We start from the raw sequence: 57,135 nt of genomic DNA, 5'->3' as shown, positions 1-57,135 counted from the left end.
GGAAAGATCGGTGAAATGGCGAAGTGACATCAGGAATGGTTCCGGGGTTACTTCGCGGCGGCAGCGGTGATGGCGTCGGCCAGGCCCTTGGCGCCGGCGCGGATGCGGTCGAGTGCCTCGCCGATTTCGGCATCGGTGACGGTCAGCGGCGGCAGCAGGCGGATGACGTTGTCGCCGGCCGGCACCGCAAGGAGATGCTGGTCGCGCAGCGCCATGTTGACCTTGGTGTTGGGCATGGCGCATTTCAGGCCGAGCATCAGGCCGGTGCCCCTGATGCCTTCGATGACATCGGGAAATTCGTCGGCGACGGCCGCCAGACCCTGTTTCATCAGCAATGCCTTGCGCTGAACGTCTTCCAGGAAGCCGTCTTCCAGCACCACATCGAGCACGGCGTTGCCGACCGCCATCGCCAGCGGATTGCCGCCGAAGGTGGTGCCATGCACGCCTGCCGTCATGCCGACGGCAGCTTCGTCGGTGGCCAGGCACGCGCCCATCGGGAAGCCGCCGCCAATGCCCTTGGCGATCGCCATGATGTCGGGCGTCACGCCGGTCCATTCATGCGCGAACAGCTTGCCGGTGCGGCCGATGCCGCACTGGACCTCATCGAAGATCAACAGCAGGCCGTGCTGGTCGCAAAGCTGCCGCAGGCGCTTAAGAGATTGCGTCGGCACCGGGCGGATGCCGCCCTCGCCCTGCACCGGTTCGATCAGGATCGCGGCGGTCTCCGATGTGATGGCCTTCTCGGCGGCCTCGATGTCGTCGAAGCCGACCTGGTCGAAACCCTCGACCTTGGGGCCGAAGCCTTCGAGATATTTGTACTGGCCGCCCGCGGCGATGGTCGCCAGCGTACGGCCATGGAAGGCGCCCTCGAAGGTGATGACGCGGAAGCGCTCGGGGTGGCCCTTGACGAACTGGTAGCGCCGCGCCGTCTTGATCGCGCATTCCAAGGCTTCGGCGCCGGAATTGGTGAAGAACACCTTGTCGGCGAAGGTAGCCTCGGCCAGCCGCTCGCCCAGCCGGGTCTGCCCCGGGATCTCGTAGAGATTGGAGACGTGCCAGAGCTTGGCCGCCTGTTCGGTCAGCGCCGAGACCAGATGCGGATGGCTGTGGCCCAACGAATTGACCGCGATGCCGCCAGCAAAATCGAGATATCGCTCGCCCTTGTCGGTGACCAGCCAAGTGCCTTCACCGTGGTCGAAGGCCAGGGGTGCGCGAGCAAAGGTCTCGTAAAGCGCCGAACCGCTCATTATATGCGTCTCCGGTACCGGAAAATCAAAAAAGCCGCCAAAGCGGCGGCCTTGTGCGGCTTATCGTGTTTTTCGGCCATGAAGTCAACGAAAACGTCGTGCAAAGGCGCGCGGCAAGCTCCCGACGACACGCCGGCTCATAAGCGACCGGGCAAGTTGGGGAAAACCGAAAAAACCGATTCGTGTTGCCCCTGGGACTCTTGTCACCGAGTCAACACATGAGGTAATTGTAGTCGGGAAATAACTAGATTTCGTGCGGCGGACCTAATCACCTAATATATGTGGTGTCTGCCCCGGCAAAGGTTGCCGGGTCGGGAATGGATTCCGGCTGCCGCACGCTTAGCAGGAGCGCGGTCTCATGAACTGGACTGACGAGCGGGTAGAACTTCTCAGAAAACTGTGGTCGGAAGGTTTGAGCGCAAGCCAGATCGCGGCCCAACTCGGCGGGGTCAGCCGTAACGCCGTCATCGGCAAGGTGCATCGGCTGAAGCTGTCGGGCCGCGGACGCTCGACCGCAACGCCGGCGCGCCAGAAGAAGACGGCGCAGGGATCCTCCATCCAGAAGTCGGTGTCGCGCGCCGCAACCACGCAGCGCCACGTCACCACCTCGATCGGCGCGACCGCGCTGCAGACACAGTTCGACGCCGAGCCGGTGGCTCGCCACTACATCCGCCCGGTCGAGAACGTCGTCGTGCCGATCTCGCGACATCTACAGCTCACCGACCTCACTGAGCGCACCTGCAAATGGCCGAATGGCGATCCGCTGTCGGAAGATTTCAACTTCTGCGGCAACGAGGCCGCAGAAACCGGACCTTACTGCAAGTATCACGCAAGGGTTGCGTTCCAGCCGGCTTCGGAGCGGCGGCGGAGCAGGTAATTAGGGGAATAGGGCAGTATGGCAGTATGTTTTTGAACTGCGCTCGCGAGGCGTCGTCTTAACCTACTGCCCTACTGCCCTACTGCCCTACTGCCCTACTGCCCTCACAACCATCCATTCTTGCGAAACCGCCAGTACAAAAACAAGCAGATGCAGGCGATCGCGGTCAGCACTACCGGGTAGCCGTATTCCATCTTCAGCTCCGGCATGTCATCGAAATTCATACCGTATATGCCGGCGAGGGCCGTCGGCACCGCCAGTATGGCGGCCCATGACGCCAGCTTCTTGGTATTCGCGGTTTCCTGGCTCTGGCCAACCAGCAAGCTGGCTTCGAAGGCGAAGGCCAGAACCTCGCGCAGACTGTCGATTTTTTCCTGGACGGTGCGGATGTGGTCGGTCACATCGCGGAACAGCGGGTGCATGGCGCTATGGATCTGGGGCAGTTCGGCGCTGGTCAGCCGGCGGCAGACCTCGACCAAGGGAAGTGCGGCATTGCGCAGGCGCAACAAATCCCGGCGCAGCATGTAGAGCCGCTCTATGTCGGGACCGGTCATCGGCTTCAGCAGGATCTTGTCTTCGATCGCCTCGACCTCGTCCTCGATCTGTTCCAGCACCGGCATGTAATTGTCGACGATAAAGTCGAGAATGGCATAGAGGACAAAATCCTCGCCCTTGGCCAGCGAATGCGGGCAGCTTTCCCAGTGCTGGCGCACGGCGGCATAGGAGGTCGAGGGACCATGCCTGACGCTGACTATATAGCCTGAGCCGACGAACAGATGGGTCTCGCCGAAGGTGACGCGGCCGTCGATCAGCTGGGCGGTGCGGGCGACGATGAACAGGGCATCGCCATATTGCTCGATCTTTGGCCGCTGGTGCGGATGCTCGGCGTCTTCGATCGCCAGTTCATGCAGATGGAACTGCGCCTTGACGCGCAGCAACAGCTCGCGGTCGGGTTCGAGCAACCCTATCCAGACGACATGGCCCGATTTTCTCGCCCATTCGCCGGCCTCTTCGATCGGGATGTCGGCGATGCGCTTGCCGGCGGTGTAGACGCTCGACGCGATGATGCCGGACGATGCCGGCGCCGGCTTGAACTCTCGGACATATTCCATCGCAGCCTCCGGAAGCAGAACCTGAGAAGCTTAACGCTGCGATAGTTTAGCGCAATATGATTAAGCGTTCGAGAGGCGGTCGTTCACTTGACCGGCACCGTCTGGGGAAGCGCAATCTTGTCGGTCTTGTCGCCTTTCGGTCGCTCGGCCGGCATCTGGTCGCCGGTGACGATGTAATAGATGGTCTCGGCGATGTTGGTGGCGTGGTCGCCGATGCGCTCGATGTTCTTGGCGCAGAACAGCAGATGCGTGCACGGCGTGATGTTGCGCGGATCTTCCATCATGTAGGTCAAAAGCTCGCGAAACAGCGAGGTGTACATGGCGTCGATCTGGTCGTCGCGATCGCGCACGAAGCCTATCCTGTCGACCGAGCGCGAGGCATAGACGTCGAGCACTTCCTTGAGCTGGGTCAATGCGAGCTCGGCGAGCGCCTCGAGGCCGCGAAACAGGCTGGTCGGCTGGCGGCCGTCAATGACGCTCACCACCCTCTTGGCGACATTCTTGCCGAGGTCGCCGACCCGTTCGAGGTCGGCGGAAATACGGATCGCGCCGACAATCTCGCGCAGATCCGTCGCCATCGGCTGGCGCTTGGCGATGATGACGATGGCTTTGTCGTCGATTTCGCGCTGGCCCTCGTCGAGGACAATGTCGTCGCGGATGACCTTCTGGGCGAGGCCGGGATCGGCATTCACCAGTGCCTGGATCGCCTGCTCGACCATACGCTCGGCGTGCCCGCCCATCGCAGCGATGCGTTTCGACAGGTATTTCAGCTCTTCGTCATAGGCGCTGACGATGTGTACGGACTGCATGGATCAAATGCCTTCCTGGAATCCTTGGCCTTTTGAGTCGTTTCCTCGAATCCTGTGCTGATACGCCAGCCGGATGACAGAAAGAAGAAACAGGCAGTTAGTAAATAGTACTGTCTCAGCCCGCCGGCAAATGGACCGTGAACGCCGCGCCCTTGCCAACTTCCGACTTGATCGAAAGTCTGGCGTTGTGACGCGTCAAGATGTGCTTGACGATGGACAGGCCAAGGCCGGTGCCTTTCTGGGTGCGGCTGCTCTCAACATCGATGCGGTAGAAGCGCTCGGTGATGCGCGGGATGTGTTCTTCGGGAATGCCTGGGCCGTAGTCCCTGATGGTGACGTCGATGCCCGGTTCGGGACCGGCCTCGCCGCGCGCAATCGACACCGTGACGCGTCCGCCCGGCTGACCGTATTTGCAGGCGTTTTCCAACAGGTTCTCGAATACCTGGAACAGCTCGTCGCGGTCTCCGGGCACGTCGAGCGGCCCTTCGGCATAGTCGCGCTCGATGACGACGCTGTTCTCCCTGGCGAGCGGCCCGAGAGAATCGATGACGCTGTCGATGGTCTGGCGCAGATCGACCTCGGTGCCCGGCCTCAGATAGGGCTTCATTTCCAGCCGCGACAGCGACAGCAGATCGTCGATCAGGCGTGCCATGCGGCCGGTCTGATTCTGCATGATCTGCAGGAACTGCTCGCGCGCCGCCGGATCGTTGCGGGCCGGGCCGCGCAATGTCTCGATGAAGCCCGAGATCGAGGCCAGCGGGGTGCGCAACTCATGGCTGGCATTGGCGATGAAGTCGGCGCGCATGCGGTCGATGCGGCGTGTCTCGCTCTGGTCCTTGAACACCAGCACAAAGAGATCGGTGGCATGGCCGACCGAGGACGCGCTGACCCGGTAGGCCCGTTCGACCGGCAGTTTCTCGGTGTAGTCGACAACGTCGGAGGCGACCGTCCCCGACAGCACGCTGTCCAGCAGTGCCTGCATCTCAGGGGCGCGGAATTTCAACGACAGCGACAGGCCGGGCGCGATCCCGCCAAAGGCAGCGAAGGCGGCGGCATTGGCATGGACGATGGTTGCGGTGCGGTCGAAGATGATCAGCGGATCGGCAACGGCGGCCGCAAGATATTCGCCGGAAAGCCGCTGCAGCCCGCTCGCCTCGATCGCGGCATCGCTTTGGATGGACTGGCTTGCGCCGCCGGTCGGCAGCATCGCGGCAGCAAGCAGCACCGCACAGGCGAGCAGAACGACATAGACGGACATGCCAGCGAAAGCATAGACGGCCGCGACCGCAACGACGCCGGCGGCGAGCAGCCAGCGGCCGTTCCACACCCTGGCCCTTAGCGCCTGCGCCGTGGTTATCCGCTCTGCGCCGGTGTCAGCCATTCGCGCGTCCCGCACCTTGCGCCGGCCGAACGAAACTTCCGCTGGACCGGCTTCAAGGCCCCCCATAGCATGAGTCCGTAAGCTGAAAAGGTTCGTCTCGATGAAAAAAACCAAGGAAAGTCCAGCCGCAGAGCCGGCAAAGGGTCCGCTGAAGATCAGGATCGACGGCAAGGAGCGGGAGTTCGATATCGAGGATCCCGAGCTCCCGGCCTGGATCGAGGACAACAAGCTGACCGCCGGCGACTACCCTTACGACAAGAAAATGAAGAGCGAGGAGTACGACGAGACGCTGGAGCGGCTGCAGATAGAGCTGGTCAAGGCGCAGGCCTGGCTGCAGGCGACCGGCAAGCGGGTGATGTCGCTGTTCGAAGGGCGCGATGCCGCCGGCAAGGGCGGCACCATCTTCGTGCTGCGCCAGTATCTCAATCCTCGGACCGCGCGCAATGTGGCGCTGACCAAGCCGACGCCGACCGAAGTCGGGCAGTGGTACTTCCAGCGCTATGTCGACCATTTCCCGACGTCGGGGGAATTCGTCACCTTCGACCGCTCCTGGTACAATCGCGGCGGCGTCGAGCCGGTGATGGGTTTCTGCACGCCGGAGCAGCATGAGAAATTTCTCGACGAGACGCCGCATTTCGAACGGATGATCTCCAACGAGGGCATTTATTTCTTCAAATTCTGGCTGAACATCGGCCGCGAAACCCAGCTCGAACGGTTCCACGACCGCCGCTGGTCTCCGCTGAAGAGCTGGAAGTTCTCGCCGATCGACATTGCCGGCATCACCAAATGGGACGACTACACCAAGGCCCGCGACCAGATGGTCGAGCGCACGCACAAGCAGTTCGCGCCATGGATCATCCTGCGGGCCAACGACAAACGACGCTCGCGTCTGGCCGCCATGCGGCGCATCCTGTTGTCGTTGCCCTATGATGGGCGCGATCTCGACGCCATCGGCAAGGAAGACAAGAAGATCATCGGCGAAGGGCCGTCATTCCTGGAGAAGTAGACGCCGAGGCACAGAGCCCACCCCTGATATCGGGATGGGCTCTGTTTTTTTCATCCTCCGCGACTATACGGCTGCCGTCATGCCGCCAGGCGGGCGATCCGCTGCAGCCGCTTCAGCGTGGTGTCGTCCTGCAGCGCTTGCTGGAACAGCGTGATCTCGCGATCGATGCGGTCGCAGAGCACGGCCGTATCGCCCTTGAGCAGGCCGCGCGTCTGCAGAAGGGCTGCAACCGGCTTCTTGGCCAGTTGCCTTGCCCTGCCGATCGCTGCCTCCTCGGCACTGCCATTGGCCACGATCTCGGCGACGAGGCCAAGCGCCCGGGCATCTTCGGCGCCGAGCGTATCGCCCAGGCAAAAGAAGCGGAAGGCTCCGGCATAGCCGAGTTTCTGCGGCGCCAGGATCGAGGTTGCCGCATCCGGCACCAGGCCGAAATCGACAAACGGCACCCGGAAGGTGCTGTTGCTCGAGGCGATCACCATGTCGCAGTGGAACAGGATGGTGCAGCCGACGCCGACGGCATCGCCGTCGACACAGGCCAGCACCGGCTTGGGGAACGTCGCCAGCGTGCGGAACATGTCGGTGACGGCGGCGATCAGCTGCTGATGCTTGGTGGAGTCGAGGAACTCGGAGAAATCGCCACCAAGGCAAAAGCAGCCGGCGAGGCCACGCAGCACCACGACACGAACATTGTCGTCGACGGCGGCTTCATGGAAGGTCCTGGCCAGGCTTGCATAGGCGCGCCTGTCCAGAACCGGCCGGCCGTCATGCGACGACACGGTGACGACCAGCGTGTGGCCACGCAATTCGGGTTGGGGGTCAAAGCTCATTTGTCGTCTCCGATCTCACGATGCCTGCCGCATGCCGAGCATGTCGGGCGTGCCTCTGGCCAGCACGGGGGCGTGATGGTTACGGCGCGAGCGCACGACATCGAGCGTGTGTGCGTTGAAGGTCAGCAGGGTTGCGACGACCTGCTGGTTGCCATAGGTGCGCTGATAACCGAGCGGCGTTGCCAGGAAATGCAGCTGCAGTGCCCGCAGCACCCACATCGGTTCGAACTCGATGATCACCTGGTTGACGTCGCGCTTCAGTCCCCACTCGACGAAGCCGGCGATCAGCTCGGTGCCGACCGTCGACACGCCGCGCTTGCCGTCGCGATAGCCGGGCGCCACCGCGTAGCGGGTCAGCTCCCAGACCCTCGGTCCGGAGGGTGGCGTGCCTTCATAGAGATCGGCCAGCACCTCGGTCAGCAGATGTGGCCGCGTCGTCGGCAACATGCGCTGGTAGCCGGCGAGTTCGCCGCCGCGGATGACCAGTTGGTGCACCGCCTCGTCATGATCGAACTGGTCGATCTCGAGGCCGTCGGGGCGCTTCAGATCGGTCCAGCCCATCTCTTCGACGAAGATCTTGTAGCGCAGACGATGGACAGCCTCCCAAAGGTCGGGACGTTCCATCAATTCCTGTGTTGTAAGAGCGAAAAGCATTAGCCGTCTCCTGGGCTCAAGAGGAAGATACGGCCGCACTTTCCAGATAAAATTGCGTGATCACGCAGGCAGGAATTTTCTAGGTCGGCACGGCCGACCTAGCTAATATAGCCGCGCCTAATCGCTTCGGCGACGGCTTGCACCCTGTTGACGGCACCGAGTTTACTCTTAGCGTTAAGGAGATGTTTTTCGGACGTGTGCTCCGAGATGCCGAGTATCTGCGAAATCTCCCATTCGGACTTGCCGACGGCTGCCCATTTCAGGCATTCGCGCTCACGCGGGGTCAATTCGATGTGATCGATGGTGTTGGCCGCCATCGTGTGCAGTTGCATGGCGCGGCCGACCGCATAGGTCGACACCAGCGACACCAATCCGAATTCGGCGCCCGACAATTCGACGGCCTCGCCACCCAGCGAGACCATGACGATCTGGCCTTCGAGCGTCACCAGCGGAAAGGCTAGGCCGTCGCGCAGCTTGAACTCTCTGGCGTCGCCCATCACCTCGCCGCTGCTCCTGTCGACGCGGATGCCGCGCGACGCCTCGCGCCATTGGAACGGCGCCTGCAATTCCTTCATGTGGCTGACAACGGGATCATGGTCGACATAGTTGCGCGCCACATAGCGCTCCAGCCATTCCACAGGCCAGTCGCACAAAAGCACGTGGTCCTTTTGCTGGCCACGCGGCGTGCCGGGTTGCGGGACCGTTCCCGCCATCAGCGCCGTCAGGCCAAAATGCGAGGTGACGCCAAGCAATGTTTCACAAACCGCAGCCGCCGTGTCGGCATGCTGCAGCTGGTCCATGTATTCCAGTGTGCGATCGAACTGACTCATCGCAACATCTACCCCATGTTGCCTACCGCTCTTGAGACCGATGCTACGCGCCTGATGCGCACTTCGCCATCAACCCCGGATTGCAAGCCCCATGCTTGGTTTTTGTAGCGCAGCGACCGCTTGCCCTCGGACCGACTCTGCGCGGCTATTTGCAACCTCTATGAAGCATAACTCGAAATTTGCCCTTTGAAATCAAAAACAATTGTGCCTGCACCGTTTTCGTATCAAAAGCCAACAAGACGCGTGGAGTTCTTTCGTGACATCTCGCTGGATAGCCATCGCCTTGCTGTCGCTGCTGGTCGGAGCGCAGCCGTTTGCGGGAGTCGCGTGGGCGGCGGAACCGCAGGTGCCCGTGCTTTGGGACGCCAAGGAGCGGCTGCCGAAACCGGATCTCTCGGCGCTGCCGAGGCTCAGATTCCTCACCACCACCGATTTCCCGCCCTTCAACTTTCTCGACGGCGCCGGCCGGCTGTCCGGCTTTCACATCGACCTGGCGCGGGCGATTTGCGCCGAACTCGACATCGCCGACAAATGCCAGATCCAGGCGCTGCCCTGGGCCGAGCTCGACGATGCGTTGCAAAAAGGCGAAGGCGAGGCGATCATCGCCGGCATCGCCGCGACGCCGGAAACGAGGGCGAAATACAGTTTTTCGCGCTCCTATCTGCAGTTTCCGGCGCGCTTCATCATGCCGAAGACCAAGGCCTTTGCCGAGCCGATCCTCGACAAATTGCGCAGCAAGCGGGTCGGCGTGCTGGCCGGCTCGGCGCATGAAAAGATGCTGCGCGATTATTTCGGCACGGTGCAGATCGTCCCCTTCAACAGCCCTGAAGACCTCTACAGCGATTTGAAAGGCGGCAAGATCGACGCCGCCTTCGGCGACGGCATGCGCTTTTCCTTCTGGCTGGGCGGCACGGACGCGGCAGGCTGCTGCCGCTTCGCCGGTGGCCCGTACCTGGCCCCGGAATATTTGGGATCCGGCATGACGATTGCCACAAGGGCCGGCGACCCGGCGCTGGCAGCGGCCATGGACTACGCGCTGCAGGAGATATCGGTGAAAGGCACGTTCGCCGAATTCTATCTACGCTATTTCCCGGTCAGTTTCTTCTGATCCGGCCCGGTCAGTTTCTTCTGATCCGGTCCTTGGTCAGCTTTTTCTAGGGCTACCGGCGAGACTTTTAGGTCAACGTCCGCAGCCGCGCCTTCGCGCCGCGCGCGATGGCCGCGGCGGTCAGCGTATCGAGATCGAGTTGGCGCCGGATGAGCTGCAGCACCCGCAATTCCTCCATGCGCATTTCGAGATCGACGGCGGCAACCTCAAAGGCGGCGGCATAGGCGGTGTCGTGCAGCCGCTCCGGCAAAGCCTTGCCAACACGCTCGAGAACGCCTTCCAACCCGTCCTTTTCATGCAGCATCTTCTGGCAGTCTTGCGCGATGGCAATAAGCCTGTCCTGATTGAAATTCTCGAACACCGGCCAGCTGCGGACGACGTCCCCGATGCGCGCCAGTTCGACATCGGTCATGTCGCGGTCGGACGCCGAGGTGATGACCATCAGGTAGATCAGGGCTTCATGCGTGGACGGCAACGGCATTCAAAACTCCTTGATATTGGGTTTCGAAGGTAGGAACGCGGTCTCCGCGCCGCAAGGAAAAACCGCCGCGCGCGTTGACGCCCAAGGCGTGCACGCCTAGAGACCGGTTGAAAAACTCCGATCCGGCGATGCCGGTGCATGATTTGGAAGACAGCGACATGACGGGATCAAACATCGTCGATCTCAATCCCGAGATGCTTGCGGCAGCAGCCGAAAGCAAGGCCTGGCCGTTCGAGGAAGCCAAAAAGATCATCGAGCGCTACAAAGGAGCCGACTTTCCCGAGACCGTGCTGTTCGAGACCGGCTACGGGCCGTCGGGCCTGCCGCATATTGGCACGTTCGGCGAGGTCGCCCGCACCTCGATGGTGCGCCACGCCTTCCACGTGCTAACCGGAAACAAGGTCAAGACCAAGCTTCTGTGCTTCTCCGACGACATGGACGGCATGCGCAAGATCCCCGACAATGTGCCGGATCGCGCAGCGCTCGAGCCCTATCTGCACATGCCGCTGTCGTCGGTGCCTAATCCGTTCGGCGGCGACTATGCGAGCTTTGCCGACCATAACAACGCAATGCTGTGCCGCTTCCTCGATACGTTCGGCTTCGACTACGAGTTCGCCAGCGCGACACAGTATTACAAGGCCGGCCGCTTCGATGCGATGCTGCTGCGTGCGGCCGAACGCTATGACCAGATCATGGCGGTGATGCTGCCGACGCTCGGGCCGGAGCGCCAGGCGACCTACAGCCCGTTCCTGCCGATCTCGCCGAAGAGCGGCCGCGTGCTCTACGTGCCGATGAAGCATGTCGACGCCAAAGCCGGCACCATCACCTTCGACGATGAGGGCACCGACACCACGCTTTCGGTGACCGGCGGCAGGGTCAAGCTGCAGTGGAAGCCGGATTTCGGCATGCGCTGGGCAGCACTTGGCGTCGATTTCGAAATGTTCGGCAAGGACCACCAGACCAATGCGGTGGTCTACGACCGCATCTGCAACATCCTCGGCGGACGCGCGCCGGAGCATTTCGTCTACGAGCTGTTCCTCGACGAGAACGGCCAGAAGATTTCGAAGTCGAAGGGCAACGGGCTGACCATCGACGAATGGCTGCGCTATGCGCCGACCGAAAGCCTCGGCCTTTACATGTACCAGCGGCCCAGGCAGGCGAAAAAACTCTATTTCGACGTCATCCCGCGGGCCGTGGACGAGTACTACACCTTCCTCGGCGCCTATCCGCGCCAGGACTGGAAGGAGCGGCTGGGCAATCCGGTCTGGCATATGCATGACGGCAAGCCGCCGGCGATCGACCTGCCGGTGCCGTTCTCGCTGCTGCTTAATCTGGTCAGCGCCTCCAACGCGCAGAACAAGGATGTGCTGTGGGGCTTCATCTCGCGCCATACGTCGGGCGTGACGCCGGCAACGCATCCCGAGCTCGACCAGCTGGTCGGCTTCGCCATCCGCTATTTCGACGATTTCGTGAAGCCGACGAAGACGTTCAGGCCAGCCGACGACGTCGAACGCGCAGCACTCGAAGCTCTTGGCAACGCGCTTGGCGCCCTGCCCGCGAGCGCCGATGGCGAAGCGATCCAGAACGCTTCGCTCAACGTCGCGCGCAAGATCGAACGCTATCAGGATCATTCCAAGCAGAGTCCGGACGGGGGCCCCGGCGTTTCCGGCGCTTTCTTCCAGATGATCTACCAGGTGCTGATCGGCCAGGAACGCGGCCCGCGCTTCGGCTCGTTCGCGGCGCTTTATGGCATCCCCGAGACGCGCGCGCTCATTGAGCGGGCGTTGGCTGGTCAGTTGGCGGCGTAGCATCCGTCCCGGCCGGCGGCGTGTCCGTCGCCGGGGCATCGAGGATCGGCTGCGAGGCCGTTGGTGCGGCAACCGGCGTTGGCGCCGGTGGCAGGCCGCCGAGATCGGGCGCGGCGCCGAAGATGCCCTTTTTGGCGGTGCGCGCCTTGTGGCCCGCTTCGACATAGGGGCCGCCGGCGACCGCGCGCGCCCAGCCGTTTTCGACCAGCCACTGGCCGACATCCTGGTTGCCGATGCGGCACTCGGCGACGATCCGGTTGCGGTCGGCCTCCGGCGGCAGCTTGCACGCCACGGCCCGGCCGCGCAGGAGAGACCGGAACGCGGTGCGCGCGCGAACGCCGCAAGCCCAGGACTTGCCGTCATCGGTGCAGATCTCGTCTTGCCTGACGATGTCGATGCCGGAAACCGCCACGGAATAACCATTGGCTTCGATCAGGCCGGCGGCGGATGCGACCGGCTGGAACAGTTTTGTCCCGCCCCAGTCGTCGACTGCTTTCGGCCGGCGCGGCTTGGGCGGTCCGGCCAGCGCCAGATCGCTCAGCGGTGCGCGCGGTTCGACCCGTTCGAGCTCCTCTGACGGCAGCGGAGGCGGTGCGATGGCCTCTGGATCGATCGCTCTCGAATGCAGCGGAGGCGAATGCACCGGAGGACTGGGGGGCTGGATCTCGGAGATCGCCGACGTCGCGGGCTCTTCGGGCGCGATGTCAGCGACCGGGTCGATCTGGTCGATGACGACGCTGCTCTGCTCGGGCTGCAACACGCGGCCGCCGGCGACAACCAGGGCCACCATTGCCGGGACCGCCAGCACGGCCAGGGCCAGTTGCAGCAGCCGCACTACTGGCTTGCCCAGACGATCCGCGCCACCCATTCGACATCGCGCATCGCGATATCACGGTCCGGGTGTTCGGGATTGAGCGAGATCAGTACGATCGATTTCGTCGTCTGACGGTCGAGCACCTTGGCCATGACCTCGCCGGCATTGGTCTTGACTACGACGCGGTCGCCCTTGCGGGTGGCGGCGCCCGGCTCGACAATCAGCACATCGCCATTGCGGTAGAGCGGCAGCATGGAATCGCCCTGCACCTTCAGCGCATAGGAGGTTTCCGTCACCCGAGCCGGAAGCTCAACCAAATCCCAGCCCTGGCCCGAGGGATAGCCGGCATCGTCGAAGAAGCCGCCGGCGCCGGCCTGGGCAAAGCCAAGCAGCGGCACTGCTGAACGCTGCGCTGTCGTGGCGCCTGCGGTCTTGGCGCGGCCTTCGACCAACCCGGTGAATTCGTCGAGCGAAGCGCCCGTCGCCTCGATGATCTTGGCCAGCGATTCGGTCGAAGGCCAACGCGGCCGCCCATCCGAGGACAACCGCTTCGACTTGTTGAACGCGGTCGAATCAAGGCCGGCACGCCGGGCAAGGCCTGAGGCCGACAGCGAATAACGCTCGGCGAGAGCGTCGATGGCGGCCCAAACGCGGTCATGCGAGAGCAATTCGCTCTCCCTTTAGATGGAGCATGATCTTTTCCAGAAACCGGTACCCACTTTTTGGGATCATGCTCAAAAACAGGAAAAAATACCTTTCCTTCATAAGAGCCGAGGGCAGCCTTGTCCAGCATTTGTCTTGGCCAAGCGCCAGCGCGGCGCAGTTCTATTCCACCTTGACGTCGAGCGGCCGCGGCTCACGCACGCCAGCGTCGCGCGCCAGCCAGCCGGCAAGCACGGCCCGCAATGCCTGGACTCCCCTCGTCGCCATTTGTGACCATTCCAGCAGAGGCCACAGAGTCAGCTGCACGACATCATTGCGTGGCACGCCGGCCGCGCCCATGGGAGCGTTGCAAGGGCCGGGAACACGGTAGGTGCCGAACATCCAGTCGAAGAAGGGGAATAGATTGGCGAGGTTCTTGCCGTAGGCCTCGGGCACATCGGCATGGTGCCAGCGGTGGAAGCGTGGCGAAGCGACCAGCATGCGTAGCGGGCCGTGACTCCAGTCGACGTCGATGTGGACGTAGATGTTGTGCAGCAGCAGGAGCAACGCACCGATGCCGATGGCGCCCGCAGGCAGACCGAGCCAGGTCAGCAGGACGGTGTAGGAGCCCCACATCACCAGCATCTCCAGAGCGTGGACGCGATAGGTTGTCAGCCCGTTGACGACCGGATCGGAGTGATGGATCGCGTGCACCGGCCACAGCCATTTCATGTGCATGAGGCGATGGTTCCAGTAATTGGCAAAATCATGCGCGAGTATGGCAACAAGGCTGAGCGCCCAGACCGGCAGGTTTTCCCAGACGGTGCCTGGCACGCTGGGGATGCCCAGCAGCCCATAGAGCGTCTCGATTTCCCCGGAGAGCAGCCAGAGGCCCGGGATCAGCACGATGTTGATGTGAAAGATGGCCAGCGTCGCCGCGACACTCTCGATTGCGCGCCGCGACCAGGAAAGTCGCCAGCCCTTGCGGGCAATATCGAGGGCGAGCAGCAGGAGCAGGAAGGCGAAGACGCATTGCTTGCCGGGATCGCTCGCCTGGCCGCGCCAGGCATCGAAAATGCCGGTGATGAAATTGACAATGCCGTCCACGCCGCGCCCCTAACCGCGCCGGGGAGCGAAAGCGACCCGTCGCGAAGCCCGGCCCGGCAGGGGCAGCCTTAACGGAATTTGTTTAAGGCCGGTTGAATCCGGGTTTTGGTATTGGATCTTTTCCCCTGCACCCTCACCCCCCTTGGCCAGGCTGCGCAATCCCAGGTGGGAGGTCATGAAAGTCCGCTCAGCCTCTGTCGGCGGCCGCGGTTGAACGGAACGGCCAAGTGCCGCCACGACCTCGTCGATGTCGACAAAGCGGCGGCCGGGGCGGTCATAGACACCGCCCGTCGTCATGATCAAAGCGGCCGTCTCGCCATTGTCGAGGACAAACCGGTGCCTGCCGATGACCTGGGTACCTTCCCAGGTCTCGATCGAGGACATCACCTCAAAGCGACGCCACAGCCTGATCTCGCGCACATAGACCGACTCCAGACCTCCGATCATCGGCGCCCAGCCTTTCTTGCGCGCCAGCGCGATCAGGCCGACGCGCAGGAAGATGTCGATGCGCCTACAGCGCCGCGCGTCCTATTGGACGCGCTAAGGACGCTGTAGCACTTTGATTTGGCGCATGATCCTTTCCGAAAATCGATTCCGATTTTCGGGGTCATGCGCGAGATCGGCCAGCATCATGTAGCGGGCGTTGTTGAGATGGCTGTTGAAGTCGATGTCGGTCGGCAGGCAGCGGAAAGCCAGGCGGCTTTTGCTGCCGACCATATAGGGGCCACGGCGTGATGCCGTGGCCATCATGCGCGCCAGGCGCCCCCAGCGCCAGATCAAGCGGCCTTCTTCACTTCGCCCTTCGCATAGGGGTCGAAGCGCTGGTAGAAGGTCTCGCCCTTTTCGGCCAGGTCGAGCAGCAGCTTTGGCGCCTTGAACTCGGCGCCGTATTTTTTCTGCAGGCCCTTGGCTATTCTGACGAACTCCTTCGCGCCGATGCCGTCGATATAGGACAGCGCGCCGCCAGTGAACGGCGCAAAGCCAAAGGCAAGGATCGAGCCGACATCGGCCTCGCGCGGGTCGGTGACGATGCCCTCTTCCATCACCCTTGCCGCTTCCAACGCGATGGTGACCAGCAGGCGCTGCTGCAGCTCCTCATAGTCGACCTTCTCCGGCTTCAGCTGCGGATAGAGATCCTTCAGCCCCGGCCACAGCTTCTTCTTGGCGGGCTTTGCGGGATAGTCGTAAAAACCCTTGCCGTTCTTGCGGCCGAAGCGGCCATGGGTGTCGACCAGCGTGTTGATCAGCGCCATCTGCTTGGGGTCGACGGCCTTGTCGCCGAGGTCCCTGATGGTCTGCTTCATGATCTTCTGAGCAAGGTCGATCGCCGTCTCGTCGGTCAGCGCCAGCGGGCCGACCGGCATGCCGGCGGCCTTGGCGGCGTTCTCGATCATCGGGGCCGGAACGCCCTCGATCAGCATCTTGTAGGCTTCCGACATGTAGCGCAGCACGCAGCGGTTGACGTAGAAGCCGCGCGTGTCGTTGACGACGATCGGCGTCTTCTTGATGGCGCGCACGAAGTCGATCGCGGTGGCAAGCGCCTTGTCGCCGGTCTTCTTGCCCAGGATGATCTCGACCAGCATCATCTTGTCGACCGGTGAGAAGAAGTGGATGCCGACGAAATTCTTCGGCCGCGCCGAATTCTTGGCCAGCGCGGTGATCGGGATGGTCGAGGTGTTGGAGGCAAAGATCGCCGGCGATTTCAGCACCGCTTCCGCCTGTTCGGTCGCAGCCTTCTTGACGGCCGAATCCTCGAACACCGCCTCGACGACGAGGTCACAGCCGGCGAGATCGGCATAGTCCGCCGTCGGCGTGATCAACGACAGCAGCGTCTCCTTATCCTCGGGCTTGGCGCGGCCCTTCTTGACCTGATCCGAGATCAGGCTGTCGGAATGTGCCTTGCCCTTTTCGGCCGACGCCATGTCGCGGTCGAGCAGCACGACCGGGATACCGGCCTTGGCGGTGACGAAGGCGATGCCGGCGCCCATGAAGCCGGCGCCGAGAATGCCGATCTTCTTGAACCTGGTTTCCGGCACGCCGGCCGGGCGGCGGGCGCCCTTGTTGAGCTCCTGCAGCGAGACGAACAGCGAGCGGATCATCGCCGCCGCTTCCTTCGACTGCATGATTTCGGTGAAATAGCGCTGTTCGATCCGCAGGCCGGTGTCGAACGGCACCAGCAGGCCCTCATAGACGCATTTCAGGATGGCCGCGGCGGCCGGATAATTGCCATAGGTTTCGCGGCGCAGGATGGCGATGGCCGGCGGCCACAGATTGAAGCCGGCGGGCGAATAGATCTGGCCGCCGGGCAGCTTGAAGCCCTTCTCGTCCCAGGGCTGGACGGCTTTCAGGCCGTTCTTGATCATCGCTTTGGCAGTGTCGATCAGTTTGCTCGGCTCGGCGACCTCGTGGATCAGGCCCATGGCCTTGGCTTTCTGCGCAGACAGGTTCTGGCCCGTGGTCAGCATCTGGAGCGCCTGCTGCTGGTCGGTCAGCCGCGGCACGCGCTGGGTGCCGCCGGCGCCGGGGAAGATGCCGACCTTGACTTCCGGCAAGGCCATCTTGACCTTGTCGCTATCGGCTGCAACGCGGCCATGGCAGGCAAGCGACAGTTCGAAGGCGCCGCCCATGCAGGTGCCGTTGATGGCCGAAACCCAGGGCTTGCCCGATGTCTCGAGCTTGCGCCAAAGGGCGCCCATACGCCCGGCATTGTCGAACAAAAGCTTTGCGGCCTTCTCCGGGTCCTTGCCTTTCTCCTTGGCAAAGACCGTCAGCATCTTCTGTAGCATGGTCAGGTCGGCGCCGCCGGAGAAGCTGTCCTTGCCCGAGGTGATCACCGCACCCTTGATGCCGGCATCGGCCACCACCTGGTCGATGATCTTGTCGAGCTCGTTCATCACCTCTTCGGTGAAGACGTTCATCGAGCGGTCCGGCATGTTCCAGGTGACCAGCGCAATGCCGTCTGCGTCGGTGTCGACCGTGAAGTTCGTGTAGGTCATGTCTCTCTCCTTCCGGCCGAAAATCAGACGCGTTCGATGATCGTTGCGGTGCCCATGCCGGCGCCGATACAGAGCGTCACCAAAGCGGTGTTGAGGTCGCGACGTTCCAGCTCGTCGAGCACCGTGCCGAGGATCATCGCGCCGGTGGCGCCGAGCGGATGGCCCATGGCAATGGCGCCGCCATTGACGTTGATCTTGTCGTGCGGAATGTCGAAGGCCTGCATGTAGCGCAGTACCACCGACGCGAAGGCCTCGTTGAGCTCGAACAGGTCGATGTCCGACAGCTTCATCTTGGCGCGCTTCAGGAGCTTTTCGGTGACGTCGACGGGACCGGTCAGCATCAGCACAGGCTCGGAGCCGATGTTGGCGAAGGCGCGGATGCGGGCGCGCGGCTTGAGCCCCATGGTCTTGCCGGCCTTCTTCGAGCCGAGCAGCACGGCGGCCGCACCATCGACAATGCCGGACGAATTGCCAGCATGGTGGACGTGGTTCACTTCCTCGACTTCCGGATGCTTCTGCACGGCAACCGCGTCGAAGCCGCCCATTTCGCCAGGCATGACGAAGGACGGGTTGAGCGAGGCCAGCGACTGCATGTCGGTCGACGGCCGCATATGCTCGTCGTGGTCGAGGATGATGAGCCCGTTCTGGTCCTTGATCGGGATGACCGAGTTCTTGAAACGGCCGTCGGCCCAGGCCTTGCCGGCGCGCTTCTGGCTCTCGACCGCATAGGCGTCGACGTCGTCGCGCGAAAAGCCATACTTGGTGGCGATCAGGTCGGCCGAGATGCCTTGCGGCACGAACCAGCCGGGCAGACCGACTGACGGATCCATGAACCATGCTCCGCCCGAGGCGCCCATGCCGACGCGCGACATCGATTCGACACCGCCGGCAATGACGATCTCGTCGGCGCCCTGTGCGATCTTGGCGGCGCCGAAGTTGATGGCGTCGAGACCCGAAGCGCAGAAGCGCGAAATCTGCATGCCCGGAGCCCTGTTGTCGTAGCCGGCCTCGAAGGCAGCGGCACGCGGAATGACCGAGCCGGCCTCGCCGACCGGATCGACGCAGCCGAAGATGATGTCGTCGACATTGCCGGTGTCGAGCCCGTTGCGGTCGCGCAGCGCCTCAAGCGTCCTGGCGGCGAGCCGCACCGCCGGCACTTCATGCAGCGAGCCATCTTTCTTGCCCTTGCCGCGCGGCGTGCGCACGGCGTCATAGACATAAGCTTCGGCCATTTTTTCGGTTCCTTCCTTCTGGTGCCGCCTAAGGCTAACGCAAAGCCGCGCGTAGGCGATTCAGTTCGTTCTTGAAATTGCCTGCATCGGCTGGAGCGGCTTCAGCCCAGAGTTCCATGAGTTCAGAGTTAGGGCTGCTTACACATTCGACTGCCTGGATTGCCTTGCCCTTCAATCCACTCAAAGCTTGCCAGTTCGAGACAGTTCGCAACGCCGTCTCTGCAGGTTTCGACAAGAACTCGGACTTCCCGTTAGCTGCGGCGACAATTGCGGCGGCGGCCAGCGCAACCGAGCCATCCGGCGCCTCGATGTAGTCAGGATTGTTGCAAGCCGCATCGAGCGCGCCTGCAACGGCGACGGCGCCACTGTTCTCAAATTCCGCGACGAAATCGGCTGCGTCATCGTTTTCGAAAATTTTGAAACCCCATGCGCCCATAATTGGTATCCTAAAGGCTCCGGCCAATCAGCAATTTCATGATCTCGTTGGTGCCGCCGTAGATGCGCTGGACGCGGGCGTCGCGGAACATGCGGGCGATCGGATATTCATTCATGTAGCCATAGCCGCCATGCAATTGAAGGCATTCGTCGACGACTTTTCCCTGCAGGTCCGAGAGCCAGTATTTGGCCATCGAGGCGGTGACCGGGTCGAGGCCGCCATTGATGTGGCGGGTGACGCAATCATTGTAGAAGACGCGGCCGATGGTGGCCTCGGTCTTGAGTTCGGCGAGCTTGAACTGGGTGTTCTGGAACTCGATGATCGCCTTACCGAAGGCCTTGCGCTCCTTGACGTAGTCGATGGTCAACGCCAGCGCGCGCTCGATCATGGCGATGGCGCCGGTGCCGATCTGCAGGCGTTCCTGCGGCAGTTGCTGCATCAGCTGGATGAAGCCTTGTCCCTCTTCATGACCGAGCAGGTTGGAGGTAGGCACGCGCGTGTCGTTGAAGAACAATTCCGACGTGTCGTTGGCCTTCAAGCCGATCTTGTCGAGGTTGCGGCCGCGCTCGAAGCCATCGACCTCGTCGGTCTCTACAACGATCAGCGACGTGCCCTTGGCGCCCTTGGCCGGATCGGTCTTGGTGACGACGATGATGAAATTGGCGAGCTGGCCGTTGGTGATGAAGGTCTTGGAGCCGTTGATCTTGTACTGGTTGCCGTCCTTCTCGGCGCGCGTCTTGACGCCTTGCAGGTCGGAGCCGGCGCCGGGTTCGGTCATGGCGATGGCGCCGATCAGTTCGCCGGTCGCCAGCTTCGGCAGCCATTTCTTCTTCTGCTCTTCCGAGCCGTAATGCAGGATGTACGGGGCGACGATCGCATTGTGCAGGCCGATGCCGAAGCCGTCGACGCCGACATGGCCAATCGCCTCGATGATGGCGCTCTCATGCGCGAAGGTGCCGCCAGAGCCGCCATACTCCTCCGGCATCGAAGCGCAGAGCAGGCCGGCGGCACCCGCCTTGCGCCAGCTCTCGCGGTCGACCATCTCATTCTTCTCGAACTCGTCGTAGCGCGGCGCGATCTCCTCCGACATGAAGCGATGCGCCATGTCGTAGAGCATGCCGACCTCGTCCGCCGCCCAGGCGGGCTTCGGCAAAGAGAGCACTTCGGCTGGATTTGTCATGCCGTTTCTCCCGCGCCGGCGTCCCCCTCCCCCTCGAGGGGAGGGTGGCCGCGAAGCGGCCGGGTGGGGTCGCTGATGACGTGCTCGACCTTGTTCTTCAACACTTGCACCGAATGCATTTGCGATCTTCCTCCTGCCAGCGCTCCCATGGGAGGCCAGCGCACTTCACGCAGGACCCCTCCCGGCCCTTCGGGCCACCCTCCCCTCAAGGGGGAGGGGGACGCTGGCCATTTTTAGAACGCTTCCGCAGGCAGCGCCATTAGCGTGTCCGCACCACTGGAAATGCGGGCGAGATGCGCCGACGTCTCGGGCATGATCCGTTCCATGAAGAAGCGTGCCGTCACCACCTTGTTGTCGTAGAAGGGCTGCGAGCCGTTGGCGCCGGTCTTACCTAGCGCGGCCTTGGCCATCTGCGCCCACATGTAGCCCAGCGCCACCAGGCCGAAGAGATGCATGTAGTCGGTCGAGGCAGCACCGGCATTGTCGGGCTTGGCCATGCCGTTCTGCAGCAGCCACATGGTCGCCGCCTGCAGATCGTTGAGGCCTTTCTTCAGCGCCTTGGTGAACGGCGCCAGCTTCTCGTCGGCACGGTTCTCCTCGCAGAACTCGCCTACATCCTTGAAGAAGGCCTGCACGGCGCGGCCGCCATTCAGGCCGAGCTTGCGGCCGACGAGGTCGAGCGCCTGGATGCCGTTGGCGCCTTCATAGATCATGGCGATGCGCGCATCGCGCACGAACTGGCTCATGCCGTGCTCTTCGATATAGCCGTGGCCGCCGAACACCTGCTGCGCCATGACGGCGTGGTCGAAACCCTTGTCGGTGAGCACGCCCTTGATCACCGGCGTCAACAGGCCGGTGTAGTCGTCGGCGGCCTGGCGGTCCTTGTCGTCGGCGGAGCGGTGGGCGATGTCGGACTTGATCGCCGTCCACAGCGCCAGCGCGCGGCCGGCTTCGTTGAAGGCCTTCATGGTCATCAGCGAGCGGCGGATGTCGGGGTGGACAATGATCGGGTCAGCCTTCTTGTCCGGCGCCTTGGCGCCTGACAGCGAACGGCCCTGCAGCCGGTCCTTGGCGTAGGACACCGCGTTCTGGTAGGCGATTTCCGACAGCGACAACCCTTGCAGGCCGACGCCGAGCCGGGCTTCGTTCATCATCGTGAACATCGCCTTCAGGCCGCCATTCTCCTCGCCGAGCAACGTGCCCTCGGCCTCGTCATAGTTCATGACGCAAGTCGAATTGCCGTGGATGCCCATCTTCTCCTCGATCGAGCCGCAGGACAGCGTGTTCTTCTCGCCCGGATTGCCCGACGTATCGAGCTTGAGCTTCGGCACGATGAACAGCGAGATTCCCTTGACGCCTGCCGGCGCGCCTTCGATGCGGGCCAGCACGAGATGGACGATGTTGTCCGACATGTCGTGCTCGCCGGCCGAGATGAAGATCTTCTGGCCTGATATCTTGTAGGTGCCATTGCCGTTCGGCACCGCCTTGGTGCGCAGCAGGCCAAGATCGGTGCCGCAATGCGGCTCGGTCAGGTTCATGGTGCCGGTCCAGGCCCCCTCGACCAGCTTCGGCAGCCATGTCGCCTTCTGCTCGTCGGTGCCGTGGGTGATGATCGCGGCGATCGCCCCTTGGGTCAGGCCGGGATACATCATCAGCGCCATGTTAGCCGAGACCATATATTCGGCAACCGCCGTGTGCACGGCATAGGGCAGGCCCTGGCCGCCGAACTCGACCGGTGCCGCCAGCCCCATCCAGCCGCCTTCGCGATACTGGTCGTAGGCCTCCTTGAAGCCCTTCGGCGTCGTCACCGAGCCGTCTTCATGGCGCACGCAGCCTTCCATGTCACCGACACGGTTCAAGGGATGCATGACGTTTTCGGCGAGCTTGGCGCCCTCGGCGAGGATCGCCTCGACCACATCGGGCGTCGCGTCGGCAAATCCGGGAAGGTTGGAATAGCGCTGGTAGCCCAGCACCTCATTGAGCACGAACAGCGTGTCCTGGACCGGAGCCCTATAGATCGGCATGTGTTTCCTCCACCATGCGGGTCTTGGTCGCGGGATCAGGTCCCGAAAACGAGCTCGGGCAGCATGCGGACCAATGTTGAAAGCGGGATAACAAAAATTGACGTTTGCGTAAACGTCAATTTTGTTGCCGCGACAAAATTTCCTTGTGCCAGCCTATCGGCACGGCTCAGCGGACACCAGCACGGTGCTTGGGTTGACCAGACGAAGATGGCAAACGAAAAGAGCCGCGCGGGCAGTCCCGCGCGGCTCTTGTCAAACGTCTCGGCGGAGCTAGATCAGCCGGCGGCGCTGGCCAGGGCTGAACGTTCGGACAGCATCTGGCGCACGGCCGACATCGAGCCGCTCAGCTCGTTGATCGCGTCTTCGATCAGCGCGCGCTGCTTCTGCAGGCGGGCAAGCTGCTTCTCCGACTTGTCGAGAGCCAGCCGCAGCTGCTTGGTGTTGGATCCCGTGGGATCGTAGAGATCCATCATCTGTTTGACGTCGCGCAGCGAGAACCCGACCTTGCGGCCGAGCAGGATCAGCTTCAGCCGCGCCTTGTCGCGACGCGTGTAGAGGCGCGTTGCCCCGTCGCGCTTCGGATTGAGCAGGCCCTTGTCTTCATAGAAACGCAGCGTGCGCAGGGTCACGCCGTACTTCTTGGCCATCTCGCCGATGCGCACGAGTTCCTCGCCGGGTTCGACAGACATATTGTTGGTGTTGGCCGCGGCTTCGCCGGGCGAAACAAGTTTCATGGTCACTGGCTTTCCCCTGTAGTGGCGTCGCGGTCCCGGACCGTGCAGCGCCTGAGTGGAAGCGGGGGCATGCTTCCAGTCGTGGGTTTCAACTAATTCATCGCAAAAGGCACGAACAGCGCCCCTCTTACGTTTACGTCAATTCTATATCGATAGCCGCCTCATGACGCAAGGGCGTTCTGGGATTGCGAAACCTTATGCCGCACCCCTGGTGCCGGGTCCGAAAGGGCGCCGCCTGTATTTCAGCAATGCCGTAACTTCTTAAGCTTGGTTAACGCCTTGTTTACCACGATGGGTGAAATGTGCGCATGTCGGTCACCCGTGTTTATCCTGTAGCGAATTTTTCACGGTTTTTCGGAGAGCGGGCCTGGCCCGGGAAGCTCGTTCTTCCGCCGCAGCATAGCCGCACGGCCGCCTTCGTTCCCGACAGGGACTTTGGGGAAAACTGGCAGCAAGCCGGCCATTCTGAAAAACGGACGCATCGATGAACAGCAAGCGGTCCTATCTCGATACACTCAATGCCGGCAGGCCGCGTAGGCCGAACACCACGCTTGATGAATTGAACCGCTCGCTGGAAACGCTGGAGCAGCGGCTGGAGCGCAAGCGCGAGGACGTGGGAGAGCGCTTCGATCCGCGCCGGCCACCGGTCGAGCCGCGCTACGCCAGCGCCCAGCCCTACGCCCCGCCGCGCTGGTATGAGGATCCGCAGCCCGCGCCGCGGCCGAAAAGCCCTGTGACGTCCGGCTTCGACCAGAATTATCAGGGGCTTGCGCGCGACATCGACCGTGTGCGCGGCCAGGAAGACAGCGTCGCCGTGGTCGGCAAGATCGCCGGCGAATTGCGCGGCCTGCGCGAGGAATTGCGCCATCAGATGACCGCCGGCCTGCAGCGCGAATTCGCCGCGCTGCGCAAAGACATCGAACGGGCGTTCCAGGCGAGCAGCCAATCAGGCGGCTTGCCCGGCAAGGGCAGCGCCGAACTCGGCCTCGAGTTCGAGCGGCTTTCCGGCGCCATCCAGACGCTGGCCGAAAAGAGCGACGACAGAAGCGTCAACATGCTGCGGCTCGAACTCGAGCAGGTAAAGACCGCGCTCGACACGCTGGCGCGAGAAGAGAGCGTGCTGAAGGTCGACCGCCGCTGGGACGATTTCGACCGTCGCTGGAGCGCATTCGAGGACCGCGTGGACGCCGACCAGCGCAACCGCGCGGACGGCCCCGGATTTTCGGCCCTGACCGATCGGCTCGAGCAGATCAGCAATGCCGTCAACAATCTGCCGGAATCGCTATCGCTGCGCTCAATGGAGGAAAAGGTCCGCACGCTTGCCGGCGCTGTCGACCACTTCGTCAGCCAGCAGAACAACCGCGGCGGCGACACGCTCGGCCTGATCGACGAACGGCTTGACGAGATTACGCGCGCCATCGTCGCCTCGACCGTCGCCGCCCAGGCCAATTCCTTCGACCCCGAGCCCTTCGAGCGCATCGAGAAGCGGATCGCCTCGCTGGCGCAGCAGATCGAGGAAGTGGTGCAGGTCCGTCCGAGCGGGGAGGTTCTTGACCGTCTCAGCATGCTGTCGAACCGGGTCGACGACCTCGCCGGCCGCGCCAATCTGCCGGAACAGGCGATGGAGCGCCTCGGCAACCAGATCGCGATGATTGCCGACAAGATCGACCGCGCCCCGGCCATGCCGGACGTCGACTATATTTTCCAGGGCCTGGAACAGCGCTTCGACGTGCTGTCGGGCATGATGGAACGCCGGCAAGGTGATGCCATCGAACAGGGCAACATGCTGTTTCGCGACCTCGAGCGGCGGCTGGACGAGGTTGCCGACCGCCTGGACCAGCGCCAGCCGCAAGCCGACAGCGCCGAAATCATGAACGCCATCGACGCACGCTTCACCGCGCTTGCCAAGCGCATGGAGACGCGTGTTCCCGATCCTGCCAACGAAGCGGCGATCCGCGGCCTGGAAAGCCGGCTCGAAGACATTTCTAGCCGGCTGGAATCGTCGGCCGCGCAGGTCGCCGGCATCGATCCGGCGCTGATCCGCAGCCTCGAGGCGCAGGTCTCCGGCCTGTCGGCGCATCTGTCGAAGCCCGGCACGCCGCTGCCGGAATTCGAGGACATCAGCCCGCGCCTCAACGAGATCGAGAAGTCGCTGGCCGGAACCCGCGAGTCCATCATGGGCGCGGCACGCGAGGCGGCCGAGAGCGCCGTGCGCTCGCTGGCCGATTCCAATGCCAACACCGCGGCCGTCACCGGCCTTGCCCAGGATCTGAAGACGCTGGAAGCGCTGACGCGCCGTTCGGACGAGCGCAATTCGCGGACATTCGAGGCCATTCACGACACGCTGCTCAAGATCGTCGATCGCCTGGGCTCGCTGGAAACCAGCGAACCGGTCGAGGCGGTGAGCGAACTTCTGGACACGCCGGCCGAGCCGGCACGGCGGGCCCGCGCTGCCCGCGCCTCCAAGATCGCAGTGCAGGACGCGCCGTCGATGGACATCGACCAGCCGCAGCCACTGACCGGAGACATGGCCGACCTCGACGGCCGGGCCGCCGCGATCATGCGCAACGAACCCGATATGCGCGCCGAACCTGACATGCGCAGCGAGCCGGTACGCCGCTCGCCGGCCGAGGCTGCCGCGGCCGCCGCGCAGGCGGCGCTCGGTTCCGATGCGATTGCCGAGAAAGGCGAAGGCACGGCCAAGAAATCGCTGTTCGGCGGATTGGCGCGCGCCTTCAGGGGCAAGAAGCAGGCTGACATGCCGCCGCTTGCCGGTTCGGCGCCCAATGCCGACATGCCGAGCGTCGATCTCGATGAACCACTCGACCCCAAGTTCGCCAACCGGCCGCTGGAGCCAGGCTCCGGCGCGCCCGATCTCAACGCCATCATGAAGCGGGTGCGCGATGAGCGCGGCCCGCCGGCGCGCCAAAGCACCGGCGATGCGTCGAAATCCGACTTCATCGCCGCGGCCCGGCGCGCGGCGCAGGCCGCGGCCGCCGAGGCCGACGCGCTGAAACGCCAGTCCACCATGAAGGGTCCGGTGAAAGCGCTGCGGATCGGCGACCTGCTCAAGGCGCGGCGCAAGCCGATCCTGATGGGAGCGATCGCGATCATGCTGGCGCTTGCCGGCCTGCAACTGGGCAAGGCGTTCTTCGCCGACCCGGTCGAGGTCGCAAGCAACGATACCGCGCCGATTGTGGCATCGCAGCCGGTCGAGACCGCCTCGGTCAACGCTCCCAGCCAACCCAAGGCAGACACGCAGGCAACCGTGCAGGATGCACCGGCCCGGATGGTCAGGCAGGCGGAGCCATCGCAGCCGCCCGCCAAGGATGACGCGCCGATCGAGGCTGCTTCGACAAGTTCTGTTGGCCCTGACGTGCCGGCAGCCGAATCCACGCCTGCACCAATGGCTTCGGCCGATCCGGCCCCGGCGCCAGACGCAACATTGCCGACGACCGCCACTGCGGAACCGGCGGCTGACGCGCAACCTGCGGCCGCTGTCGTGGCGCCATCGGCATCGGATACGACCGGCGCCGTTCCGCCCGCTGACACCGCGGCAACGCCTGTCGTCGCCAAGATCGACGTTCCGGCCGATGCCGGCCCGCAAGCCTTGCGCGACGCGGCCGCCGGCGGCGACGCCAAGGCGCTGTTCGAGCTCGGTTCGCGCTATGCCGAATCGCGCGGCGTTAAAGAAGACATGGCGGCAGCCGCCAAATGGTACGAAAAGTCGGCCGAACTCGGCTTCGCGCCAGCCGAGTACCGCATCGGCAATTTCTACGAAAAGGGCATCGGCGTCACGCGCGACATCAAGAAGGCAAAGACCTTCTACCAGCTCGCCGCCGCGCAAGGTAACGCCAGCGCCATGCACAACCTCGCCGTGCTCTTTGCCATGGCCGCGGACGGCGTGACCGACAATGAATCGGCCGCGCACTGGTTCCAGGCGGCGGCCGATGTCGGCGTCAAGGACAGCCAGTTCAATCTCGGCATCCTGGCGGCCAAGGGCGTCGGCATGAAGCAGAGCCTGGAGGAATCCTACAAATGGTTCGCACTCGTCGCCAAGACTGGCGACAAGGATGCGGAGGCCAAGCGCGACGAAGTCGCCAGTGCGCTGCGGCCCGAACAGCTCGAGCGGGCGCGCGCCGCCACCGAACTGTGGAAGCCGAAGCCGCTCGACCCGGCGTCCAACTCGGCCGACATCCCGGAGTCCTGGCAGGAAGGCACGCCGCAGACGACCGCCAGCGTCGACATGAAGAAGGCGGTCAAGAACATCCAGCTCATCCTCAACAAAAACGGCTACGATGCCGGCGGCGCCGATGGCGTGATGGGCGGCAAGACCAAGACCGCGATCATGGCTTTCCAGACCGACAACAAGATGCAGGCGACCGGCGAAATCGACGAAAAGCTGGTGAAGGCGCTGCTGGCGCACAAATAACGGCAGATGCGTCGCTATCGCGACGCCCTTGCCACACATTTGCCTGTTAACTGATTGAGATGTTTTTTGTTTCGGCAGGGCGGCGGGGTTTGACCCGACTGCCCCGTCGGCGCAAGGAAAAATTGGCTTTTCGGTGCGACAATGCTCGCGAATGGCTGCAATCGCCGACAGGCAAACTGATCGAGACTGACGGGTGGGCATCTATCTCCCGATCGCGGAAATTTCCGTCAACGTCTTCGTCCTGCTGGCGATGGGCGCGGCGGTGGGTTTCTTGTCGGGCATGTTCGGGGTCGGCGGCGGTTTTCTGATCACGCCGCTCCTGATCTTCTACAACATCCCGCCGGCCATCGCGGTCGCCACCGGCGCCAACCAGGTCATCGCCTCCTCCTTCTCCGGCGCACTGTCGCACATGAAGCGCGGGACGCTCGACTTCAAGCTCGGCGGGGTGCTGCTGGCCGGCGGCATTGTCGGCTCGACCGGCGGTATCTTCGTCTTTGCCTTCCTGCGTCGGCTCGGCCAGCTCGATTTGTTCATTTCGCTGCTCTACGTCGTGCTGCTCGGCACGGTCGGCGGGCTGATGCTGGTCGAAAGCGTCAATGCGCTGCGCGCCACGCGCAGCGGCGCTGCGCCGGTGTTGAAGAAATCCGGCCAGCACAACTGGATCCACCGGCTGCCGCTGAAGATGCGCTTCAGGGCCTCGAAACTGTTCGTCAGTGTCATTCCGGTGCTGGGGCTCGGCGCGGGTATCGGCTTCCTGTCGTCGATCATGGGTGTCGGCGGCGGCTTCATCATGGTGCCGGCGCTGATCTACCTGCTGAAAGTGCCGACCAACGTCGTTATCGGCACTTCGCTGTTCCAGATCATCTTCACCTCGGCCTACACCACGCTGGTGCACGCCACCACCAACCAGACTGTCGACGTCATGCTTGCCTTCCTGCTGATGGCGGGCGGCGTCGCCGGCGCGCAATATGGCGCCAAGGCAGGCCAGAAGCTGCGCGGCGAACAGCTCAGGGCGCTGCTGGCGCTGCTGGTGCTGGCGGTCGCGATCCGGCTGGCCATCGATCTCTTCGTCACGCCGCCAAACCTCTATTCGCTGACCGCGGCAGGCCTGAACTGATGCGGGGATGGAGGATTTTTTCGGCCGCCGCTTTGGTTTTCGGTCTCGCCCTGCCGGCGACAGCACAGGCGCCGAACCCGCTGCCGGAAGGCATCCAGATCGGTCTCTCCACCGACGCCGTGTCGATCACCGCCGGTTTTTCCGGCGCCGACCTGACCATTTTCGGTTCGCTGGAAAACCCCGATCCGCTGGTCGCGCGGCAGGGGCGCTATGACGTCATCGTCGTGCTGGAAGGGCCGCCGCGGCCGGTGGTGGTGCGCCGCAAGGACCGGGTGCTCGGCGTCTGGGTCAATCTGGAATCCGAAACTTTCGAAAACGTGCCGGTGTCTTATTCCGTCGCCACGACGCGGCCGCTGCAGGACATCACCGAACCCAACAGCTACAGGCAGCTATCGCTTGGCGCCTCCAACCTTTACATGCAGCCGGCCGACGCCACCGACAGCCCGGCGACGATCGAGGAATTCACCACGGCGCTGCGCGAGCGCAAGGGGGCGACCGGCCTGTACAGCGAGAATGTCGGTGGCGTGCAATTCCTGTCGCAGAACCTGTTCCGCGCCACGGTGCGGCTGGCGCCGAATGTCCCGGTTGGAACGCATAAAGCCCGCGCGTTCCTGTTCAAGAGCGGCCTGTTCCTCAAGGAAAGCTCGGCCCAGCTCGAAATCCGCAAGTCGGGTTTCGAACAGTCGATCTTCCGCGTCGCGCACGATTATTCCTTCCTTTATGGCGTCTTCGCCGTGTCGCTGGCCATGATCACCGGCTGGCTGGGCAGGCTGATCTTCCGCAAGGATTGACGTCCAGAAGCTCATTTTACCGGAAAAACAGGGTTCCCCTTTCCGCGTTTATGCGATAGATCGCCGCCTCCCAACCCTCGGGCAATTACGCACAATCAATTCGGCAAGCGGTCCGGACATCCGGATGACAGTGCTTTTCAGCGCCGGCCACCGCGACCCAATGACAGGAGGCTGCAATGCATCAGGCATTTGGCGGCATCGATTTCGGCACGTCCAATTCTACGGTGGGCGTAATCCGGAACGGCCAGGCACGACTGGTGGCGCTGGAAGGGGAGCGGCCGACATTGCCAAGTGCGGTGTTCTTCAACTTCGAGGACGGCCACACCTATTTCGGCCGCCGCGCCATCGCCGACTACACCGACGCCATCGAAGGGCGGCTGATGCGGTCGCTGAAGAGCGTGCTCGGCAGTTCGCTGGCGCATGAGAAGACGCGCATCAAGGCGCGCCAGATCGGCTTCATCGACATTGTCGGCATGTTCGTCGGCCATCTCAAGAAGCGGCTCGAGGAAGATGCCGGCGCTCCCGTGGAGAGCGTCGTACTCGGCCGGCCCGTGCAGTTCGTCGACGATGATGCGGAAGCCGATGCCAAGGCGCAGGGCGAGCTTGAAAAGGCAGCGCGCGCGCAAGGCTTCAAGCACATCGCCTTCCAGTTCGAACCGATCGCCGCTGCACTCGATTACGAACAGGGTGTGGCACGTGAGGAGCTGGCGCTGATCGTCGACATGGGTGGCGGCACGTCCGACTTCTCGATCGTGCGGGTTTCGCCGCAGCGCGCCCGCTCAGGCGACCGCAAGGACGATATCCTGGCCAACCGCGGCGTCCACATCGGCGGCACCGATTTCGACCGGCTGCTCAGCATCGCCCATGTCATGCCCAAGCTCGGCTATCTCTCGCCGACGAAAGACGGCAAGCGCAACCTGCCGGCGAGCTACTTCATCGACCTGGCGACGTGGCAGCGCATCAACCTGGTCTACACCGCCAAGGCGATGACGGACCTCAGGCAGATCCGCTTCGAGGCCAGTCGCGCCGACCTGGTCGAGCGCTTCATCCACATTGTCGAGCATCGCTACGGCCATGCGCTCGCCGGCCTAGTCGAGCGGGCCAAGATCGCGCTGACGGATCAGGCTTCGGCCGATGTGACGGTGGCGCTGCCCGACGTGCATTTTGCCGCCGAAATTACGCGGACCGGTCTGGAAGAGACGATTGCCGCCGACATCGAACGGGTGTCGGCGACGGTGCGGCAGACGATCGCCGACGCCGTCGTGAAAGCGTCCGATATCACCGCCGTGTTCCTCACCGGCGGCTCGACCGCGATCCCGCTGGCGCGGCGAGAAATCCTGTCGCTTGTGCCACAGGCAGCCGTGATCGAGGGCGACATGTTCGGCTCGGTCGGCCTTGGCCTGGCGTTGGATGCGCAGCGCAAGTTCAGCTAATCGCCTTAACCGTGGTCTGCAGAGGCGCTGAGATGCGCTTTGAGCGCCATCTGCGCCAGGCTCGCCTGGCGATCGCGATGGGTGATCATGGCGAAGTCGCGCTTCGGCAGTTCGAGCGGCACCGACCGGAGGCTGCCCTCGGCCACGGCGCGCCCGACGACGAGGTCGGAAATGATGGTGGCGCCGGCGCCGGCCTCGACCGCCTGGCGAACCGCCTCGTTGCTTGGCAGCACCAAAAATATCTGCAGATCGGCGAGCGAAATCCCTTCGCGGCGGGCCAGATCCTCCAGCACCTCGCGCGTGCCGGAACCACCCTCGCGGATGATCCAGCGCAAACCCCTGATATCAGGGCGGCCTGGCGCGATTTCGACGATCTCGGGATGCGAGGCGGCGACGACCAGCATCAGTCTGTCGACGTCAACCTTGGTGCGGCGCAGGATATCGGATTCGGTGCGTCCCTCGACCAGGCCGAGATCGGCGGTGCCATCCAGCACGTTGGCCTCCACCTGCCTGGTGTTGCCGATGCTGACGCTTAAGCGCACCGCCGGGTAGGCTTCATGGAATGAGGCCAGCCGGCGCGGCAGCCAGTAGCTGGCGATGGTCAGGCTGGCGGCGATCGAAAGACTGCCGGCGACTGTCTGCGAGACATGTTCCAGCACATTGCGGGCGGAGGCGGCGCGCTCCAGCACCGCCTTGGCCTCAGGCAGGAAGCGGTGGCCGGTCTGCGCCAGCTCGATGTTGCGGCCGACCCGGTTGAACAGATGTACGCCGTGCTGCTCCTCGAGGGCACGGATGGCCGCCGACGCAGCCGACTGGGAGATGCCCAAAAGCTCTGCCGCCTTGGTCATGTGGCCGCGTTCGGCGACGGCGACGAAAATGCGCAATTGGTCGAGGGTCATGCGCGCATTAAGAACCAATTTCGATCGAATTTACAAGAACAACTGATTAGACAGATCGATAGCTTTATTCTACTTTTTCAACCGAAGTTAGAAGAAATTCGCCAACAGATCGCAGCCAACAAAATGATCGGGCGGTTCAGATCCCTGCTTGCGCATTGGACCCGTGGCCTCAGGCGGCGGCTGGCCGGCGACCGCTATCATCCGGAAGAGCACTATATGCGTGGCCCCGGACCGAAGACGCGGGCCAAATTCTCAGGTAGCAAAAGCACGCCTGGCCTATGAACCACGGAGCGCCGCGCGGGGCGAATTCCGCACCGTCGCAACGGCCGCTTGCCGATACGCGCGCGCCGGACGAAGGCGACGGCGTCGACACCTCGCCTGATGTTTCCGACAGCATCGCCAAGACCACCTGCTATATGTGCGCCTGCCGCTGCGGCATCGACGTCCACATCAAGGACGGCAAGGTTCGCTACATCAACGGCAACAAGGACCATCCGGTCAATCGCGGCGTGATCTGCGGCAAGGGCAGCTCCGGCATCATGCAGCACTACAGCCCGGCGCGGCTGAAGAAGCCGCTGCTGCGCAGCGGTCCGCGCGGCTCGGGCGAATTCCGCGAGATCGAGTGGGAAGAAGCCTTTTCGATCGCGACTGAACGACTTTCCAACATACGCGGCACCGATCCGAAAAAGCTCGCCTTCTTCACCGGGCGCGACCAGTCGCAGTCGCTGACCGGCTGGTGGGCGAGCCAGTTCGGCACGCCGAACTTCGCCGCCCATGGCGGCTTCTGCTCGGTCAATATGGCGGCGGGCGGGCTCTACACGATCGGCGGTTCGTTCTGGGAGTTCGGTGAGCCGGACTGGGACAACACCAAATACTTCATGCTGTTCGGCGTCGCCGAGGACCATGATTCCAACCCGATCAAGATCGGACTCGGCAAGCTCAAGGCGCGCGGTGCCAAGGTGGTGTCGATCAACCCTTGCCGCACCGGCTACAACGCGATCGCCGACGACTGGATCGGTATCCGGCCCGGCACGGACGGCCTCTTCGTCTTCGCCCTTATCCATGAACTGCTTAAAGCCGGCCGCGTCGATCTCGATTATCTGCTGCGCTACACCAACGCTCATGTTTTGGTCATCCAGGAGCCGGTCGCGGCCGATGACGGGCTTTTCCTGCGCGACAGCGACAACAATCCCGTCGCCTGGGACCGGGTGGCGAAGGCCTCCATCAACGCCGCCGACCCAGATGCAAAGCCAGCGCTGACCGGCAGCTACACCGTCGCCGGCCGCCGCTGTGTGCCGGTGTTCCAGCTCATTGCCGATCGCTACATGGACGACAGCTACGCGCCTGACGCAGTTGCCGCGCAGTGCGGGATTGCGGCTGACACGATCCGCCGGATCGCGGCCGAACTCGCGCATGTCGCCTTCGAACAGACGGTAGAACTGCCGGTGGCGTGGACCGACTGGGCCGGGCGTCGGCACGAGACGATCAAGGGACGGCCGGTGTCGATGCATGCCATGCGGGGCATATCGGCCCATTCGAACGGTTTTCACTCTTGCCGCGCCATCCACCTGCTGCAGGTGCTGCTGGGCACGATCGACGTGCCCGGCGGCTTTCGTTTCAAGCCGCCCTACCCGCGCTCGGCGCCGCCGGGGCCGAAGCCGTGCGGCAAAAGCGTAAAGCCGATGACGCCGCTGGACGGCGTGCCGCTCGGCTTCGTCTGTGGGCCGGATGACCTGCTGGTCGATGAGGCCGGCACGCCGCTTCGCATCGACAAGGCCTATTCCTGGGACGCGCCGCTGGCCGCGCATGGGCTGATGCATACGGTCATCCGCAATGCCTGGGCCGGCGACCCTTACCCGATCGACACGCTGATGATGTACATGTCGAACATGGCGTGGAATTCGTCGATGAACACCGTCGAGACCATTGCCATGCTGACCGACCATGACGAGGCGGGCAACTACAAGATCCCCTTCATCATCTATTCCGACGCCTATTATTCGGAGACGGTGCCGTTCGCCGACCTGGTGCTGCCCGACACCACCTATCTCGAACGGCATGATTGCATCAGCCTGCTCGACCGACCGATAAGCCATGCCGATGGACCGGGGGACGCCATCCGCCATCCCGTTGTCGAACCCGACCGCGACGTCAGGCCGTTCCAGTCGGTGCTGATCGAGCTCGGCGCGCGGCTCGGCCTGCCCTGCTTCGTCAACGACGATGGGTCCGCGAAATACAGCGACTATGCCGACTACATCGTCAATCACGAGCGCACGCCGGGCATCGGCCCACTCGCCGGCTGGCGCGGCAAGGACGGCACGTCTGTCGGCAAGGGCGAAGTCAATCCGGACCAGCTGCAGCGCTACATCGACAATGGCGGCTTCTGGCACCAGGACTTTGCCGCCGACCAGCGCTATTACAAGATGGCCAACCGCTCCTATCTCGACTTTGCGGAGCAGTTGGGGTTCATTCCCAAGGCCGAGCCCATCGTGTTCCAGCTCTATTCCGAGCCGATGCAGCGCTTTCGCCTCGCCGCGCGCGGCCATGGCCGCGTGCAGCCGCCGGAAGCCGAGCGCGGCCGTATCGAGACCTATATGGACCCGCTGCCGTTCTGGTTTACGCCGTTCGAAGAGGCCGCCGTCGATCTCGAAAAATATCCGCTGCACGCGCTGACGCAGCGGCCGATGCACATGTATCATTCCTGGGGTTCGCAGAATGCGTGGCTGCGGCAAATCACCAGCCAGAACCGGCTGTTCGTGCATCACAAGACCGCAGCAATTCTCGGCCTTGTCGACGACGACTGGGTGTGGATCGAAAGCATCAATGGCCGGGTGAAGGGGCAGATCAAGCTGGTCGACGGCGTCAATCCAGATACGGTGTGGACCTGGAACGCCATCGGCAAGAGGCGCGGCAGCTGGGGGCTGAAGGACGATGCCGCCGAGAGCAATCGCGGCTTCCTGCTCAACCACATTATCGGCGACCAGACCTCGGTCGATGCCAACGGCAAGCGCTATTCGAATTCCGATCCGGTGACCGGACAGGCGGCGTGGTTCGATTTGCGCGTGCGCATCGTCAAATGCGCGGCCGAGGAAGCCGGCTTCACCGAGCCGCAATTCGAGCGTTTCAGCCAACCGCCAAATGTCGCGCCATCGCCCGACATCCTTCGCTACGGCGCCGAATTCCGCGTCAACAGGGAAGCCGTGGAATGACCTGCCTTCCCGCCCATACCGACAAGAAACTGGGCCTTGTCATCGACCTTGACACCTGCGTCGGCTGCCAGGCCTGCGTCACCGCCTGCAAGGAGTGGAACACCGGCGGCCACATGGCGCCGCTGACCGACATCCACCCCTATGGCGGCGATGTCGACGGCGTCTGGTTCAACCGCGTGCACAGCTACGAGCACACGACGGAGGCGGGCGGGCGCACCGTCAACTTCCCACGCTCCTGCCTGCATTGCGAGACGCCGGCCTGCGTCACCGTCTGCCCGACCGGCGCCTCCTACAAGCGGGCATCGGACGGCATCGTGCTGATCGACGAAAGCAAATGCATCGGCTGCAAATTGTGCAGCTGGGCCTGCCCCTATGGCGCGCGCGAATTCGACACCGATGTCGGCGTGATGAAGAAATGTACGCTCTGCGTCGACCGCATCTACAATGACAATCTGGCCGAGGAGGACCGTGTGCCGGCCTGCGTGGCCGCCTGCCCGACCAGCGCCCGGCATTTCGGCGATCTCGGCGATCCCGCCTCGGCGGTGTCGCAACTGGTCGCCAGCCGTGGCGGCGTCGACCTGATGCCGGAGATGGGCTACAAGCCGACCAACAAGTACCTGCCGCCGCGTGCCCACACCGAGCGTGCAGCTTCAGTGGCGGCGCCGAGGCTCGAGGCGGTCGAGGCCGAAGGCGGTTTCCTCGGCTGGGTCGACCGCATGCTTTCTAACTGACCAATGCATCCAGCCTTTTCCGTCGTCTTCTTCACCACTGCCACCGGCGCCGGCTACGGCCTGCTGGCACTGCTTGGCGTGCTTGGCGGACTGGGGTTCATCCCGGCCGATTTCTGGCTCGGCCTCATCGGCATGGGGCTGGCGCTCGGCCTGATCGCCGCCGGCTTGTTGTCGTCGACCGGCCATCTCGGCCGCCCCGAACGGGCCTGGCGCGCCTTCTCGCAATGGCGCAGTTCCTGGCTGTCGCGCGAAGGCGTGGCGTCGGTGGCGACCTTCATTCCGGCCGGGCTGTTCGGCCTGGGCTGGGTGTTTTTTGACCGCACCGGCTGGGTGACTGTTGCAGGGCTGCTCGCGGCCATTGGCGCGGTCGTCACCGTCTGCACAACCGGCATGATCTATGCGTCGCTGAAGCCGATCGCGCAGTGGCACAGCCGCTACACGCTGCCCGGTTACCTAATCTTCTCAGTGATGACCGGCAGCGTGCTGCTCAATTCGCTGCTGCAGGCATTCGCCATCGGCTCGAACCCCGTCGTGGCCGCCGCCCTGCTGCTGACGTTGCTCGGCTGGGGCTGGAAGCTGGCGACGTGGCGCTACAATGACAGGCTGGAGATCGCCACCACCGCCAACACGGCAACCGGGCTTGCCGGCGGCACAGTGCGCTCGCTGGAATGGCCGCACACCGAAGAGAACTACCTGCTCAAGGAAATGGGCTTTCGCATCGCCCGCAAGCACGCCGCCAAGCTGCAAGGGATCACGCAGGCGCTGGCTTTCGCGTTGCCGGCTCTGTTTCTGCTTGCTGTTCTATTCAATTTGCCCTGGCCGCTCGCGGCGGTGCTGTCGGTGCTTGCGGCCATTGTCCAGTTCGCCGGCATGCTGGTCGAGCGCTGGCTGTTTTTTGCCGAGGCCAAGCACACCGTTACCCTCTATTACGGGCGGTAGCGCGCCGTCAGGCGGCCCGCGCTTCCGGCGCCGCCGGCAAGTCCTTCAGCAGGATTTCGATAGCGGCATCGACCACCGCTGTCCGTCGGTCGTGCGCATAGAGTCCGTATTGCACGATGAGCGGCTCGGGCACCGATGTCTTCAGCACGCGCATTGAGCCCGTGCGCACCGATTCCGGTGGAAGCAGTCCGACGCCCAGTCCGTTCTCGATCGCCGCCTGCAGGCCGGTGACGCTCTGGCACGACAGAACGATCCTGTGCTCCCGGCCGGCGGCAACCAGCGCCTCAATCATGCGCCTGCGCCAAGGGCAGGTTGCACCGAAGGCGACGAGATCGAGCGGCCGTTCGTGATCCAGCACATAGTCCGTAGCGCAGACCCATTGCAGTTCGACATTCCACGTCGTCAAGGCATCGGCTGCGACGACCGATGTCGGGGCAATCATGACATCCAGCGCGTCCTCGCTCCACAGCCGCCCCAGTGCGACACTGTGCTCGACCATGGCGTCGAGGCTGATGTCGGGATAGGTGCGGTGCAGCCGTCCCAGCGCGGCCGAGAGCGCTGCGGTGGTGACTTCCTCGGCGAGGCCGATGCGCACGCTGCCGCCAATGCCGGCCTGCTGCAGCCGCGCCACCGCTTCATCGCCGAGGGCCAGGATGCGGGTCGCATAGCCCAGAAAGAGCTCTCCCTCCGCGGTCGGCACGACGCCGCGGCCGGTGCGCTGGAACAGATGCCGCTGGAGCAGTCCCTCGAGCCGGCGCATCTGCATGCTCAGCGACGATTGGGTTCTGCCGGTCTGTGCGGCGACCCTGCTCAGGCTGCCTTGCCGGCAGACAGCCACAAAGGTGCGAAGAAGGTCCAGGCCGATCTGTTCAGATATCATCTTCTTTGAACTCTGTTGTCATCGATATCAGCCTACAATGATCTCGCGCCCCGCGCTATCTCCACTCAAGAGAACAGCGCAGGGACGAAAACCATGAAAGCGATCCGTGTTCACCGCCATGGCGGGCCAGAGGTGCTTGCCTATGAGGATGTCGACATCGGCCAGCCCGGGCCGGGCGAGGTCCGCGTGCGCAACCGGGCGGTCGGCCTCAACTTCGTCGACGTCTATTTCCGCACCGGCGAATACGTGCCGCCCGCTTTGCCGTTCACGCCGGGCAATGAAGGCGCCGGCGAAATCATCGCGGTGGGCGAAGGCGTCAGCGGCTTTGCCCCGGGCGATCGCGTCGCCTATGTCGAGACGCTCGGCGCCTATGCCGAGGAGCGCATCGTGCCGGCGCATTTCGTCGTGCACCTGCCTGACGCCATCGATTTCGAGACGGGTGCGGCAATGATGCTGAAGGGGCTGACGGCGCAATATCTGCTGCGCCGCACGTTCCGCGTCGAGGCCGGCCACACCATGCTGGTGCATGCGGCGGCTGGCGGTGTCGGCCTCATCCTGACGCAATGGGCAAAGCATCTCGGCGCCACCGTCATCGGCACGGTCGGTTCGCCAGAGAAGACCGAACTGGCGCGCGCCCATGGCTGCGACCATGTCATCGACTACAGCAGGGAGGACTTTGCCGCGCGGGTGAAAGAGATCACCAAGGGCGAGGGCTGCCATGTCGTCTATGACGGCGTCGGCAAGGCGACCTTCCCGGCTTCGCTCGATTGCCTGCGGCCGTTCGGCACGTTTGTCAGCTACGGCACGGCGTCGGGATCGATCCCGCCCTTCGACATCATGCTTTTGATGCAGAAAGGATCGCTGTTCGCCACCTGGCAGTTGCTGTTCCATCATCTCGCCAGGCGCGAGGACGTTGTCGCCATGAGCGAGGATCTCTTCAATGTCGTGCTCAGCGGCGCGGTGAAAATCCCCGTGCACACAAGCATGCCACTCGCCGAAGTGGCTGAGGCGCATCGCCGGCTCGAAGCGAGGCAGACGACCGGCGCTACCGTGCTGATACCGTAGAACTCAGCCCGGCCGCAGCATGGCGTGGGAAATGGCGAAGATGCGCTCGGCGCCCAGCATGTAGGCCATCAGCGTCTCGCGCCGGAACAGACCGGCATAGGCGCGGTCGAGCACGTTGAGCGAACCGGTATAGGCGCCGAAGGCCGGCATGATCATGCGGCCGCCATCGCCGGCAAAGCAGCGCCGCCGCACCGAACGGCCGCGCTGGACGATGCGCGCACAAGGATGGAGATGGCCTGCAACTTCGCCCTCGGTTCTCGCCTTCGACGGCTCGTGGCGGAACAGCAGCGAGCCGATGGCGAGTTCGCGCACCGTGTCGCCCGGCAGGTCGGCCGGCGCTTCCGGGTCATGGTTGCCGGCGACCCAGAACCAGTCGCGGCCGGCCATCAGCGCCTCCAGCCGCTCGCGGAAGGATTGATGCATGCGCTCGGCGCCGCCGCCATCGTGGAAGGAGTCGCCCAGGCTGATGACGATCGAAGGCTGGTAGTCCGATATCACCGCCTGCAGCCGCAGCAAGGTGGCGCCGGTATCGTAAGGCGGGATCAGCGCGCCGCGCCTGGCAAAGGACGAGCCTTTTTCCAGGTGCAGGTCGGAGACCGCGAGCAGCCGTAGATCGGGGAAATAAAGCACGCCGCGGGGGTCGCAGACCGCGCGTTCGCCAGCGATGCCGACCATGTCGGCCTCGGCGATCAGTGATGCGCGCGCCAGCGAAAAATTCATTTCAAGTCAGACCCTCTTGGTCCGGTTTCGCCCTTGGCCCCATGGCCTCTTCGACCAGATCGGCGGCCTCCATGAGCAGAGACTCGTTGGCGCCGCCATTGACCGATTCCCTGCCGATCTCCAGCATCACAGGCAGAGCCAGCGGCGAAATCTGGTCGAGATGCTTATGCATGATTCGACCGCGCACACGCGAGAGCATCTCGGCAAGTCTGCTGACATCGAGCAATCCGGCCGACGCATCGGTGCGCGTCGCCTGCAGCAGGATATGGTCGGGTTCGTGGCTGCGCAACACATCGTAAATCAGGTCGGCCGAGACCGTCACCTGGCGGCCGCTCTTCTCCTGTCCAGGAAAGCGCTTCTCGATCAGCCCGGCAATGACGGCGCAGGTGCGGAAGGTGCGCTTCAGCATCCAGCTGTCGTTCAGCCAGGCTTCAAGGTCGTCGCCCAGCATGTCCTCGTCGAACAGGGCAGCCAGCGATGGCTTCTTCGCCTTGAACAAGGCAGCCATGTCGTCGAGCGCCCAGACGGCCAGCGAATAGTCTGTGGCGACGAAGCCGAGCGGACGGGCGTTGGCCCGCTCCAGCCGGCGCGTCAAAAGCATGCCGAGCGTCTGGTGCGCCAGCCTGCCCTCGAACGGATAAGCGACCATGTAGTGGCGGTTGCCGCGCGGAAAGGTTTCGACCAGAAGATCGCCCCGCTTGGGCAGGACTGACTTTTCCTTCTGCAGTCTGAGCCAGTCGGCAACCTGCTCGGGCAATGCCTGCCATTTGTGGGGATCGGCCAGCATGCCGCGCACCTGGTCGGCGAGATAGGTCGACAGCGGAAACTTGCCGCCGGCATAGGATGGCACAATGATGTTGGCGCCGGCGCCGTTGGAGACCACGCATTCATTCTCGCGAATGCCCTCGAAGCGCAGCACCTTGCCGGCGAACAGGAAGTTGTCGCCGGGCCGCAGCGTCTCGGCGAAATACTCCTCGATCTTGCCCAGCACCGGCCCACCGCGTCCGGCCATGCCGCGTCCTTGCCGGACATAGCGGACATTGAGCTCCGGCATTTCGACGATGGTGCCGACATTGAGCCGGTATTGTTGCGCGATGCGAGGGTTGGAGACGCGCCACAGCCCGTCCTTGGTCCGGCGGATGCGGGCGTAGCGCTCATAGTTCTTCAGCGCATAGCCGCCGGTGGCGACGAAGTCGACGACACGGTCGAAGGTCTGGCGCTCCAGCCCGGCATAGGGCGCAGCGCTGCGCACCTCTTCGAACAGAAGGTCAGCGTAGAAAGGCGCGCCGCAGGCGACGCCCAGCACATGCTGCGACAACACGTCGAGCGCGCCGTTGATCAGCGGTGGCGTGTCCTGCGCGCCGAGATAATTGGCGTCGAGTGCCGCCCGGCATTCCAACACCTCGAAGCGGTTCGCCGGGATGAGGATCGCCTTCGACGGCTCGTCCATGCGGTGGTTGGCGCGGCCGATGCGCTGCGCCAACCGGCTGGCGCCCTTGGGCGCGCCGACATGGACAACTAGGTCGACATCGCCCCAGTCGATGCCAAGGTCCAGCGTCGAGGTGGCGACGATGGCACGCAGCGCGTTGTCCGCCATCGCCTTCTCGACGCGGCGGCGCTGGCCGACATCGAGCGAACCATGATGCAGCGCGATCGGCAGCGAGTCCTCATTCGCCCGCCACAGTTCCTGGAACAGCATCTCGGCCTGGCTGCGGGTGTTGACGAACAGCAGCGTCATGCGATGCTTCTGGATCGCCTCATAAATCTCGGGAATGGCATAGCGCGCCGAATGTCCCGACCACGGCACACGCTCGCGCGAGTCGAGGATGGAGATGTCGGGCCTGGCGCCACCGGAGACGGTGATCAGCCCGGCCATCTCACCCGGTGGATTTTGCCCAACCAGCCAGCGCCGCAACTCATCGGGCTCGGCCACGGTTGCCGACAGGCCGATCGTCTGCAGGCCGGGCACGTAAGCGCGCAGCCGCGCCAGGCCGAGTGCCAAAAGGTGGCCACGTTTCGAAATCACCAGCGAATGCAGTTCGTCGAGCACGACATAGCGCAGATCCTCGAAGAAGCGCCTGGCATCAGGCGCCGCGATCAGCAGCGCCAGCTGCTCCGGGGTGGTCAACAGGATATCGGGAGGCGCCAGCTTCTGGCGCTGGCGCTTGTGCGAGGGCGTGTCGCCAGTGCGCGTCTCGATGGTGACGGGAAGCCCTATTTCTTCCACCGGCTTGCCGAGATTGCGCTCGATATCGACTGCCAGCGCCTTCAACGGCGAGATGTAAAGCGTGTGGATGCCGCGATGCGCCTGGCCGGGTTTGCGCCTGGGACGATTGGCCAGTTCGGTCAGCGACGGCATGAAGCCGGCCAGCGTCTTGCCGGCCCCGGTCGGCGCGATCAGCAGCACCGATTGCCCGGCCTGGGCTCTCGCCAAAAGTTCGATCTGATGGGCGCGCGGCGACCAGCCCTTCTCGCCGAACCATCTGATGAACGGTTCGGGCAAGGCGACACTGGCATTCTGTTCGGCAAGGCGCGGCTGCTCGGTCACGCGAAAGAGGTAGCGCGAGCGTGCGCGAACGCCAAGCAAAATCGGAACAAAAGGTGATCGGAACGGCTCTTACCTTCTCCCCCTGTGGGAGAAGGTGGATCGGCGCGCAGCGCCGAGACGGTTGAGGGGTGTTCCAGCGGAGTGAGACGTTGGCTTTCCCTGGAGCACCCCTCATCCGTCGCCTTCGGCGACACCTTCTCCCACAAGGGGAGAAGGGAAGACCAGCGTTACGGCCTTCTGAACCCCGTCGGCCCGCCATAGAGATAGCCGATGCGGTCGATCGCGTCCTTCAGCCCTTCGCGCGATACCAGCATGGTGTGGCCGTTGGCGTGGATCATGTCGCGGGCGTCGGTCATGATGGCGACGTGGCCCTTCCAGAACACCAGGTCGCCGCGTTTCAGCCCGGCATAATCCGGGCCGGGATCGAGCGGTTCGCCAAGGCCTGCCGCCTGCATGTCGGAATCGCGCAGGACATTGCGGCCGGCTATGCGCATGGCCAGCTGCACAAGGCCCGAACAGTCGATGCCGAAGCCGGAGGCGCCGCCCCAGAGATAGGGCGTGCCAAGAAACATCTCGGCCACCGCGACGTAGTCGTGAGCGACGTCGCCAAGCGGGCGCAGATGGCCGGCGATCAGCGCCTCATCGGAGGGCAGCAGCGCATAGTGGGTGCCGCGCGTTTCGGCAGTGCCGGTCACCGTCACCGTCGAGCCCATCGACAATTGCCCGCTGATCGGGAAGCGCAGATCCGGGCCGGGATAGAGGAAGGTGCGCGGCGCAGAGACAATATGGGTGGGCGCATGCTCGCGAGCACCCAACATGGTGGCACCGACATAGCCGACATAGCCGTCGCGTTCGGCCTGGACCCAGGCCCAGCCTTCGGCTTCCTCGAAGACAAGCACATCGTCACCAAACAGCACCTGCGTGTTGACGCCGGCGTCCGGGCGCGGCGCCTTGCGGATATCGGCCACGGAGGCCGCAATGCGCGCCGGACGGCCGGCGACGAAGCGATCGGCCGATACCTCGCCTTTCAGCCTGGCATCGGCGAGGTCGGAACGGAAGGCGTGAAGGCGGGCATCCCTGGCAGTCAAATCAGCAATCCAGCTATTGGGTATGGTCAGATGGGCAGCTCATGCGCCCGGGCAACGATACCATCGCCGAAGCGCTCGACAAAGAGCGCGCCTTCGACAGTGCGCCGGATCAGCACGTTGCGCTTGTCGAGCTCGTCGCGATGGCGCGACACCAGCTTCAGCGCGCCCATCGTATCCAGCGCGCGGGTGATGACCGGCTTGGTGACGTTGAGGCGGGCTGCCAGGCCGCGCACTGTATGCGGCGGCGGGTCGAGATAGATGGTGAACAGGATCGCCGTCTGGCGCATGGTGAGATCGGGCGCGCCACCGCGCACCTGCGACAGCATCACCTGCTGCCACAGTCGCATCGCCTGGCTCGGACGCATCGAAATCGACATCGCCCGAGCATGACGGCAAATTGTTTCGGTTCCGTTTCAGTTTGGAGGCCGTGCACTATGCCTCACGACCTCAGGCATAGCGCCTCGAAATGATCCGCTCCAGCGCACGGATGCCTTGCGCCTCGCCGCCGGCAGGCCCGTAGGGGCGGTCGGACGGATTCCAGGCAAAGATGTCGAAATGCGCCCAGCCCGGCGTCCGCTCGACAAAGCGTTTCAGGAACAGCGCCGCGGTGACCGAACCGGCAAAGCCGTCGGTGGTGACATTGTTGATGTCGGCGATCTTCGAGGCCAGCCTGGCATCGTAGGGCCGCCACAGCGGCATGCGCCACAATGGATCCTCGACGGCAACGGAGGCCGCCACCAATTCGGACGCCAGCGCTTCGTCGCCGGTGTAGAAAGGCGGCAGATCGGGACCGAGCGCGACGCGCGCGGCCCCGGTCAGCGTCGCCATGTCGATCAACAGTTCAGGCTCCTCATCATCGGCCAGCGCTAGTGCATCCGCCAACACCAGCCGCCCTTCGGCATCGGTGTTGCCGATCTCGACGGTGGTGCCCTTGCGGCTGGTCAGCACATCGCCAGGTCGGAAAGCATTGCCGGCAATCGAGTTCTCAACCGCCGGGATCAGGACGCGCAACCTTACCTTCAACCCGGCAGCCATGATCATCGAGGCCAGGCCCAGCACATTGGCGGCGCCGCCCATATCCTTCTTCATCAACAGCATGCCCGACGACGGCTTGATGTCGAGACCGCCCGTGTCGAAACAGACGCCCTTGCCGACCAGCGTCACCTTCGGCGCATCGGCCCGTCCCCAAATCATGTCGATCAGGCGCGGCGCGCCGACGGAGGCGCGGCCGACCGCATGAATCATCGGAAAATTCTGCTTGAGCAGATCGTCGCCCTTGATCACCGACACCTCGGCCTTGTGTGTCGCCGCCAAGGTCCGCACGGCCATTTCCAACTCGTCCGGTCCCATGTCACTGGTCGGCGTATTGACGAGATCGCGCGTCAGGAAGACGCCGTCGGCGATGCGGCGGACACGGCCCGCATCGGCGCCGGACGGCACCGCAAAGCGCAATGCCTTGCCTGGCTTCTTGCCGTATCGGGTGAAGACATAGCCGCCAAGAACCAGGGCTATGGCCGAGAGTTCCGGCTCGGCATGTGCCGAGGCAAGGTGCCAGTCGCCCTCCGGCAGGGCTCTCGCCAGCGCACCGATGGCCAGCGCGCCCTCGCCTTCGCCGATGCCGAACAGAGCGCCGGCAAGTGCGCCGTCTGCGCCGGGCACGGCGAGCGTCCTGCCGGCTTCGCCGGAAAAGCCGTTGGCGGCCGCCCAGGCGATCGTGGAAGGCGAAAGCCCCAAGGCCTCCAGGCCATCCCTCGCGACCAGATGGACGGGCAAGGCAGTGTTTAGTGTCTCGACGAGTTCGACAGGCATTCGATGGTCTCCGCGCAGGCTTGCAAGTCGTCCCCAGTCACCTGACAGGGACGTCGAATGATTTCAACCTCTATGCACAGAGGCCAGGCATAGGAAAATGCCAAGCCAATGGCTTCCGGCGGACGACGTACCGATCTCAACGGGCCACTTTTTAACTATCCGTTAGGGTTAACAGAATACTTCTGGGGGAATGAAGACGGCCACGCAATGGCCGCGCGCAGGAATGGAGAGCCCCGTGCCGATGCCTACCGACCGCAGGATGAACGTCACGGGCAAACGGCTGATCACCACGGCGTTGCTGATGGCGCTCGCGGCCGGTGTTGCCGGGTGCGGAACCAGCAAGCTCACGACCGGCTCGATCGGGCGCACCAGCGGCAAACCGCTGGAAACCATGTCGGCCAGCGAGTTGCACAGCGCGACCACGCGGCTCGGCGAATCCTACGCAAAAAATCCCAACGACAAACGGCTGGCGACAAATTTTGCGGCGGCGCTGCAGATGGACGGCGATGCCGACCAGTCGCTTGCCGTGATGCGCAAGCTGGCGATCGCCTACCCCAAGGATCGCGACGTGCTCGCCGCTTATGGCAAGGCCCTCGCCGCCAACGGCCAGTTCGAGTCCGCGCTCGACGCGGTGCGCCGGGCGCAGACGCCGGAATATCCAGACTGGCGGCTGATGTCGGCCGAGGCCGCCATCCTCGACCAGATCGGCCAGAAAGATGAAGCGCGCCAGGATTACCGCAAGGCGCTGGACCTCAAGCCAAACGAGCCCTCGATCCTTTCCAATCTCGGCATGTCCTATGTGCTGGAAGGCGATCTGCGCACCGCGGAGACCTATATGCGCTCGGCCGCCCAGCAACCGAACGCCGACAGCCGGGTGCGCCAGAATCTGGCGCTGGTCGTGGGACTTCAGGGCCGTTTCGACGAGGCCGAGAAGATCGCCTCGCAGGAGCTTTCGCCCGAACAGGCGCAAGCCAATGTGGCCTACCTTCGTCAGATGCTTGCCCAGCAGAACGCCTGGAGCCAGCTCAAGGATCAGGACAAGGGCAAGCCGGCGACCAACTGAGCGCCGAATACACTTCCGCGCAGCGCAAAATCCATCCACATCAAAGCTGAAAACCCGAGAGCCGCATTGCATCGGTAACGCGGCTCTTTCGTATGGCTGCAACGAAGCCTACTGGCTCGAGGAATTGTGCTGGTCGCCGAAGATGCCGCGCTGGCTGACCTGCATGCCGGCCGGTCCAAGAATGATGGCGAACAACACCGGCAGGAAAAACAGGATCATCGGCACGGTGAGCTTCGGCGGCAGGGCGGCGGCCTTCTTCTCGGCCGCATTCATGCGCATGTCGCGACTTTCCGAGGCCAGCACGCGCAATGCGTGCGCAACGGGCGTGCCGTAACGCTCGGCCTGGACCAGCGCCTGGGACACCGACTTCACCGATTCCAGGCCGGTACGAGCCGCGAGGTTTTCATAAGCCTGCTTGCGCTCCTGCAGATAAGAGAGTTCGGCATTGGTCAGCACGAACTCCTCCGCCAACGCCACCGACTGCGAGCCGATCTCATCGGCGACCCTGCGCATTGCAGCCTCTACCGACATGCCCGACTCGACGCAGATCAGCATCAGGTCGAGCGCATCCGGCCACGCCCGCTGGATCGACTGCTTGCGCTTGGCGGCACGGTTGTTGACGTAAAGGATCGGCGCGTAGAAACCGGCATAGGCGACAAGGATGCAGACGAACAGCTTCACGAAAGCCGGCCGGTCCGGCAGCCCGCCGAGCACGAACAGATAGATCGCCGCCAGCGCGAAACCGACAAAGGGCAGGACCAGGCGGAAAAACAGGAAGCGCGTCAGCGGGTTCTGGCCACGAAAGCCCGCCACTTTGAGCTTCTGCAACGTGCCTTCATCGGCCAGCGCACGCCGCAGGTCCAGCCTGTCGACGATGTTGCGCATGCCGATAGACTGTTCCTCGCGCAGGCCCTTGCGGCGGCGATCGGCTTCGTTGGCCAGCCGCGCGCGCTGCTTGGCGCGCAGTTCGTCCCGCTCCAGCGCCACCGATTTCATGCGTGCCTTGAGCTGATTGCCGCCCAGGGCCGGCAGCAGCGTGAAGACGGTCGCAAACACCGCGATGCCGACCAGCAATGCGATCAGGAAGGCGGGATCGGTCAGCGATTTGACGACTTGGTCGGTCATTCGTTTTCAGTCTTTTCGTTTCGAGCTTTCCGAAGTCGGGCCTAAACCTCAAAGTTCATCATCTTGCGCATCACCAGAATGCCGATAGACATCCAGACGCCGGAACAGCCGAGGATCAGATTGCCGGTGCTGGTGGTGAACAACGGCATGATGTAATTCGGACTCGACAGGTAGACGAGAAGGGCGACGACAAAAGGCAGCGCGCCGATGATGACGGCCGAGGCCTTCGCTTCCATCGACAGCGCCTGGACCTTGGCCTTCATCTTCTTGCGATCGCGAAGCACGCGCGAAAGGTTGCCCAGCGCCTCGGAGAGATTGCCGCCGGCCTGCGACTGGATCTGGATGACGATGCCGAAGAAGCTTGCCTCGCTGCATGGCATGGTTTCGGCCATGCGCAAGGTGGCATCGGGGATGGACATGCCAACCTGCTGTGAATCGACGATGCGGCGGAACTCGGTCTTGACCGGCTCCGGCGATTCATTGGCGATCAGGCGAATGGCGTCGTTGAGCGGCAGGCCGGACTTGACGGCGCGCACTATGATATCGAGGGCGTTGGGAAATTCGTTGAGGAACGCCTTGACCCGGCGCGCGCGGCGAAGCGAGACGAACCAGCGGGGCAGGCCGAGCGCGCCGGCCAGCAGCGCGCCTGGCAAGACTAGCAGCGGCGCGCCGGCGAAATAGGCAAGCGCCGTCAGCGCGATGCCGCAAACGAGGGAGTAGAGATAGAAACGCTCTATCGAGACCTGCATGCCGGCCTGACGGAGCTGGGCCTTCAGCGGCGGCTTTTTGACAACGCGTTCGTTGGTCTTCTGCTTTTCGTCGAGCTGTTTGAGTGAATCCTGGACGGATTTGCGCCGCTTGGCCGCCTCCGCGACACGATCGCGTGAAGCCTTGACGACCGAACGATCGGTCTCGGCGGCCTTGATCGTCTCGAGCCGCTTGCCGGCCTGCTTCTCGTTGTTCATCTGGGTGAACAGGAAGGCATAGGCGACCGCACCGGCGCTGAAGCCAGCGAGCACGATGAACGCCAGTACGGTGGTGTCAATTCCGAACATCGACCTTGGTCCCCACGCCTCCAGATGCGTCAGTCAGCGCGTTTCTCCATCGATTCCAGCGCATTGGCGAGGCGCTGTTCCTCGCCATAGTAGCGGGCGCGATCCCAAAAATGCGGACGGCCGATGCCGGTCGAGACATGCTCGCCAAGCAGCCTTCCGTTCGAGTCCTCGCCCTTGATGTTGTAGAGCACGATATCCTGCGTGATGATGACGTCGCCTTCCATGCCGATCACCTCGGTGATGTGGGTGATGCGGCGCGATCCGTCGCGAAGGCGTGCTGCCTGGATGATGACATCGATGGAGCCGACGACGATTTCGCGCACGGTCTTCTGCGGCAGTGAATAGCCGCCCATGGCAATCATCGATTCGATACGGTTCAGACATTCGCGCGGGCTGTTGGAGTGGATCGTTCCCATCGAACCGTCATGGCCGGTGTTCATCGCCTGCAACAGGTCGAAAACCTCCGGTCCGCGCACTTCGCCGACGATGATGCGTTCGGGCCGCATGCGCAGGCAGTTCTTGACCAGGTCGCGCATGGTCACCTCGCCTTCGCCCTCGAGATTGGGCGGGCGGGTTTCGAGACGCACCACATGCGGCTGCTGCAGTTGCAGCTCGGCCGAGTCCTCGCAGGTGATGACGCGTTCCTCGCGGTCGATATAGTTGGTCAGGCAGTTGAGCAGCGTCGTCTTGCCGGAGCCGGTGCCGCCGGAGATGACGATGTTGCAGCGGACGCGGCCGATGATCTTGAGGATCTCGGCGCCCTGCGGCGAGATGGCGCCGAACTTGACCAGCTGATCGAGCGTCAGCTTGTCCTTCTTGAACTTGCGGATGGTGAGCGCTGTGCCGTCGATGGACAGCGGCGGGGCGATGACGTTGACGCGGGAACCGTCGGGTAGGCGGGCGTCGCAGATCGGGCTCGATTCGTCGACGCGGCGGCCAACCTGGCTGACGATGCGCTGGCAGATGTTGAGCAGTTGCTGATTGTCGCGGAAGCGGATGCCGGTCTGTTCGACCTTGCCGTTGACTTCGATGTAGACGTTCTTGGAGCCGTTGACCATGATGTCGGCGATATCATCGCGGGCAAGCAACGGCTCCAGCGGGCCGTAGCCTAGCACGTCGTTGCAGATGTCTTCGAGCAGCTCTTCCTGCTCGGCAATCGACATTGCGAAATTTTTGATGGCGATGATGTCGTTGACGATATCGCGGATTTCCTCGCGCGCGCTCTCGGGATCGAGCTTGGCGAGCTGCGACAGGTCGATGGTGTCGATAAGCGCGGAGAAGACCTGACTCTTGGTGTCGTAGTAGGTCTCGCTGCGTTCGCGCTGGACCTTTCTTGCCGGCTCCGGCGCCATCGGCGGCGCCTCAACAGCACGGCGAGCGGGCGGCATTGCCGGCGCAGCAGACGGCGGCGCTGCGGCGGGCCGGGAAAGAACGGCAGTGTCCGCGGGCTTTGCAGCCGCCGGCGCCGCGGGCGGCGGTGCTGGCTGACGGAATTCCGGGATGGACCGGCTGCCGTCGTCGGAGCCTCTTTTACCAAACATGATCGACTACCAATTCCGCTTGAGAAGCGTCATTTCTTGTTACGCGAGAGCTTGCCGAGCAGGCCGCCAAGGCCTGCCTTCTTCTTGGCCTTGATTTCGCTGCGACCGGTCAGCACATGCGCGATTTCATTGATCATGCCGACGACCGGGCTCTTGGCATCCATCTCGCCCAGCATGCGACCGTTGTTGGCGGCGTTTCCAAACAGCAACGGGTCGAAGGCGATCACCGACATCGGCGTGATGCCGAGCGGCTCGGCGAAGTCGGAAGCTGATATTTCGGGTCGTTTCGGCACGCCGGCCTGATTGATGATGAGCTTCGGCGGCGCATCGTTCGGACGAAGCCGCGTCAGCATATCGACCATATTCTTGGTGTTGCGCAGATTGGCCAGTTCCGGTGTCGCCGTGATGACGATCTCGTCGGCCTTCATCAGTGTGTTCTTGGTCCAGCCGGTCCAGACATGGGGGACGTCGAGCACCAGCAGCGGCACGCTGCGCTGCGCGGTGTCGATGAGTTGTGTGAAGGCCTCGGGATCAAAGTCGTAGACCCGCTCCAGAGTGGAGGGCGCGGCAAGCAACGACAGATGCTCGGCGCACTGGGCAAGCAACCGGTCGAGATAGACCTCGTCGACGCGTTCGGGTGAAAACACGGCCTCGGCTATGCCTTGCGCCGGGTCCTGGTCGAAATTTATGTTGGCCGTCCCGAAAGCCAGGTCGAGATCGGCGACGACCACTTCCGACTTGAACAGTGATGACATCGCCCACGCCACATTGTGGGCGATGGTCGAGGAGCCGACGCCGCCCTTGGCGCCGATGAAGGCAATCGAGCGGCCGATCGGCTCGGCCTCCGGATCGACGAAGATCGACGACACCACGGAGACGACATCGGCCATCGACACCGGCGCGATGACATATTCGGAAATACCGAAGCGGATGAGTTCGCGGTAAAGCCCGACATCGTTGTAGTGGCCTATCACCACGACTTTCGAGGAGGGATCGCAATATTCGGAAAGCTGGGCGAGCTGCTCCAGCAATTGCTTCGGTTCGCTGCGCGATTCCAGCAGGATCAGGTTCGGCGTGGGCGCCGACTGGTAGAATTCGATCGCCGTGGCGATGCCGCCCATATGCACTTTCAGATGCGCCTTCGCCATGCGGCGGTCCTCGCCGGCCCGCTCCACCGGATGCGCGACACCTTCGGTCTCGCAAAATGCCTGTATCGAAATACGCGGGACCGGCCGCAGCGCCTGCATCGCGGCAATATCTGATTGCGAGCTGTCGCCGCCGTCTACGGGCGCGTCGTAGGCAAGATTGCTCATCGTCATGCTCTTTCCGTGACTTCTCTTTCCGGTCTCTACGCGGGACTGGCGCTCCTAGTACGTCACTTCCGAATTGCCGAGGAACTCGTCCGAAATACCCCTACCGCGATAGACGTCGATCACCGCACCGCGGTTCTCGGCGTCGATATCGGTCGACTTTCTTGGCCCCAGCAGATCGGCCGGATTGGCGAGCTGCGCGGCGAGGTTGTTCTGAGACGAGCAGCCGTAATCGGCGTAGTGCTTGTTTTCCGAGGTCTCGAACAAGTCCTCGGGCCAGCGCCCGCATTTGTCGGTCTGGGCTCTCACCGAAATATAAGAGACGCGGATAGGCGCCGAGGCTTCCGGGGAAACCGACTGATAGGAGGTAACGACGATCCGGTTTCGCTTGATGCCGCTGGCAACCGCCAGCCTGGCGAAATCGCGTGCCGCGGCAGTCGCTGCCACCTCGTTGGCCGAGCCGATCGGGGTTGCGATCGTCAGCGCCGGGGCAGCGCTCTTGTCGTAGCCGTCGAGGAAGCCGAGAAGCGTGTCGCGCTGCGAGCCGGTCATGCCGCGATCACCGGCGCCGACCGGAAGGTCGATCTTCTGGTTCTTCTCGGCAATGACGATCGGATGCGTGGTGCGATAGTCATCGGGAATTGCCCCAACCGTGATGCTGTCGCGCTTGGCGCAACCGGCGAGCGAGGCCGCGATCGCGATCGCCAGGATCGGTATTGCCGATCGGCGGATCCGGGCACCACCGGACCGCACTGTTGCGGCGACCGCCATTGACTTCGATGCTGACTGAGACATGTCCGCTCCCCGCTTACTTGTAGATGAAGCCGACAACGCCGTGGTAGCGGCCGTTGGGCTTGTCGGTCTGCATGGTGCCGTAGACGCGGTTGACGCGGCCAAGGAACATGGCCGGGCCATCGCCGGCGGCATTGAAATTGTCGTCCGGCTTGGCCAGGTCGTTGCGCGCCACCGGCCGCGCCAGATAGGGCGTGATGATGATCACCAGCTCGCTTTCGTTGCGGACGAAATCGCGGCTGCGGAACAACGTGCCGAGCACCGGGATCTTGGCAAGGCCGGGCAGACCCGAGACCGCCTGGCGGACGTCGTCGCGAACCAGGCCGGCGATCATCATCGAGCCGCCTGACGGCAATTCGACGGTGGTGTCGGCAAGTCTCTTGCGGATCGACAGGAGCGTCGTGCCGGGCAAGTTGGCGGCGCCTTCCAGGGTGGTCGCACCTTCCATGGTCGGCTCCGACACGGAGGTCCTGACCTTGAGGCTGATCCGGCCCGCCGACAGCACAACGGGCTGGAACTCGAGGCCTATGCCGTATTCGAGCTTTTCGTTGGTGTAGGTTACCTGGCCGGTCTGGTTGTCGGTCGAAACGTTGTTCGTACGTGCGGTGATAAGATTGAATTCGCCGCCGGCCCTGAACGTTGCCTTCTCGCCCGAAACCGCCGTGAGGGTCGGTTCGGCAAGCGTCTTCATGACGCCGCTCTGCTCCATGGCGTTGATGTAGGCTTGAAGGCCATTGCCTTTCCCGTCACCCAGCAGATTCAGCGCCGAATTCTGCGAAATCGGTTTGCCCAGCCCGTAGTTGGGCGAACTCAGCGCACCGTAGGAAATGCCGTCGATGCTGCCGTTGCCGACCATATTGACGCCGAGCTGTTTCATCACCGAGCGGCTGACTTCGGCCACGGTCACCTTCAGCGTCACCTGGTCGTCGCCGATGATCTGCAGCAGGTTGACGATCTTCGAGACCCGGCGCTCGGCATCGGGATTGTTGATGTCGACGCCGCCATTGGCATTGCCACCGGCTGCGGTCTGCGAATACTGGCCGGTCGTCGCTTCACCGCCTGACACGAAGATGGTTGCCAGATCGACGGCGCGTTTGGCATCGAGCGGCGTGTCGACGGTGCCTGTCAGGACGACGTTGTCGTTCAGCAACTCGACCTTGATCTCGGCGTTCGGAAGGAAGCGCTTGAGGTAGTCCTCCAATCCGGCGACGTCGCGTTCGACGGCCAGATCGAGGCTGACGATCTGCTCGCCATTGGGACCGAAGACGAAGATGTTGGTTTCGCCCACTGCCTTGCCGAACAGATAGATGCGCCTTGCCGTGCGCGTCACCGCATCGGCGACCGCGGGGTTGGCGACAAGGATGTCGTAGGCGTCGCTCGGCAGGTCGATGACCACCGATTTGTTGAGGCCGAGCTTCACGCGTTGCGTGGCCGTCGAAGCCGTGACCCCGGCGCTCTGGCCGGCGGCCTTGGCCTCGAGGAGGCCGCTTGCATGGGCTCCGAGGATAAGCAGGCCGATTGCCGCAGCCATAGTTGCCGGCAGTTTAGCGATTAACCTCATTTCCTTGCCCCTACTTCGGAAACTTCGCCCGATTTGATCAACCGCACAGTTCCGCGCCGCCCATTGCCGGAAACGAGGTAGTCGGCTTCATCCGTACCTTTTTCCTTGTTGTCGGTGATCGAGCGCAATGCCAGCGTCAGGCGATCGGCCATCTGCTGGGCGACAGTGATGATCTCGGCCTGCTGCGGCGTCAGCTCCAGCGTCGCCGTCTGTCCGACCCTGGTCTTCTTGCCTTCCTCGTCCTCCTGGATGGTCTGGTCGATCGCCAGGACCCGGATGTTCTTGAGGATGGTTTCTGTGGTGAACCCGCTGCCGGCGTTGCCGGTGTCGGATCTGCGGGTCATGATGACGTCGACAAAATCGTTGGGCAGGATAAAGCCGCCTGCCGACGTATCGGCCGAGATCGCGGTGGCGACGGCCCGCATGCCGGTGGGCAGGATCGACGACATGAAGCTCTGCCCCTCGCCGATCAGTTTGGAGCGCCGCAACGGCTCGCCGGTGTACATGGCGACGCGCGCAACAGAGCCTTTCAGCTTCTCCAGCGCGTCGGGTTCGACGGCACGGGTGATGAAATTCGCGTTGATCCCTTCGGCCGGCCAGGACTCCCAGCTGATGTTGTTCTCAAGCGGACTGCCCATGGCGACGTCACCGGAAAGCACGAGCACATCCTGCAAGGCGATTGCAGGCGCCTGAGGCGCGTCGACAACGACCTGCTGGGGCGGCGAGACCGCCACCATGTTCTTGGCAACGTAACCTGCACCACCCGCCGCAGCCACCGCCACGCCCAGAATGATCAGTCGGGATGCTGGCATCTGTCCGAACCCTCGCCTTTAGGTAACCACCTAGCCAGGCCGGACTTTGCAGCGGCAATCGTCAAAACAAGGTTAATATAATGCTTACGATCGTGATTAATTTAAGGTTTAAATAAATTAGATGCATCCTACGCTGCGACAACAAAAAGGCGGCCAAGCCGCCTCTTTTCATCGATGCCGGAGCGGCAAAGAAGTTCGCTGTATCAGGTCGCCAGCCTTGCCAATGCCCATACCATCAAAGGTGAATCCGGATAGGTCAGCAGCCCGCCAATGCCGAGTGCAATGCCGTAGGGAACGCCAGTCGTGTCGTCGGCGAAATGGCGCAGGAACGGATTGTGGCTGGTGTAAGTCGCCAGCGGCGATTTCCGATAGAGAAGGATGGCGAGCGTCAGCAGGCCACCAATGAACGTCGAGATCACGAGATACTCGACAAGGTGAGGGTTGAACCCCATCCAGACGGCGGTGCCGGCGAGCAGCTTGGCGTCGCCGCCCCCCATGCCGCCAAGCGCAAACAGACCGAACGTCACGGCCAGCACCAGGGCGCCGGCAGCGAAATGCCAGCCATAGGTTGCCCAGTCCATGCCCGTCAACGGCGCAACCAGGGCAAACACCGCCAGCAGCAACACCGGTACGCGGTTGGCGATCGTCATCGACAGCATGTCGGAGATCGCGGCAAAGAGCATGCAAAAGGGAAAGACGACGAAGATCAGGGCTTCAAGCATCGGCGCGGCGCCTTGGTCAGATGTATCGGACTTGAGCCTAGACAGGTTCGATTAACGATTGATGAGGCAGCGATCTCAAATTTACGGTGTCGCCTGCGAATTGCGGATTCAGATCCCGCGCGTCGCACAAATGAAACAAGGGCCGCAAACAGCGGCCCTTGTTCCCAAACAATCGCTGATCCGTAAGTATTACGGAGCCTTGCCGGTCGAGACGGCAGTGGCGATGGCGTTGAACTTGACGCCCAGGGCGTTGCCGAGCGAACCAGCACCGACCATGATGGCAAGCGCGATGAGAGCGGCGATCAGACCGTATTCGATAGCGGTCGCGCCGGACTCGTCCTTCACGAAACGTGCGATGAGATTAGACATTCGAGAGCTCCTACTCCACGTGTTACAGCACTTCCGTCAACTTCTGTGCGGTGGTTGATCGGATGCTGCCAATCTAGGGAGAAGCTCTTTCAATCGGCTTAATAAACAGCCTTACCGATTCCTTTCGCGCTTCGAGCAGCATGCGTGGTTAACCGTAAACTAAACGTCGGACAGCGGCTCGCCTACCCGTGAAAAGGCCGCGAAAGCTGGAACTTCAGGGCTATCGGCAGGACGCTCTTTATATTAGCCAGTGGCAAAATGCGTGCGGATATCCCAGGCCCGGTCATCGGCTTAACCGTTGGTTCACCAATCTCCTTCATGTTCCGTTGAACAAGTTTGCCGTGGAGCGCCTCGATGACCGCCATGAATTCGTCATTCCTGCTTGCCGCGCTTCTCGCCGTTCCGGCCTTTGTGCTGCCGGCCAAGGCCGGAGCCGGCATCGAAGTGACGATGAACCAGGCCAAGATCGTCAAACTGACACGCCCAGCCGACACCATCGTGGTCGGCAATCCGGCGATTGCCGACGCCTCCGTCCAGGATGCATCGACGATCGTACTGACGGGCAAGGGGTTCGGCGTCACCAACCTGGTTGTCCTCGACCAGGAGGGCAGCCCAATCATCGACGAGCAGGTGACGGTGGTGCGCCAGGACGCGTCGTCGGTGCGTATCTACAGGCGCGCTTCGGTACAGACCATGTCCTGCACGCCTTATTGCGAGAGTTCGTTCAAGAGCGAGTCGGAGAAGGCATCCGAAGCCGAAATGAGCGCCGGCCAGTAAGCGCCTGGGCTGCTCAGTTCCCCGAAATGTCACTTCGGTTAGCGGCCGGTTAATGCCTTTCCGTCGAATTTAACGGTCATCCAAACCGGACCTCAATGGGTTCTCGCTAATGTTGCTGACGGCACCGCATGAGGGTCGGCAGGGACGTGACATGGGCGACGTTTTGGACGGGCGTTTGAACGAGGATTCAGGACGTAAGATCGCGAAGGCTGGACGCGTAACGTTTACCCGCCGCTTCCTTGGCGATCGTCGCGGCAGCACGGCGATGGAATTCGCCATGCTGGCGATCCCGTTTGCGCTTCTCGTCTTCGCCATCCTCGAGAGCTGCATTTCATTTGCCGGACAGGAGGTGATGGCCAACATCACCGACGACGTTGCCCGCCAGGTCCGCACCGGCCAATTGAAGCCGGCCGACCTGACCGGAACCAAGCTCCGGGACCTCATCTGCACCAGACTGGAGATCATGGTCGCCAAGACCTGTCCGGGACTACTGGTGGATCTGCGCGAATATCCGACCTTTGCCGATGCCGCCACGGCTGGCTTCAAGATCGTCGATGGCGAGATCGTGCTGACGCAAGGCACGAACTCGATGAGCTTCGCCGTGACGCCGGGCCTGGCGGAAACGAAGAATATGCTGCGGGTCTTTTACAAATGGCCGGTCATGACCGATTTCATGGCCAAATCGATGGCCAATCTGAAAGACGGCAACACGCTGCATTTCGCATCGGTGACCTGGCAGAACGAACCGTTCGACGACTGAGAACTCAGCGTTATTTTGGCTTAAAAGGAAACAGGCATGTATCGTGGGGGGGCACATCAGGGATTTTCGGGTATCTGGGCTCGAGCGGTGCGGTTCTGCTCGGATCGCCGCGGCGTCGCGGCCATCGAGTTCGCCTTCATCGTGCCTGTGCTCCTGGTCATGTATTTCGTGACCATGGAGGCCTCGCAGGCCATAGAGACCAGCAAGAAGGTCAGCCGTATCGGCTCCATGGTTGCGGATCTCGTGACGCAGCAGACGTCGGTCACGCAAGCAGACGTCGAT

General features: G+C 63.3%; 52 protein-coding genes and 2 pseudogenes (2 of these 54 only partly in view). 16 read left to right on the top strand and 38 right to left on the bottom strand.

Translation table 11 applies throughout. The annotated features are described in order from the left end of the window. Positions 1-30: the 5' end (the start) of an ornithine carbamoyltransferase gene (gene argF, locus AC04SG_RS05130; RefSeq protein ID WP_192258864.1), read on the bottom strand. It extends 882 nt beyond the left edge of the window; only the first 30 of its 912 coding nucleotides appear in the window; the start codon lies at positions 28-30; the stop codon falls past the left edge of the window. Positions 31-47: 17 nt separating this feature from the next. Continuing rightward, positions 48-1,247: an acetylornithine transaminase gene (locus AC04SG_RS05125; protein WP_488550159.1), complete on the bottom strand. Its 1,200-nt coding sequence runs from the start codon at positions 1,245-1,247 to the stop codon at positions 48-50. A gap of 358 nt (positions 1,248-1,605) precedes the next feature. Here AC04SG_RS05125 and AC04SG_RS05120 point away from each other — a divergent pair, with 358 nt between their 5' ends. Then, a complete protein-coding gene (locus AC04SG_RS05120) occupies positions 1,606-2,124 on the top strand; it encodes a GcrA family cell cycle regulator (RefSeq protein WP_477233711.1) in 519 nt (172 codons plus the stop codon). 104 nt (positions 2,125-2,228) lie between these two features. Here AC04SG_RS05120 and AC04SG_RS05115 read toward each other — a convergent pair whose 3' ends face one another. From AC04SG_RS05115 to AC04SG_RS05105, 3 genes are all read right to left on the bottom strand, one after another. After that, entirely contained in the window at positions 2,229-3,236 is a 1,008-nt protein-coding gene (locus AC04SG_RS05115; RefSeq protein WP_112560494.1) for a magnesium and cobalt transport protein CorA, read from the bottom strand. Between the two features lie 83 nt (positions 3,237-3,319). Next, positions 3,320-4,045 (bottom strand): phosphate signaling complex protein PhoU, encoded by a 726-nt coding sequence (gene phoU / locus AC04SG_RS05110; RefSeq protein ID WP_488550158.1) that lies wholly within the window; start codon positions 4,043-4,045, stop codon positions 3,320-3,322. A 115-nt stretch (positions 4,046-4,160) separates the two neighbouring features. Continuing rightward, positions 4,161-5,426 (bottom strand): ATP-binding protein, encoded by a 1,266-nt coding sequence (locus tag AC04SG_RS05105; protein ID WP_488550157.1) that lies wholly within the window; start codon positions 5,424-5,426, stop codon positions 4,161-4,163. A 100-nt stretch (positions 5,427-5,526) separates the two neighbouring features. Here AC04SG_RS05105 and ppk2 point away from each other — a divergent pair, with 100 nt between their 5' ends. Next, entirely contained in the window at positions 5,527-6,432 is a 906-nt protein-coding gene (ppk2, locus tag AC04SG_RS05100; protein ID WP_488550156.1) for a polyphosphate kinase 2, read from the top strand. Between the two features lie 77 nt (positions 6,433-6,509). Here ppk2 and AC04SG_RS05095 read toward each other — a convergent pair whose 3' ends face one another. From AC04SG_RS05095 to AC04SG_RS05085, 3 genes are all read right to left on the bottom strand, one after another. Next, positions 6,510-7,259, bottom strand: coding sequence for an enoyl-CoA hydratase-related protein (locus AC04SG_RS05095; protein ID WP_488550155.1), 750 nt, complete (start codon positions 7,257-7,259; stop codon positions 6,510-6,512). A 15-nt stretch (positions 7,260-7,274) separates the two neighbouring features. Next, a complete protein-coding gene (locus AC04SG_RS05090) occupies positions 7,275-7,913 on the bottom strand; it encodes an acyl-homoserine-lactone synthase (RefSeq protein WP_436257998.1) in 639 nt (212 codons plus the stop codon). A gap of 98 nt (positions 7,914-8,011) precedes the next feature. Beyond that, positions 8,012-8,743 (bottom strand): helix-turn-helix transcriptional regulator, encoded by a 732-nt coding sequence (locus tag AC04SG_RS05085; RefSeq protein WP_436257997.1) that lies wholly within the window; start codon positions 8,741-8,743, stop codon positions 8,012-8,014. Positions 8,744-9,029: 286 nt separating this feature from the next. Between AC04SG_RS05085 and AC04SG_RS05080 the strand changes: the two genes are divergently transcribed. Further along, entirely contained in the window at positions 9,030-9,851 is an 822-nt protein-coding gene (locus tag AC04SG_RS05080; protein ID WP_488550235.1) for an ABC transporter substrate-binding protein, read from the top strand. 67 nt (positions 9,852-9,918) lie between these two features. On the opposite strand, the gene AC04SG_RS05075 is transcribed toward AC04SG_RS05080, so the two are convergent. Next, positions 9,919-10,332: a tellurite resistance TerB family protein gene (locus AC04SG_RS05075; protein WP_488550154.1), complete on the bottom strand. Its 414-nt coding sequence runs from the start codon at positions 10,330-10,332 to the stop codon at positions 9,919-9,921. Beyond that, complete coding sequence (locus AC04SG_RS05070) at positions 10,310-10,507, bottom strand: hypothetical protein (protein ID WP_192258855.1); 198 nt, start codon at positions 10,505-10,507, stop codon at positions 10,310-10,312. Before AC04SG_RS05070 ends, AC04SG_RS05075 begins: the two co-directional genes overlap by 23 nt. Between AC04SG_RS05070 and AC04SG_RS05065 the strand changes: the two genes are divergently transcribed. Next, positions 10,491-12,140, top strand: a complete 1,650-nt coding sequence (locus AC04SG_RS05065; RefSeq protein ID WP_488550153.1) for a lysine--tRNA ligase — start codon at positions 10,491-10,493, stop codon at positions 12,138-12,140. The two genes, AC04SG_RS05070 and AC04SG_RS05065, sit on opposite strands and share 17 nt — an antisense overlap. Here AC04SG_RS05065 and AC04SG_RS05060 read toward each other — a convergent pair. The 11 genes and pseudogenes from AC04SG_RS05060 to AC04SG_RS05010 form a co-directional block, all read right to left on the bottom strand. Then, a complete protein-coding gene (locus AC04SG_RS05060; RefSeq protein ID WP_488550234.1) occupies positions 12,103-12,975 on the bottom strand; it encodes a thermonuclease family protein in 873 nt (290 codons plus the stop codon). The genes AC04SG_RS05065 and AC04SG_RS05060 overlap by 38 nt on opposite strands. Continuing rightward, entirely contained in the window at positions 12,975-13,622 is a 648-nt protein-coding gene (locus tag AC04SG_RS05055; RefSeq protein WP_488550152.1) for a S24 family peptidase, read from the bottom strand. Before AC04SG_RS05055 ends, AC04SG_RS05060 begins: the two co-directional genes overlap by 1 nt. 157 nt (positions 13,623-13,779) lie before the next feature. Then, on the bottom strand, positions 13,780-14,703 hold the full coding sequence (locus AC04SG_RS05050; RefSeq protein WP_488550151.1) for a sterol desaturase family protein: 924 nt from the start codon (positions 14,701-14,703) through the stop codon (positions 13,780-13,782). Positions 14,704-14,841: 138 nt separating this feature from the next. After that, positions 14,842-15,213 (bottom strand): annotated as a pseudogene (locus tag AC04SG_RS05045) (thioesterase family protein); the annotation flags it as partial. Between the two features lie 102 nt (positions 15,214-15,315). Further along, positions 15,316-15,453 (bottom strand): annotated as a pseudogene (locus AC04SG_RS05040) (thioesterase family protein); the annotation flags it as partial. Between the two features lie 26 nt (positions 15,454-15,479). Continuing rightward, the gene (locus AC04SG_RS05035) at positions 15,480-17,699 is read right to left on the bottom strand and encodes a 3-hydroxyacyl-CoA dehydrogenase NAD-binding domain-containing protein (protein ID WP_488550150.1); all 2,220 of its coding nucleotides are present in this window, start codon (positions 17,697-17,699) and stop codon (positions 15,480-15,482) included. A 23-nt stretch (positions 17,700-17,722) separates the two neighbouring features. Beyond that, on the bottom strand, positions 17,723-18,931 hold the full coding sequence (locus tag AC04SG_RS05030; protein ID WP_488550149.1) for an acetyl-CoA C-acetyltransferase: 1,209 nt from the start codon (positions 18,929-18,931) through the stop codon (positions 17,723-17,725). Between the two features lie 34 nt (positions 18,932-18,965). Continuing rightward, a complete protein-coding gene (locus tag AC04SG_RS05025) occupies positions 18,966-19,367 on the bottom strand; it encodes a DUF4259 domain-containing protein (protein WP_112560504.1) in 402 nt (133 codons plus the stop codon). Between the two features lie 10 nt (positions 19,368-19,377). Next, on the bottom strand, positions 19,378-20,547 hold the full coding sequence (locus AC04SG_RS05020) for an acyl-CoA dehydrogenase family protein (protein WP_488550148.1): 1,170 nt from the start codon (positions 20,545-20,547) through the stop codon (positions 19,378-19,380). A 233-nt stretch (positions 20,548-20,780) separates the two neighbouring features. Beyond that, positions 20,781-22,571, bottom strand: coding sequence for an acyl-CoA dehydrogenase (locus AC04SG_RS05015; protein WP_488550147.1), 1,791 nt, complete (start codon positions 22,569-22,571; stop codon positions 20,781-20,783). 275 nt (positions 22,572-22,846) lie between these two features. After that, positions 22,847-23,305 carry a MerR family transcriptional regulator gene (locus tag AC04SG_RS05010; RefSeq protein WP_488550233.1) on the bottom strand — a complete coding sequence of 153 codons (459 nt, stop codon included), beginning with the start codon at positions 23,303-23,305 and terminating at the stop codon, positions 22,847-22,849. A 484-nt stretch (positions 23,306-23,789) separates the two neighbouring features. On the opposite strand from AC04SG_RS05010, the gene AC04SG_RS05005 reads away from it, so the two are divergent. The 4 genes from AC04SG_RS05005 to AC04SG_RS04990 all read left to right on the top strand — a co-directional run bounded on the left by AC04SG_RS05005 (position 23,790) and on the right by AC04SG_RS04990 (position 31,078). Continuing rightward, a complete protein-coding gene (locus AC04SG_RS05005; protein ID WP_488550146.1) occupies positions 23,790-27,737 on the top strand; it encodes a peptidoglycan-binding protein in 3,948 nt (1,315 codons plus the stop codon). A gap of 193 nt (positions 27,738-27,930) precedes the next feature. Further along, positions 27,931-28,854: a sulfite exporter TauE/SafE family protein gene (locus tag AC04SG_RS05000; protein WP_023669608.1), complete on the top strand. Its 924-nt coding sequence runs from the start codon at positions 27,931-27,933 to the stop codon at positions 28,852-28,854. Then, entirely contained in the window at positions 28,854-29,645 is a 792-nt protein-coding gene (locus tag AC04SG_RS04995) for a TIGR02186 family protein (RefSeq protein WP_488550145.1), read from the top strand. Before AC04SG_RS05000 ends, AC04SG_RS04995 begins: the two co-directional genes overlap by 1 nt. A gap of 176 nt (positions 29,646-29,821) precedes the next feature. Further along, a complete protein-coding gene (locus AC04SG_RS04990) occupies positions 29,822-31,078 on the top strand; it encodes an Hsp70 family protein (protein WP_488550144.1) in 1,257 nt (418 codons plus the stop codon). A gap of 5 nt (positions 31,079-31,083) precedes the next feature. Here the strand turns inward: AC04SG_RS04990 and AC04SG_RS04985 are convergent, their stop codons facing one another. Next, complete coding sequence (locus AC04SG_RS04985; protein ID WP_488550143.1) at positions 31,084-31,977, bottom strand: LysR substrate-binding domain-containing protein; 894 nt, start codon at positions 31,975-31,977, stop codon at positions 31,084-31,086. 278 nt (positions 31,978-32,255) lie between these two features. Here AC04SG_RS04985 and AC04SG_RS04980 point away from each other — a divergent pair, with 278 nt between their 5' ends. From AC04SG_RS04980 to AC04SG_RS04970, 3 genes are read left to right on the top strand one after another with little or no spacing between them, the layout of a single operon-like run. Beyond that, positions 32,256-35,186, top strand: coding sequence for a molybdopterin oxidoreductase family protein (locus tag AC04SG_RS04980; RefSeq protein WP_488550142.1), 2,931 nt, complete (start codon positions 32,256-32,258; stop codon positions 35,184-35,186). After that, positions 35,183-35,917, top strand: a complete 735-nt coding sequence (locus tag AC04SG_RS04975) for a 4Fe-4S dicluster domain-containing protein (RefSeq protein ID WP_488550141.1) — start codon at positions 35,183-35,185, stop codon at positions 35,915-35,917. Before AC04SG_RS04980 ends, AC04SG_RS04975 begins: the two co-directional genes overlap by 4 nt. Before the next feature lie 3 nt (positions 35,918-35,920). Then, positions 35,921-36,856 carry a dimethyl sulfoxide reductase anchor subunit family protein gene (locus AC04SG_RS04970; protein ID WP_488550140.1) on the top strand — a complete coding sequence of 312 codons (936 nt, stop codon included), beginning with the start codon at positions 35,921-35,923 and terminating at the stop codon, positions 36,854-36,856. A gap of 7 nt (positions 36,857-36,863) precedes the next feature. Here the strand turns inward: AC04SG_RS04970 and AC04SG_RS04965 are convergent, their stop codons facing one another. Continuing rightward, a complete protein-coding gene (locus AC04SG_RS04965; RefSeq protein ID WP_488550139.1) occupies positions 36,864-37,736 on the bottom strand; it encodes a LysR substrate-binding domain-containing protein in 873 nt (290 codons plus the stop codon). 93 nt (positions 37,737-37,829) lie between these two features. On the opposite strand from AC04SG_RS04965, the gene AC04SG_RS04960 reads away from it, so the two are divergent. Continuing rightward, complete coding sequence (locus AC04SG_RS04960; protein WP_488550138.1) at positions 37,830-38,801, top strand: quinone oxidoreductase family protein; 972 nt, start codon at positions 37,830-37,832, stop codon at positions 38,799-38,801. 3 nt (positions 38,802-38,804) lie between these two features. Here the strand turns inward: AC04SG_RS04960 and pdeM are convergent, their stop codons facing one another. From pdeM to AC04SG_RS04935, 5 genes are all read right to left on the bottom strand, one after another. Continuing rightward, positions 38,805-39,521 (bottom strand): ligase-associated DNA damage response endonuclease PdeM, encoded by a 717-nt coding sequence (pdeM, locus tag AC04SG_RS04955; RefSeq protein ID WP_488550137.1) that lies wholly within the window; start codon positions 39,519-39,521, stop codon positions 38,805-38,807. Position 39,522: 1 nt separating this feature from the next. Further along, complete coding sequence (locus tag AC04SG_RS04950) at positions 39,523-42,069, bottom strand: ligase-associated DNA damage response DEXH box helicase (RefSeq protein ID WP_488550136.1); 2,547 nt, start codon at positions 42,067-42,069, stop codon at positions 39,523-39,525. Between the two features lie 227 nt (positions 42,070-42,296). Continuing rightward, entirely contained in the window at positions 42,297-43,157 is an 861-nt protein-coding gene (locus AC04SG_RS04945) for a C40 family peptidase (RefSeq protein WP_488550135.1), read from the bottom strand. A 26-nt stretch (positions 43,158-43,183) separates the two neighbouring features. Further along, positions 43,184-43,534, bottom strand: a complete 351-nt coding sequence (locus AC04SG_RS04940; protein WP_488550134.1) for a MarR family winged helix-turn-helix transcriptional regulator — start codon at positions 43,532-43,534, stop codon at positions 43,184-43,186. A gap of 70 nt (positions 43,535-43,604) precedes the next feature. Continuing rightward, a complete protein-coding gene (locus AC04SG_RS04935; RefSeq protein WP_488550133.1) occupies positions 43,605-44,966 on the bottom strand; it encodes a leucyl aminopeptidase family protein in 1,362 nt (453 codons plus the stop codon). Between the two features lie 241 nt (positions 44,967-45,207). On the opposite strand from AC04SG_RS04935, the gene AC04SG_RS04930 reads away from it, so the two are divergent. Then, the gene (locus tag AC04SG_RS04930) at positions 45,208-46,029 is read left to right on the top strand and encodes a tetratricopeptide repeat protein (protein WP_488550232.1); all 822 of its coding nucleotides are present in this window, start codon (positions 45,208-45,210) and stop codon (positions 46,027-46,029) included. A gap of 108 nt (positions 46,030-46,137) precedes the next feature. Here AC04SG_RS04930 and AC04SG_RS04925 read toward each other — a convergent pair whose 3' ends face one another. The 10 genes from AC04SG_RS04925 to AC04SG_RS04880 form a co-directional block, all read right to left on the bottom strand. Next, a complete protein-coding gene (locus tag AC04SG_RS04925; RefSeq protein WP_352555248.1) occupies positions 46,138-47,154 on the bottom strand; it encodes a type II secretion system F family protein in 1,017 nt (338 codons plus the stop codon). Positions 47,155-47,195: 41 nt separating this feature from the next. Further along, positions 47,196-48,209, bottom strand: a complete 1,014-nt coding sequence (locus AC04SG_RS04920; RefSeq protein ID WP_488550132.1) for a type II secretion system F family protein — start codon at positions 48,207-48,209, stop codon at positions 47,196-47,198. 29 nt (positions 48,210-48,238) lie between these two features. Beyond that, on the bottom strand, positions 48,239-49,750 hold the full coding sequence (locus tag AC04SG_RS04915; RefSeq protein WP_488550131.1) for a TadA family conjugal transfer-associated ATPase: 1,512 nt from the start codon (positions 49,748-49,750) through the stop codon (positions 48,239-48,241). Positions 49,751-49,779: 29 nt separating this feature from the next. Continuing rightward, complete coding sequence (locus tag AC04SG_RS04910; RefSeq protein ID WP_376775146.1) at positions 49,780-51,063, bottom strand: CpaE/TadZ family protein; 1,284 nt, start codon at positions 51,061-51,063, stop codon at positions 49,780-49,782. A gap of 54 nt (positions 51,064-51,117) precedes the next feature. Next, positions 51,118-51,855: a CpaD family pilus assembly protein gene (locus AC04SG_RS04905; protein ID WP_488550130.1), complete on the bottom strand. Its 738-nt coding sequence runs from the start codon at positions 51,853-51,855 to the stop codon at positions 51,118-51,120. A 13-nt stretch (positions 51,856-51,868) separates the two neighbouring features. Next, entirely contained in the window at positions 51,869-53,413 is a 1,545-nt protein-coding gene (locus tag AC04SG_RS04900) for a type II and III secretion system protein family protein (RefSeq protein ID WP_488550129.1), read from the bottom strand. Continuing rightward, positions 53,410-54,225: a Flp pilus assembly protein CpaB gene (cpaB, locus tag AC04SG_RS04895; RefSeq protein ID WP_488550128.1), complete on the bottom strand. Its 816-nt coding sequence runs from the start codon at positions 54,223-54,225 to the stop codon at positions 53,410-53,412. The genes AC04SG_RS04900 and cpaB overlap by 4 nt, the downstream gene beginning before the upstream one ends. Before the next feature lie 203 nt (positions 54,226-54,428). After that, complete coding sequence (locus AC04SG_RS04890) at positions 54,429-54,947, bottom strand: A24 family peptidase (RefSeq protein WP_112560528.1); 519 nt, start codon at positions 54,945-54,947, stop codon at positions 54,429-54,431. A gap of 189 nt (positions 54,948-55,136) precedes the next feature. Next, entirely contained in the window at positions 55,137-55,316 is a 180-nt protein-coding gene (locus AC04SG_RS04885; protein WP_488550127.1) for a Flp family type IVb pilin, read from the bottom strand. A gap of 182 nt (positions 55,317-55,498) precedes the next feature. Next, a complete protein-coding gene (locus tag AC04SG_RS04880; RefSeq protein ID WP_488550126.1) occupies positions 55,499-55,681 on the bottom strand; it encodes a hypothetical protein in 183 nt (60 codons plus the stop codon). Here AC04SG_RS04880 and AC04SG_RS04875 point away from each other — a divergent pair. The 3 genes from AC04SG_RS04875 to AC04SG_RS04865 all read left to right on the top strand — a co-directional run. Next, entirely contained in the window at positions 55,671-56,093 is a 423-nt protein-coding gene (locus AC04SG_RS04875) for a pilus assembly protein N-terminal domain-containing protein (RefSeq protein WP_488550125.1), read from the top strand. The two genes, AC04SG_RS04880 and AC04SG_RS04875, sit on opposite strands and share 11 nt — an antisense overlap. 151 nt (positions 56,094-56,244) lie before the next feature. After that, entirely contained in the window at positions 56,245-56,853 is a 609-nt protein-coding gene (locus AC04SG_RS04870) for a TadE/TadG family type IV pilus assembly protein (RefSeq protein ID WP_488550124.1), read from the top strand. A 36-nt stretch (positions 56,854-56,889) separates the two neighbouring features. Beyond that, on the top strand, positions 56,890-57,135 hold the 5' portion of the coding sequence (locus AC04SG_RS04865; RefSeq protein WP_488550123.1) for a TadE/TadG family type IV pilus assembly protein. It continues 378 nt past the right edge of the window; only the first 246 of its 624 coding nucleotides appear in the window; its start codon is at positions 56,890-56,892; the stop codon falls past the right edge of the window.

The sequence above is a fragment of the Mesorhizobium sp. CNPSo 4684 genome (assembly GCF_057784315.1).
Note: the sequence above shows the minus strand (reverse complement) of the source record. Positions and strands in the feature narration are given on the sequence as shown.

Coding starts and splice junctions, on each gene's coding strand:
- AC04SG_RS05125 (WP_488550159.1), bottom strand. CDS start 1,247: ATGAGCGGTTCGGCGCTTTACGAGACCTTTGCTCGCGCACCCCTGGCC.
- AC04SG_RS05120 (WP_477233711.1), top strand. CDS start 1,606: ATGAACTGGACTGACGAGCGGGTAGAACTTCTCAGAAAACTGTGGTCG.
- AC04SG_RS05115 (WP_112560494.1), bottom strand. CDS start 3,236: ATGGAATATGTCCGAGAGTTCAAGCCGGCGCCGGCATCGTCCGGCATC.
- phoU (WP_488550158.1), bottom strand. CDS start 4,045: ATGCAGTCCGTACACATCGTCAGCGCCTATGACGAAGAGCTGAAATAC.
- AC04SG_RS05105 (WP_488550157.1), bottom strand. CDS start 5,426: ATGGCTGACACCGGCGCAGAGCGGATAACCACGGCGCAGGCGCTAAGG.
- ppk2 (WP_488550156.1), top strand. CDS start 5,527: ATGAAAAAAACCAAGGAAAGTCCAGCCGCAGAGCCGGCAAAGGGTCCG.
- AC04SG_RS05095 (WP_488550155.1), bottom strand. CDS start 7,259: ATGAGCTTTGACCCCCAACCCGAATTGCGTGGCCACACGCTGGTCGTC.
- AC04SG_RS05090 (WP_436257998.1), bottom strand. CDS start 7,913: ATGCTTTTCGCTCTTACAACACAGGAATTGATGGAACGTCCCGACCTT.
- AC04SG_RS05085 (WP_436257997.1), bottom strand. CDS start 8,743: ATGAGTCAGTTCGATCGCACACTGGAATACATGGACCAGCTGCAGCAT.
- AC04SG_RS05075 (WP_488550154.1), bottom strand. CDS start 10,332: ATGCCGTTGCCGTCCACGCATGAAGCCCTGATCTACCTGATGGTCATC.
- AC04SG_RS05065 (WP_488550153.1), top strand. CDS start 10,491: ATGACGGGATCAAACATCGTCGATCTCAATCCCGAGATGCTTGCGGCA.
- AC04SG_RS05070 (WP_192258855.1), bottom strand. CDS start 10,507: ATGTTTGATCCCGTCATGTCGCTGTCTTCCAAATCATGCACCGGCATC.
- AC04SG_RS05035 (WP_488550150.1), bottom strand. CDS start 17,699: ATGACCTACACGAACTTCACGGTCGACACCGACGCAGACGGCATTGCG.
- AC04SG_RS05030 (WP_488550149.1), bottom strand. CDS start 18,931: ATGGCCGAAGCTTATGTCTATGACGCCGTGCGCACGCCGCGCGGCAAG.
- AC04SG_RS05025 (WP_112560504.1), bottom strand. CDS start 19,367: ATGGGCGCATGGGGTTTCAAAATTTTCGAAAACGATGACGCAGCCGAT.
- AC04SG_RS05020 (WP_488550148.1), bottom strand. CDS start 20,547: ATGACAAATCCAGCCGAAGTGCTCTCTTTGCCGAAGCCCGCCTGGGCG.
- AC04SG_RS05015 (WP_488550147.1), bottom strand. CDS start 22,571: ATGCCGATCTATAGGGCTCCGGTCCAGGACACGCTGTTCGTGCTCAAT.
- AC04SG_RS05010 (WP_488550233.1), bottom strand. CDS start 23,305: ATGAAACTTGTTTCGCCCGGCGAAGCCGCGGCCAACACCAACAATATG.
- AC04SG_RS05005 (WP_488550146.1), top strand. CDS start 23,790: ATGAACAGCAAGCGGTCCTATCTCGATACACTCAATGCCGGCAGGCCG.
- AC04SG_RS04995 (WP_488550145.1), top strand. CDS start 28,854: ATGCGGGGATGGAGGATTTTTTCGGCCGCCGCTTTGGTTTTCGGTCTC.
- AC04SG_RS04990 (WP_488550144.1), top strand. CDS start 29,822: ATGCATCAGGCATTTGGCGGCATCGATTTCGGCACGTCCAATTCTACG.
- AC04SG_RS04985 (WP_488550143.1), bottom strand. CDS start 31,977: ATGACCCTCGACCAATTGCGCATTTTCGTCGCCGTCGCCGAACGCGGC.
- AC04SG_RS04980 (WP_488550142.1), top strand. CDS start 32,256: ATGAACCACGGAGCGCCGCGCGGGGCGAATTCCGCACCGTCGCAACGG.
- AC04SG_RS04975 (WP_488550141.1), top strand. CDS start 35,183: ATGACCTGCCTTCCCGCCCATACCGACAAGAAACTGGGCCTTGTCATC.
- AC04SG_RS04970 (WP_488550140.1), top strand. CDS start 35,921: ATGCATCCAGCCTTTTCCGTCGTCTTCTTCACCACTGCCACCGGCGCC.
- AC04SG_RS04965 (WP_488550139.1), bottom strand. CDS start 37,736: ATGATATCTGAACAGATCGGCCTGGACCTTCTTCGCACCTTTGTGGCT.
- AC04SG_RS04960 (WP_488550138.1), top strand. CDS start 37,830: ATGAAAGCGATCCGTGTTCACCGCCATGGCGGGCCAGAGGTGCTTGCC.
- pdeM (WP_488550137.1), bottom strand. CDS start 39,521: ATGAATTTTTCGCTGGCGCGCGCATCACTGATCGCCGAGGCCGACATG.
- AC04SG_RS04940 (WP_488550134.1), bottom strand. CDS start 43,534: ATGTCGATTTCGATGCGTCCGAGCCAGGCGATGCGACTGTGGCAGCAG.
- AC04SG_RS04935 (WP_488550133.1), bottom strand. CDS start 44,966: ATGCCTGTCGAACTCGTCGAGACACTAAACACTGCCTTGCCCGTCCAT.
- AC04SG_RS04930 (WP_488550232.1), top strand. CDS start 45,208: ATGCCTACCGACCGCAGGATGAACGTCACGGGCAAACGGCTGATCACC.
- AC04SG_RS04925 (WP_352555248.1), bottom strand. CDS start 47,154: ATGACCGACCAAGTCGTCAAATCGCTGACCGATCCCGCCTTCCTGATC.
- AC04SG_RS04920 (WP_488550132.1), bottom strand. CDS start 48,209: ATGTTCGGAATTGACACCACCGTACTGGCGTTCATCGTGCTCGCTGGC.
- AC04SG_RS04915 (WP_488550131.1), bottom strand. CDS start 49,750: ATGTTTGGTAAAAGAGGCTCCGACGACGGCAGCCGGTCCATCCCGGAA.
- AC04SG_RS04910 (WP_376775146.1), bottom strand. CDS start 51,063: ATGAGCAATCTTGCCTACGACGCGCCCGTAGACGGCGGCGACAGCTCG.
- AC04SG_RS04905 (WP_488550130.1), bottom strand. CDS start 51,855: ATGTCTCAGTCAGCATCGAAGTCAATGGCGGTCGCCGCAACAGTGCGG.
- AC04SG_RS04900 (WP_488550129.1), bottom strand. CDS start 53,413: ATGAGGTTAATCGCTAAACTGCCGGCAACTATGGCTGCGGCAATCGGC.
- cpaB (WP_488550128.1), bottom strand. CDS start 54,225: ATGCCAGCATCCCGACTGATCATTCTGGGCGTGGCGGTGGCTGCGGCG.
- AC04SG_RS04890 (WP_112560528.1), bottom strand. CDS start 54,947: ATGCTTGAAGCCCTGATCTTCGTCGTCTTTCCCTTTTGCATGCTCTTT.
- AC04SG_RS04885 (WP_488550127.1), bottom strand. CDS start 55,316: ATGTCTAATCTCATCGCACGTTTCGTGAAGGACGAGTCCGGCGCGACC.
- AC04SG_RS04875 (WP_488550125.1), top strand. CDS start 55,671: ATGACCGCCATGAATTCGTCATTCCTGCTTGCCGCGCTTCTCGCCGTT.
- AC04SG_RS04880 (WP_488550126.1), bottom strand. CDS start 55,681: ATGGCGGTCATCGAGGCGCTCCACGGCAAACTTGTTCAACGGAACATG.
- AC04SG_RS04870 (WP_488550124.1), top strand. CDS start 56,245: ATGGGCGACGTTTTGGACGGGCGTTTGAACGAGGATTCAGGACGTAAG.